This is a genomic window from Pseudoalteromonas sp. BZB3, from assembly GCF_040104455.1.
Classification (GTDB): Bacteria; Pseudomonadota; Gammaproteobacteria; order Enterobacterales; family Alteromonadaceae; genus Pseudoalteromonas.
Map to the genome: position 1 here is coordinate 173,014 of NZ_JBECOS010000012.1, position 57,671 is coordinate 230,684.

The following is a 57,671-nucleotide window of genomic DNA, read 5'->3' on the forward strand; positions in this document are numbered from 1 at the left end:
GCTCATTTTGCGTATGTGCATAGCGTGCAATGACACTCCACTCGTCACCAATATATTGCTCAAGCTCAACAAATGCTTGTTTTGAGGTGTTGTTCCAATAAGCCCAATCTGCTGCCGTTGAAGTAGAAACATCATAGTTTGTCGGCTGACCTTTGTTATCAAATAACGCTAATGCGCCCCAAAGCGGGCTATCAGCATCATTACTTTGATAGGTTAAACTGGTTGTTAAAGTCGTTGTATCTGTTAAAGCAAATTCAGTAATGCCATAAAATACTTCACGATCTACCGCATAACGGTCTAAATAAGAGTCACGCTTTTGTTTAACCACAACAGCGCGGCTTGAAACCATATCATTGAAGCTACCTGACACATCTGCTTCAACTCGTTTGTTTGACCAAGAACCCGCAGTCACTGACACATCAGCACGTAAATCGGCTGTTGGGCGTTTACGAATAAAGTTAACTGTTGCTGATGGGTTACCTGCACCTGTCATCATGCCATTTGCACCCATCACAACTTCAATTCGCTGATAAATTGCCGTGTCTAACGTCCCCTGCAATGAGCCTCGCTCTTGCGGTAAGCCTAAGCCATCTACTTGAAAGTTAAGAATATCGAAGCCACGTGCTTTGTAGTAAGTTCGGTCTGTTTCTATCTTCTCAACTGAGACACCCGGTGTCGTTTCTAGTACTTGATTCACATCGTCTAATGAAAAGTCGTCCATCAACGCACGCGTCACCACTCGCACAGATTGCGGTGTTTCTTTAATTGAAATACCTAGCTTAGTGGCTGTTTCTGCTTCAACTGCCAGATAGTTACTGTGCTTATCACCTAATACTTGAATTTTCTCAATGTCTTTTTTGCCATCGTCCGCAAAAGCATGACCAGTAAGGATTGCCGAAGTAGCAACGAATAGAGCGCTTAACTTAAATACACGACTTATCATAAGAGAGCCTAAATTGGTTATTATTGAATCGCGACGCATATTAATGCAAATGAGATTGATTTGCAAAATCAATTGCAGAAATAAAAATTATTGCAACTCTGAAAGAGCAAATGATGCAATGAAAAAAGACAATTGGTATAGTAATCAGCTACCTAGGAGAGTAATGTCCATGCATGATGTGGGGTTACTCTAGGGATTTAATCCGAAATAAAGCGCTTAATGGCCTTTATTGCTAAAAACACATTATCTAAGGAAGAGAATGAGCAGGCTGATCGTTTTTAATTTTGATGGCACAGGCAATGAGCCTGAAGATGCAAAACAATATGATGAACAAAAAGATGCAAGCATCAGTAATATCTTAAAACTGCACTTTTTAATGGGTGGTAACCTACACCGCGATGGCGAGCACTATGGCCAATCTAATAGAAACAACATCACCCACTGCTTTTACTATCAAGGAGTGGGTACATATGGTGGCTGGTTTAACCGCTTTATCAATCAGGGCTTAGCGTTTAATTCATGGGACGTATCATATATTCTAAACAAAGCAAGAAATGACTTTTTAAATCACTACCGAACGGGTGATACTGTATTAATCACTGGGTTTTCTCGCGGCGCTGCCTTAGCGAGACGATTTGTTTCTTTGATTGAGCATGCAATTAACAATGACGACACGCCCCCTTTCATATTTTTATGTGTATTCGATACTGTTGCGAGCATCGGTCTGCCCGATTTAAGCACTCGCAAACGCCCTAAATTCTCGGTGGTTTTTGAGTATGGTCGAACTATTTCAAACAAAGTAAAATACGCTACTCATTTAGTCAGTCTTGATGAAAAACGAAAAGCATTTCAGCCAACATTGATGAACTATGATCCTAATAGGATCACAGAAATTTGGTTTGCTGGTGCTCATTCAGATGTTGGGGGCGGATATAAAAAGGATGGCCTCGCTGATGTAGCACTTGGCTATGCCATTAATTGGCTCAAATATATGCAACAGACACATGACTTGCCGCGCTTTACTTTAGACATCACTGATAGCGATTGTCTCAAACAAGCTTGCCCCGATTCACTTCAAGACATTATCAGTCACGACGAGTTATCTCTATCCCCTAATGCGTTAGGCCTTAACCATCAACAGACACGTACTTTTTTTATTGATTGGCTAACCTTAGATGACCGGATTTGCTGTGTGATGAAAGACAATAAAATCGACCCCAGCTTAACGCCTGTGGTGCACCACAGTGTCGCTAAAAGGGCAAGTCTAGACAACAACTACCAACCCAACTCACTTGAGCAAACCGAACACCATTTATGGCATGACTTTACTCTACCTTTACAGACATTTTCATGTGTGACAGAACACTCTGAACAGAAAGAGCAAGATTATGCTGAATTAGATGAGCACTAAATTTTGCACAAAGTGGTCAGATGAGCTATAAAATGCTTGGCGTATTGGGGAGCATCTTTCATGAAAATCCATCAAATAGAAGGTTATATACAAACAATTTATCTTGTTGAATATCAGGATAAACTCATGCTACTTGATGGTTGCTGTCGTGCAGATCATGACATTGTACTGAGCTTTATAGCGCAAACACTCAATCGTTCCATTGGCGACTTAAAAGTCATTCTAGTGACTCATATGCACCCTGATCATGCCGGTGGCGCACATAAGCTCGCTAAAACCACTGGGGCAAAAATTGCTGCATGTAATGCTCCGGGGCACTGGTATCGTGGCCTTGATGGCATGTTAATGCATTGGACTGATATGCTACTCGCGCTTTATGTTGCTGGTCGAAAAGGCAAGAAAAAACAAAATCTGTTTTACCCAAGAAAGTTGCGAGCCGACCATTTTCTCGCAGACGGCATGACCATACCTGGCTTTGATGAATGGCAAGTCATGCACATCCCTGGTCACACCGACCGCGACATTGCCGCTTATCATATCCCTTCAGAGCGTGTTTATGTGGCTGATTTAATGGTTAAAGTAAAAGGTAAATTAATCCCACCATTTCCTCTGTTTTACCCTCGACGTTACCGCAACTCGTTGCAGGCCATTAAATTACTCCAGCCTAAGTCCGTCATTTTAGCGCATGACGGCGAATTAAACTTTGCCGATATAGATTTCGACAGCTTGATAGAGTCAGCGCCCACCACCCCAATGACCCATTGGCGCTCTGTAAAATATAAGTTTAAAAAAGCACTTAATATCCATTAGCACTGGGTTTAAGCGATTCGGATTTTTCGACATATATTCTGGAGAGTTTGGATATCAGCAAATTTATTTATTGGTAAAGCTATCACCAACATGAATACTTGCAGCAAATCTCTCCATGGCATTGCAAAGTTCATCGCCAGATATAAGGACGTAATTTACCGTTTCGCATCAGTTGAAAATAGAGACTTATTAAACATAAACTTAGATGTTGATAAAGCTTGGACTGAGAAAATACCAAAGCATATTCTTGAAGCTAATTCAGAATGGCACATGGTTGAAGAGGTCAACGCCAACAAACTTTGAGTATCAACCACTTGAAGTTTGATTGTCAGGCTTATTTCAGAACAGCTTAGTTTGACTTTCTTGTCTATTTTATTAGTTTTAAGTTCAATTGTTGAAGACAATAACTAAAAGATTTTTTGAAAATTAAAAATTGAGCTTGTTAAATATCAATGCTAGCATCAACTATAACTCTTATGAAAACATTCGCCTAATGCGTAAATTAACTCTTCTTATAATGATGCTTTGCATTCTGAGTACTCAGGTATTCGGAAGTATTGCGCATGGAGAAGAGCGCCATACTCAAGGCGATGTTCACCAATTACTTCATGAAATAGGTCAGCCGCATAGTCATGATCATGACAACGAAAGCGAGTTTGAAATTTCATTTACTAAAGACGCAGTAAAACACATTAATCAAGACTTACATTGCTGTGCAACGGTTGCTCTAGATGCTTTCCCTTATTCCAAAGCCGAAATAAAACCAATGGGCTCAATTGTATCAATTAATAATAATTGGTCACCGCCCTTTATAAAACACACCACACCTCCCCCTCGGGCTTAATTCAAATTAACGTTTAGTAGTCAGTGACTGTTGTTGCTTGGCTAGAGTTTTTGTTTTTTTGGATTAACTATGTCTATTACATTTTATGCACTGCATCAAAAGCAGTTTAGTACACGTTTTATATTAGCTTTATTGCTTTTATCGCTTGTTTTTATCACCAAAGCGATAGCGTCTCCTGGTGCCCATGGCCCAAATGGTGAACATTTAGATACGCGAACTAAAGTCGCGGCTTCGACCAATCCGAAGTTTGAAAGTTTCACCGAAACCTTCGAATTGGCTGGCGAGTTACTTAAAAACCAACTGGTTATTTACCTCCACGATTTTAAAACCAATACCCCAATAGCTGATGCATCAATCGATTTAGAGCTTGGCGAAATGGCCTCAAGTGCTGAATTTTCAGCGCAGTTACAAGCCTATATTGTGACCGATCAAACCCTGCTTGCTCAGCTAAAGCAAGCGGGATTACATGAAATCGTCATGACCATTTTGAACGAAGAAAATGGTGATTTATTAGTGGCAAATTTAGAAAACCACCAAGCTTTTGAATCAACTGACGCACATGAAAATGACGAACATGATGATCATCACCATGACTTCCCTTGGCTGATTGTTTTGCTGTGTATTGGGGTATTTGTGATTGGTTTGCTTATCGGTCGTTTGTCTAAGGAGCGTAAATAATGAAGCTTAAAAACGCGGTATTGTTATCACTTAGTTTATATTCGCTTAGTTTATTTGCCTCACCTGGTGCACATGGCCCTAACGGTGAACACTTAGATCAAAAGTCAAACAAAGTTGAAGGTGCGCTTGGTAAACAAGCTGACGGCTCGGTCATTATGCCAATGAAGCACCAAGCTTTACTTAATATTCGCACCCAGTTTGTTACTGAGTCAGAAGTAAAAAAACATGTTCGTTTGGATGCCATTGTAAAACCGCACCCAGACGGTTACGCCAAAATTCAATCTAGCAGTGATGGTCGATTAGACGCCCCTGAAACTGGTGTTTATCCAACAGGTGCAAAAGTGAACGCAGGCGATGTGCTTGGCTTAATTCGTTATCAAGACACCGCCTATGAACTTGCCAGTCAAACCAGTGAATTAATTGCGATCCGCAATCGCATTGAGCAAACCAATCGCGATGTTGCGCGTTTAAAGAAGCTGGGAGATTTAGCCTCAAAACAAGCGTTAGAGCAGCTAGAAACTGAGCTTTTAAGCTTAAAACAACAGGCTCAAGCACTGCAAAAAGGGCTAGAGAAACCAGAGGTGTTAATTGCACCTATCTCGGGTGTGCTTATTAACCACAAAGTTTCGCGCGGGCAATGGGTTAAAGCCGGTGAAGCCTTGTTTGAGATAATCGCACCAAACAAATTTTTAATTGAAGCAAGCACTAAAGATTTTGCGCTTACTAAGCAATTAACTTCAGCAAAAGTAATTGAGCAACCAGCAATTTCACTTAACTATTTAGGTTTTTCTCCTGAGCTTGTGAATGGCTTAGTGCATGTTAATTTTGAGCTGGCGCAAGAGCATGTTGAAAGCAGCTTATTTATCAATCAGAACATCAGCTTACACGCGCCTATTAATAAAAAGCAACAAGGCATTGTGATCCCTTTAGATGCGGTTGTACTGAGCCAAAATAATTTACCACAAGTATGGATAAAACTTTCGGCAGAGCGCTTTTTACCTCAGCTAATTAACTATCAACATCTTGAGCCAGGGCTTGTGTTAGTGACCGAAGGCTTAGGTGCAGATAACCGCGTTGTGGTGGCAGGTGCATCACTGTTAAACCAAGTGAGATAGGCATTATAAATGTTCAATTTATTAGTAAAAAGCAGCTTAAAAAACCGCTTGGTTGTGCTCTTGCTTGCCTTTGTCTTGATGGCTTATGGTGTGTGGCAAGGGCAAAAACTGCCTGTGGATGTGTTTCCAAACCTTAATAAACCGGTTGTTACTGTGTTAACTGAAGCAGGTGGTATGGCACCTGAAGAAGTTGAGCAACTAGTGACCTTTCCCCTTGAAAATTTACTCAATGGGGTGACTGGTGTTACCCGTATTCGCTCAACCTCAGGCATTGGTTTATCCATTGTTTACATTGAGTTTGAATGGGATACCGATATTTATCGTAATCGTCAGTTGGTCTCTGAGCGATTAGATTTAGCATCAGAGCAACTACCGACGGGCATTACGTCTGTGATGGGTCCTGTGTCATCTATTATGGGGGAGGTGATGTTAATTGCGCTGCCAATTGATGCCGAAGATGATACTGATGCAATGGCTGCCCGCGAATATGCCGATTTTATATTGCGCCCACGATTATTAGCTATTCCGGGTGTGTCACAGGTGATCCCTATTGGTGGTGAAGTACGTCAGTTGCGTGTTGCACCCGATACAATGCGCATGCGTCAGTTAAATGTGAATTTAGCGTCACTAAAAGCATCGCTAAATGACTTTGCTACTAATTTCGGTGGTGGCTTTGTTGATTTAAACAATCAAGAATATTTAATTCGCCACCAAGGCCGCACGCTTGATGAAGAACACCTGAAAAACTTGGCGGTTGGCTGGCATGATGGTCGTCCAGTGCTACTTTCTCAAGTTGCCTCTGTGAGTTATGCCGCAGCTGAAAAACGCGGTGATGGCGGCTTTAATGGCAAGCCCGCGGTGGTGATTAATGTGCAGAAACAACCCAATGCCGACACGGTGCAATTAACCACACAAATTGAATCAGCCCTAACAGAGCTCAATGCAGGTTTACCAAAAGGTATTGCCCAGCCACAAGTACTGTTCCGCCAAGCAGATTTTATCAAATCATCCATTGATAATGTGACAGAAGCGCTGCGAGATGGTGCCTTTATGGTCACTATCGTACTGTTTTTGTTTTTATTTTCAGCAAAAACAACGCTTATTTCATTGTTTGCTATTCCGCTTTCTTTAGCGGTGACGGTATTAATTTTTCAATGGCTTGGCCAAAGCATTAACGTTATGACCTTGGGCGGCCTTGCAATTGCCATCGGTGAATTAGTGGATGACTCGGTGGTAGACGTTGAAAACATTCTAAGGCGCTTAAAACAGAACGCGCAATCGCAATCACCAAAATCTGTTTTTGATGTGGTGTGGCAAGCCAGTGTAGAAGTGCGCTCAGGCATTGTTTACGCAACCGCGATTGTTATCTTGGTATTTTTACCGCTGTTTGCGCTACCAGGCATTGAAGGTCGATTGTTTTCGCCGTTAGGGCTTGCCTATATTGTTGCGATCTTAGGTTCATTATTGGTGTCGATGACGGTGACCCCTGTGCTGTGTTACTACTTATTACCGAATGCCAAAGTGATCCACCAAGGCGATAGCTGGTTGGTAGTAAAATTAAAGCACTTACAAAGCCTTTGGATTGATTGGGCGCTGCCTAAATCAAAACAGCTGATTGCGCTAACAGGTGTTGTAGCGCTGCTTTCGGCGGCGAGTATTTCGCAATTTCCTCGCGCATTTTTACCTGCATTTAATGAAGGTTCGCTGGTGCTTGGTATTATTTTTGAGCCAGGTACCTCACTTGAAGAATCTAATAAAATGGGGCATTTAGCAGAGTCGTTATTAATGTCTGTGCCAGAAGTCACGCAAGTGGGTAGGCGCACAGGCCGTGCAGAATTAGATGAACACGCTGAAGGCGTTCACTCGTCAGAGGTAGATGTAGACTTAGTTTCATCTGAACGAAGTCGCGATGAAGTACTTGCTGAAATTCGTGACAAATTGTCTGTTTTGCCAGGGTAAGTTGCTATCGGTCAGCCAATTTCGCATAGACTCGACCACTTACTATCGGGTGTACGTGCGCAGCTTGCGATTAAGCTGTTTAGCGATGATTTAGAGGGCTTACGTATCAGTGCTGAAAGTCTTAGAAAAAAACTTGAAAGCGTCCCCGGCCTTGTCGATATCAACATTGAAAAGCAAGTGCTTATTCCGCAGTTGAGTGTGCGTTTAAGGTATCAAGACTTAGCTAAATATGGCCTAACACCAGGCTCTGCGCTTCGCCAATTAAACATGCTTACTGAGGGAGTCAGCGTGACCGATGTGATTGATGGGGTAAAACGCTTTGAGTTGGTACTCCGTTTAGAAGATCAAAACAGAACGCCAACAGCCATTGCAAATACCTTAATTGATTCACCAGCGGGTGCAATTCCAGTTGCCTATATTGCTGATATTGAATTGCTTGATGGCCCTAATCAGGTGCTTCGTGAAAATGGACGCCGCCGTTTAGTGTTATATGCAAACAGTGAAAATGTCGATGTACGAGCGCTGCTTGCAGATATTCGCGACATCGTGATCGCCCATGAACTACCTGATGACAGCTTCATTAGTCTAGAAGGACAATTTTTAGCGCAAGAACAAGCCATGCGTTTGCTCATTGTGCTGTCAGTTTTGTCATTTGCACTGATCTTCTTGGTACTTTATTTGCGTTATCAATCCATGGTGTTTGCAAACATTATTATGTGCAGTTTACCTATGGCCTTAATTGGAGCCGTGCTTGCGATGTGGTTAACCCACACTTCGCTGTCGGTCGCATCTGTGGTTGGGTTTATTACCTTAACGGGGATCGCAGCACGAAATGGCATCTTAAAAATCAGCCACTATCTAAACTTAATTCGCTTTGAGGGCGAGTCATTCGATAAAGCCTTGATTATTCGCGGTGCAAAAGAGCGCTTATTACCTGTACTTATGACCTCGATGGTAACAGCGTTCGCGTTAATACCTTTGTTGTGGGCGGCTGATCAGCCAGGTAAAGAGATACTCCACCCAGTTGCAATTGTTATCTTCTCGGGTCTTATAAGCTCGACCTTATTAGATACTTTATTAACACCCTTGCTGTACTGGAAGTTTGGTAAAAAACCCACTGAAAAATGGTTGAGTAATAACTCAAAAGAACTTATTTAACCTGAGCTTTGGTTAAGAGATTTAATTATTCGCTTCCCTTTGCGTAAATGCGAAGGAGCAAGCTTCTTAATATCAACATAAAGAGAAATAAAACATGAAAAACACATTTATTACATTAGTTTTCGTAGCGCTTGGCGCACTGTTCTTCGCACCAAATGCATCAGCACATGGTGATACAAAGCCCCTTCATGGTGGCGTAGTGAAAGTTGAACACGAAATGGTCTTTGAACTTGTTCGTGAAGAGTCAGGTGCTAGCTTATATCTTCGTGACCATGGAAAGCCTTACCCAACGGAAAAAGTAACAGGTGACATTACAGTGCTTGCAAAAGGTAAGAAATCAGATGTTGAACTTACTTCGGCTGGCGGTAACAAAATGTCAGCTAATATTGTTATTCCTGAGGGTGCAAAAGTATTAGTTAAAGTAAAAGAAGATGGTCACCACAGTGTGACAGTTCGCTTTACTTTCTAATGAGTAATTTGAATACCTTAGCTTAGGCTAGGGTATTCATTTTTTATGCTTTAAGGTTGCAGCAACATCTTTGTCCAAACATCATTTTTTTTGGTAAAACGAGTCCTAAGATGTAAGCGGCTTTCTGCGAATGCTAAAAACTCAATTGAGACAGGTCGAATACGATACCCTCCCCAATTTTGAGGTTTTGTTACTTCCTTCCCTTCAAGTGTTTGTTGAGTTTTATCAAACTGCTCAACTAATGCTGACTCTGACGATAGCGGCTGGCTTTGTTCGCAGCTTAATGTGGTTAGTTGTGCTGAACGCGAACGTGTCTGCCAAAACTGTATTGCTGCTTGCTCTGAGATCTGTTCAGCTAGTCCGACAACTCTTACTTGCTGGCCTATGTGATCCCACCATACGCTCAGTGAAACTTTTGGGTTGCGGCTGATTTCTTGACCCTTGTTTGAATCATAATAAGTACAAAACACAAATCCTTGTTCATCAACCTGTTTTAGATCTACAAAGCGGCTTTCTGGAAATCCTTCTGCGTTTATTGTCGATACACAAACTGCGCTCTTCTGCTGCAAAGGCGAATCCAGTAATGCTTGTTGCCATAAATCATTGAACTTCTCTATTGGGTTATTCATGTTTATCTTTTCCTTAATTTACAACTTACCTTGCTTGATTTCGCTTAAGAGTACAAAGCTAAATACCATGATTGGCAAGTTTGTGGTCACTGGATTAAAAGCTTCAATTAACAATTGCGGTTGAAGCATAACAACCGAGAGTAATAAAAAAGCTAGTGCGAGTATATTTAAGATATTCATGAGCTTAGTTTTATAAAAAACGAAAAATAACAAACCAAATATCACTTCGCCAATACCCGCCGCCTTAGTTATTAAATAAGAAATATCATCTGAAAAACCTATGCTGCCCGTCATGAGCTGTTCGAGTGGCGCAACATGCACAAGCTTTGGAAAAATACCGTGATACAACCACACAAAAGTAATCATATAACGGGCCATTTGAACTGTTGTCATGCTAAATCCTATTAAACTCACTTCTTACCGCACCCGGTGCTTCACCTTGGTGTTGTTTAAATGCTTTACGAAAAGCCGCTTCTGATTCATAGCCACTGAGCTCTGCTATGTCGGCAACACTTTTCTCAGTATTCACAAGCAAACGATATGCCTCAACCATTCGCCATTTAACTAAATACTTCATCGGGCTTAAGCCAACCAGACTTGTAAACTTGTCAGAAAAGTTCGAGCGACTCATCAGCGCTTCGTCGGCCAATACTTGTAACTGCCAATTGCGTTGTGGGTTTTGGTGAATGGCATTCAATGCCTTGGCTATTCGCGTATCAAACATCGCAGCTAATAGCCCTGAATTTAATGCACTTGTTTCAACTTGTTGTCTTAAAACTTCAATAAAAAGCAGATAAGCCAATTGATCAACCACGGTATAGCACCCTACCCTAGCCTGCTTTAACTCATTGATCATCATTTCAATCAGCCTGCGAGTTTTAGCATCATCAGTATTTGTACTTGCTTGGAGATGGATCACCTCAGGCATTGCATCTAATAGCGGATTCATCTGAGCATGCTTAAATTCAAAAAAGCCACAGACCATATTGGTTACTGCGCCATCATTGCTCATTGGGGCGTTTATTAACTGTTCATCAGGCTTATCCGCAGAGCTGGCAATGATATGTTGATGATCGTGCGGAAAAATCACCAAGTCCCATTTCTTTAGTTGCTTAATCTCACCATTCATATGCAACCAAGCCTCACCATCACCAATTAAATGAAATGGAATACGACGACTACCTGATGTATCAACGGCCCATGTGCCACAAAAGTCGCCGTTCACATACACCTCGGCGTTAAGTGACAAGCGCTTCAACAGCACACTCAAAGGATCGGGGTCATTTAAGTATATATTTGGACTTTCGGACATGATTTTCGAATATTATGACATAGTGCAATGAATGGGCTCTATTTAAACTTGCTTGCACAAATTAAGCAAACCGGATCAAATACCAACCCCATGGCCAACATCACATTGTTTCATAAAGACTACTGCCCTTATTGCAAAGCAGCCAAAGCGTTACTAGCCAAATTAAACTGGCAGTACAAAGAAATTGAAGTATCAGATGACCAAGATGCATTTAACAACATGGTTGAGCTGAGCGGCGGGCGAAGAACCGTGCCACAGATATTCATTAATGACCAGCACATAGGTGGATTTGATGACTTTCAAAGCTTATGTGAAAAAGCTAGGCAAACTAAAACGTGCTTAAAATCATGGGCGAACTCTGACTCGCCCGTTTTTATTAGCCGCGTTATTTAAGGTTTAATTACGCACTTTATGATGAAGCCAGTGAGTAAACGTATGCCTCAACTTGCTCGCCGCTCTCAAGGGTTGCATTCACTATAACCCGCTCGTACTGTTCACCCTCAAACTCATCCAGCATTGCCCAGTGTTCTTTCAAGGCATAAGAACAGAATAACAGCCCCGAGACTTCACCAGCTGCATCATCTAGTTTAATTGCAGGAAAACCGAGTTCAGCTCCCCACCCTGCTTGATGCAAATCCCCTTTGACAGTCGCAGGCAACCATTCACCTTCAACTTCCTACAAAATATGCTCATTTGGCTTGCCCGTCGCGAGCGTCCCATATACAAACAACCTTTCCACTTTATCATCCCGTTTTTTTATAAGAGTTAAAACATATAAGAAAGGTGATTTACAGAACAGCTTTTTATACGGTTTCTCACAAAAATTAATACTGCCAAATAGGTACACTTTTCTGATACAGTGCTGATAAATAAAAATAAAGAATCTCAGGACACGCTATGGAAGCACACATCTTAATAGGCATTACTGCAGTAGTGGCATTGCTAATTACAGCTTTCAAATTTAAATCAAAACAATTAGCTAAAAGAAAAGCCCACATAAAAAACTTTAAGGTACCCGCAAAGGTTTTGCAGACGGTTAAAAGCCGCTACCCGCATCTGTCTGACGAACAGTTAAAAACAGTAGAAAGGGGCTTGAGAGAATGGTTCCATGTAAATTTATTAGCCAAAGGTAAGCCCGTTTCAATGCCTTCGCAGGTTGTTGATGTGGCATGGCATGAACTCATTTTGTTTACCAAGTTCTATCAGGACTTTTGCAAAAAAGCGTTTGGCCGTTTTTTACACCACCATCCAGCCGAAGCCATGTCTTCTCCCAAATCAGCTCAACAAGGCATAAAAACCGCTTGGAAACTAGCATGTGCTAAAGAAAGAATTTCTCCTCTAAAACCTACCCGATTACCACTTTTATTCGCAATAGATGCCTTGCTTGATATCGAAGATGGATTTAAGTATCAACTTAATTGCCAAGGGCTCGGTAAAGAGGGTTATTGTGCAACACATATAGGTTGCTCAGCTTCATGTGGCTCTAGTGGTGTTGCTGACGGGGGTGGTGATTCTGGGGGCTGCTCTGGGGGTGGCTGCGGGGGAGGAAGTTAATAAAAGCTGCTAAAAATCGCTCAAAATGCACTAAATAACGCAAATTTGAAATTAATTAAATCGATTGCCTGTCTTGCAAAGTACTAGCTTATTCAAATAAATAATTAAGTCACCTTCAGGTAATCGATATGACAACACATACTTACGTTTATAGCGCTGCAGTCGCGCTTATTTTTTCAGGCCAAATTATTGCTGCTCCAGAAAAACCTGTATCCGCAAATGAATTTATTCAATTATTTGAAAAGTTAAACGGTAAACACCCTGGCGTTCGTAAAGCTCATGTCTCTGGTGTATGTGCTATTGGAGAGTTTCAACCCAATACGCAAATTAACTTATTCAAAAATGCGCCTCTTTTAAGTAGCGGTGCACTCCCCGTCACAATAAGGTTTTCAATGGGTGGTGGTAACCCAATCGCAGACGAACGAACAACAGGCACCCGCGGTATGGGCATGCAAATTAACTTACCGGGTGGCGCTCGACATATCTTTACCGGTAATAACTTCCCTATTTTTGCAGGCAAAGATCCCGAAACCTTCTTTGGCTTTTTATCAACCTTATTACCCGATGAAAGTGGTAAGCGCGATCCAAAGAAGACCCAAGAGTACATAAAGAATAACCCGAGCGTGCAAGGCAATGTGGCTTGGAATGCACAAGCTAAAACACCGGCCTCATATGCCAACACTGAATTTTTTGGTTTACATACTTTCTTTTATGGTAATGGCGCTGAGCAAGTAAAATTTCGCTGGCAACTTACGCCAGACTTAGGTGTAAAAACACTATCAAAAGAACAAGCCCAGCAGCTTAAGTCCACTTTCTTAGCTGACAAGCTCGCTAATCAACTTACTCAAGGTACTGTATCTTTTACGCTTAATGCTGTAATTGGTGAAAAGCAAGATGTGGTAAATAACCCCTCTGTTCAATGGCCAGCAGACAGAACACAAGTCGCACTTGGTAAAGTAGTACTTAAACAATCAGGCGGAGATGCTTGTACGCCAATCAACTTTGACCCAAATGTGATTTCTCAAGGCTTTACGGCCAGTGACGACCCAGTACTGAAAATGCGTTCAATGGCTTATGCAATTTCATTTGGTAAGCGTTTAAGCGGCCAGTAACCAGCTTTACCTTAACCTAGAAGGCAAATTTTCCTTCTAGGTTACCTGTTTCATATGCAATCCCATGTAGAGTATTGATTCGTACATTTTCCTACTTCAATTAATGCAAATAAAAGCGCTTCTCATTTAAAATTTCATATGTATAATTGCCTTGGATAAAATAGTCGTCAGCCCGTTGTAATTAATAATGAAACTTTCAAATTTGCTTGGCACTGTCAGACAATGGCACTGGATCACTTCTGCATTATGCCTTGTCGGTATGTTGCTATTTTCAGTAACGGGGATCACTCTAAATCATGCTGCAGATATCAAAGCGACACCAGTGGTAACCACATTAGAAATTGAGCTTAGTGAGGGTATTAAACAAACGCTGAGCAGTCGAGGAAGCGGCCCTCTTCCTCAAGCAGTTAGGCAGTTTTTGATAAATGAACACAATATTGCCACACCAAAAACAGATGCAGAGTGGGATGACTACGAAGTGTATTTGGGCATGCCCAAACCTGGCGGTGATGCTTGGTTAACCATTGAGCTTGAAAGTGGATTGCTTATCTATGAGAACACCGACCGCGGAGTAATCTCATACCTTAACGATTTACATAAAGGACGAAATACCAGCGACGCTTGGCGTTGGTTTATCGACTTTTTTTCAATCCTTTGCATCGTATTTTCTTTGAGCGGTTTATGGCTGCTTGTACGCTATGCAAATCAACGTCCAAGCACATGGCCCTTAGTTGTTGCTGGTGCGATTTTTCCAGTTCTAATTTTAATACTCAGTGCACATTAAGGAATAAATATGAAACAAGTTATAGCCTCAGCCTTATTGGCTGTTGTTACAGCGCCAACTTTAGCGAGTGATATTAATGTCTCGGTCGAGATCCCAAGACTGGATGTTGCTGAATACCATAAACCTTACGTTGCAGTTTGGATTGAAAACAGTAAAAACAAGGTAGTGAGCAACTTAGCTGTCTGGTACGACGTTGATATGCGTAATAACGAAGGCGAAAAGTGGCTAAAAGATATGCGTCAATGGTGGCGCAGAACGGGGCGTAACCTTGACTTACCTGTTGATGGTATGAGCGGGGCGACTCAAGGCCCTGGTACGCACCAGTTGAACTTTTCTCTTGCAGAAGCCAAATTAACAGATCTACCTACTGGAAAATATCGCCTACGCGTTGAAGCTGCTCGCGAAGTCGGTGGCAGAGAACTCATTAATATTCCGTTCAACTGGCCGCAAGCAGACATGCAGACATTTAACAAATCGGGTAAAACCGAGCTTGGCGCCATTTCATTCACTATTAACCCATAGGACCCTCCCCATGAAAGTAACCTTTCTTAAGTCGCTATTATTAGCAGGTTTAGCTGCTAGTTGCTTTAACGTTAACGCACACCGAGCTTGGATTGTGCCACAAGAAACACAGCTATCAGGTGAAAACCGCTGGGTAAGTTTTGATGCCGCCGTTTCAAACGATATTTTCGTTTCAAATTATAATCCAGGTCGATTTACTGGAGTGAAAGTAAATGAACCTGATGGTTCAGCAACCCAAGTTGAAAATATGCACAAAGGCAAATACCGTCATGTGTTTGACTTGGCATTAAAACAGCAGGGCACATACAAAATTTTCATGGAAACAAGTGGCTTGTATGCCCAATGGAAAGAAAATGGCAAACCAAAATGGTACCCGGGTCGTGGTGAGGCTTTCTCTATGGCTGAGTTTGAAAAACGCGTACCTAAAAAAGCCGATGATTTAAATATTAGCCAATACGCTCGTCGTATGGAAACTTTCGTTACCTTAGGCGCACCAACCAATAAAACCCTAAAGCCAACGAATAAAGGTTTAGAACTCGTTGCTATTACACACCCAAATGAACTTTATGCTGGTGAAGAAGCACAGTTCAAATTCTTAATTGATGGTAAACCTGCTGTCGGCGCTGAAATTACTGCAATTCAAGAAGGGACTCGTTTCCGTGATGCACAGGAAGAAATTAAATCCAGAAGTAATGATGAAGGCATAGTGACATTAAAATGGAATGGTGCTGGTCGCTACTTCTTAGAAGCTGAGTATGAAGATAGCCAAGCCAAAGCCCCTGCGATGGTAAGAAATGGCACTTACATTGCCGTTTTAGAAGTGCTACCTGACTAAAATGCTAAGCGCATCTCTCTTTATGCAAGCCGGCCTGCTTTTGGTCGGCTATTTCGTTTTTACGCTATTTTGCTATCGTAAAGTGATTGTTGCCAAGTGGCAAACCCATAAACAACGTAATGCAAAAACGCTCATTGCCTACGCGAGCGAAAGCGGCTCTGGCAAAAAACTTGCTCATGAGCTGCATACTGAACTTAAAACTCAGGGCGACCTTGCCTTGTGTTTAACCTTAAACCAAGTCACCGAGCAACAATTAAATCAAACTGATACCTTGTTAATCATTGCCAGTACTTATGGTGAAGGGGAAGCCCCTGATAATGGCAGGCACTTTCTGGATAAGCTAAGCAAACTTAAAAGCACACTTTCACATCTCAATTATGCAGTACTTGCTCTTGGAGACAGAGAATATAGTCAGTACTGTCAATTTGGCCTTGCACTCAATCAAGCTCTGAAAAGCAAACTCTGCAAGCCATTATTCGAACCTATTCTTGTCAACAAACTTGATGAAAACAGTATCAATGAATGGAATTCAAACCTATTGAGCAAAGGCTTGCTAAAACAGGCTGTGCCGCGCTCAATGCTATCGGCTACTCATCCGCCTATTCAGCAGCTCAAACTCACTGACCGACAGCAAGTAAATATTAATAGCCCCGGCGCTCCCTTATTTGAAATAAATCTCGCTGTGCCAAGTGGTTTAACATGGCAAGCCGGTGACATTGCTCGCTTACACATTCAAGATACCGTTCGAGAATACAGTATTGCCAGTGTGCCACAAGAGCAAAGTTTAAAGCTGCTGGTGCGAGAACAAAAACACCCATCAGGTGAACTGGGTCTCGGCTCTGGTTGGCTATGCCACCAAGCAGATTTAAATAGTACGCAAGCATTCTCAATCAGAGCAAACACTAAATTTAATCCATTAGGAATGCATAAAAAGCTCATCTTGATCGGAAATGGCAGCGGTTTAGCAGGGCTTAGAGGCCACTTAAAACATCGAGAAATAAAGCAACATCATGAAAACTGGCTGCTTTACGGTGAGCGATGCGCAGAGCATGACTTACCCTGGCATCGAGAACTCACAGAGTGGTTCAATGCCAAGCATTTAACTGAAATCGATCTCGCTTTTTCTAGGCAGAGCACTAATAGCAACATAAAGGTAGGCCGATGTCATTCTGGCTATGTTCAAGATGCCATGCTTGCCCAGCAAACTAAGTTAAAAGACTGGGTCAACAACGGAGCGGCAATATTTATTTGTGGCAGCTTGCAAGGTATGGCAAAAGACGTTGAAAGCATGTTACTTGATATATTAGGCGAGCCTGTATTATCAAGGCTAGAAAGACAAGGCCTTTATCGTAAAGATGTATATTAAAAATAGTACCAACCTAATCAGCATTAACATCATGAAAGCTTTGCGGCTCACCCTAAGCTTTCAAACATCCCAGCTCAAACTATTTAACCTGAGCCCTAGATAATTTATTTAATTCGACATCAATACGTTAGAAGCACTGTTGACCACAGCTCAGATTATTTCAATCAAAAACAAGAAACTAACTATTCTGTAAACAACATCAAAAAAAACTGACTTATACAATGTTTCGACTGGTTATGTCGGTCAAGATAACTCAGCATTTGCAGGTAATCCAGGCCTGATACTAATACCAACAACGAAATTGCACTAAACCAACTAAAACCACAATTTTATTTCGCGATAATATTCAAAGCCAACATCATTTTAAACTCGTTTTCCTAATAATTTGTCTAGTTTTTTCATCCTAATAAGATGCAATCTAAACTTCAGCCACGTATATTCGTCGTTCAGATTTTTATTCGACACAGTAAAACAATGCGCAATTTAATATTTTCGACTCTCGCCTTATCGGCAACGCTTTCTACAAACGCTTTTGCACACACAGCCCCTATCAAACTTAACTTTCTCGACGAATACATTGTCCCTGCGTCATTAATTGTTGATGGAGATAAAGTTGGTGGTTTATCGAGTATTGAATACTTCAACGGCAAGTATTTAATGGTTACCGATGATTATGACAAGCCACGTTATTTTCAGGTCAAAATCAGTATTGAAGGTGCTGAGATTGAAGACACGAAAATCAGCAATATTACGTTCGAGAAATCATTCCCTCTGATGGGCAATAAATCGAGCAAGCGTGTTGTCGACCCTGAAAGTTTAATTCCTGCACCTAAGCAAAACGGTATCGTTTGGACTAGTGAAGGCAGTGTGAAATACAACAAGCCGCCTGCTATTTTTATGCAATCACTCGCAGGTGACATAAACCAAACCCAAACCACTTTTGCATTGCCTGAAATGTTTAATATCGGCAAAAACACTGGCCCACGCCATAACGCGGTGTTTGAAGGCGTAACACTCGATATGTCGGGTAAAGGTATTTGGGTGTCAATGGAAGGCGCGTTAAAACAAGATGGTGAAGAAGCCACCTTAAAGCACGGCAGCATGGTGCGTATTTCACACTTTGATTTTGCCAGCAAGCAAATGCAAAAACAGTTCGCCTATTATGTTGAACCACTGGTAGACCGCAAAGGCGCTAAACCCGATGCATTTCGCACCACGGGGTTAGTTGAGATCTTACAAATCAGCGAACATCAATTTTTAACCATGGAGCGCTCTTATACCTCAGGGTTAAAAGACGGTGGCAATAATGTAAGTATTTACTTAATCGATACGAAAGATGCGACCGACACATCGAACATTGCTTCTTTAAAAAACCAGTCGTTTAAAGCCGCGAAGAAAACCTTGGTATTAGATTTAGCGACCATCACTGACAAATTAGGGTCGAAGCAGATTGATAACTTGGAGGGCTTAACGTTTGGCCCGACTTTAGCAAATGGCAATCGCAGTTTGCTGATGGTGGCGGATAATAATTTTAATGTGCATGGCCCGCAATTGAATCAGGTGTTGTTGTTTGAGGTTTCTGGCATGTAGGTCGTGCTTTAGCGCGACAGGTTTGAAATTTGCCTTCAATTTGATTCTTTGTCGCGTTGAATTTCAAAATTAAGATTTTCAAAGCGATATGAAAATAGTGCTTCTGAACTCTATCGGTAGCAGCAGCTTTACGCCGCGACTTCTAACTGCTTTTCGTCATTCTGAACTTGTTTCAGAATCTAAGGATTGCTCATCACCTGTCTTCAATTTAACCCTTTGTCGCGTTGACAACTACAGCCGCTGGCGCCCTTCATCACATCTATCGTGCAAAATACACGTTGCGAAGCAAGGTTATTTTGCGCAAGGTGAAATGAGCAATTTTAAATACTGTTGTGGAGTACTCTATCGGTATTTGTGTAGGTCGTGCTTTAGCGCGACAAGTTTAAAGTTTGCCTTCAGTTTAATCTTTTGTCGCGTTGGCGACGACAACCAAGGGGAGGCTAAGCATTTCAATTTAGCCTCTTGCAGAAATTCATCCCTGAAGCTTGGGCCTGTCGGCATCCATGCCTCCACTTCCTCGCGCTGCGAAACTGCGTTTCGGTCACTCGTCACCCCCACGGCGCCCTTCATCACACTAGATCCTTCAAAGAATAAATTGATATGAACGTACACGCCATGAAGGTACATCCATGTACAAGCATGGCTTGGCTCGCATCCATGCGAGCGCATTACTCATCAATTTATTATTTTCAGGGTGTGATAAAAGGGAAAGGGTGTTGTCTGTTGGTTGTGAGTTTCTATTTTAGAGTTGCATGCTCTTTGAGCATATAGATCAGCCTCATTTTTTCTGAATACTACAAGTACACAATGCAAGGCTTGACTCTCCCATTTTCTATGTAAGGAAAAATGGTTGAGTTACTTCAGAAACAGAAGCTAAAATAGCTACTGATAAAACAATATCATAACTATCAATAGGCACGTCTGTTGGTGGAGCTATTCAGCCTACTAGGTGGTACGACGCTACAACATTACCTACTCTCACAGAGAAAACCTGTAATATATCAATAACTTTTTCAGGATTGTACTATATGTATAATTTAAAAAAATTAGATTTGCCTTTATATTTTGTTGTTTTTCTTAGTTTAGTGTTCATTATTTACGTAATTGAATTCAGAGGGACCAGAGAATACAAAAAGCCTTATTGGGTTAATAGCGAAATCACTAGTTATAGTTGTAGAGATTCTGTTGAGGGGGTCCACTATATTAATGTTGACAAAATCGAGGGGAATGTCCTTGTAGCTATTAAATCTCTTTTTTGCGAGGATTTAAAAAAGCTAAGTCAAGGAAAAGTTCAGATTAAAATTAGTTATGGTTATGACAATGTAGCTTATTCATTTGAAATAAAATCTGATGATTTATCTTTTAGCGAAAAAAATGGTGAAATTACATTTTCACTAACTAAGTATTTTACTCTTTATGAAATTTTTATTCTCTCGATTGTTTTTTGTTGGGCTTTCTCAAGGATTATGGGGGTTGTGAGGAGAAATAGGGAGTATTTAGAGCGAATTGAATTAAGGAAATAATGGATTCAAGTTTTGTATTATGCAATTTTTTAGCGGTTAACTATTTAGTTAAGATTATTTTAAATAAACAGGACACCCACCGTCATTTTTGAACAATTCACCTCCATCGCCTACTCATAATTTTAAAATAGTGATCTCGGTTATGATGTTGAAACTGAAAAGGGCTATATTTATAACCCAATTGGGAATCTAGGGGATGATTTATGCTCAACAGTAGTTATAAACGTTTTTTATCAGACACTTGATATATACTATTGGCTGCATAAACATAGAAACTAATTATAATGACTTGACCTTTGGTACTTCGATCGGAACTGCAGTTGGTGTATCAGTAAACTCAGGTTATAAAGGGGACTTTTGATGTTAGATTTGGTGTTTAACTTATTCTTTTTATGTTTTTTTCTCTTAGTAATCCTAATGCTTAAATACTTGAATTCATTGGATGATCTTTTATTAATAAAAAATTCGCAACAAGAAATTGAAAAATTAACTTTATCATTTTCAAAGGGGCAAGATAGATTGATGTTGATGAGAGATATTCGCTTTTATTTTTTGTTGATTACTGGTAAATATAAAACCATTGTTGATTCTGATGAAATGTTAATAGCGCTTGGTATATGTAGAAAATATTTACTTTTTCAATATCCGCTTGCAATCGTAATGTTTTTAATTCCAATTATTAACAAGTTAGCACAATAAGTCTCACTAATAGTGGCTAGTCTTGTATTTTGTAACCTTCTCTTAAATGCAACAGACAACGCCCCTCCCTTCTATTTCGCCCGAAAATAAGCAATTGATGAGTAATATCATCGCATGGATGCGCTGCAAGGCTGATGATGGTTACATGTGAACGAAACGCAGTTTCGCAAGCGCAAGGAAGTTCTGCCATGGTTGCTGACAGGAATAAGCTTCAGGAATGAATTTCAGCTCAGTAACCAATTGAAATGCTTAGCCGCCCTTTAATTGTCGTCGCCAACGCGACAAAAAGTCAAATTGAAGATAAATGATGAGCAAAGCATAGATTCTGAAACAAGTTCAGAATGACGAAAAACAGTTAGAAATCGTGTCATAAAACCGCTGCTATCGAAAGGCAAATTCTAGAATTTTTGGTAGCAGTTATTGCATACTGTAACCTTCACTCAAAACCAACAGACAACGCCCTTTCCCCTTCTATCTCGCCTGAAAATAAGCAATTGATGAGTAATGTCAGCGCATGGATGCGCTGCAAGGCTGATTTAGTTCATGGATGGACTATTCAGCCGTTTACGTTCATATCAATTGCTTGTTTGAAGAAACAGCGAGATAGAGGGGCGCCGAGGGAGTCCAGAGGGCGGTCGGCGGCAGCCGCCCTTTGGTTGTCGTCGCCAACGCGACAAAAAGGTTAAATTGCAGATAAATGATGAACAAAGCATAGATTCTGAAACAAGTTCAGAATGACGAAAGACATTTAGAAATCGCGACATAAAGCCGCTGCTACCGAAAATACTGCCAACTGAGCAAGAGCTTATAATTGTCGTCGCCAGCGCGACAAAAGGTTAAATTGAACGCTGCTTTCAAGCCTATCGCGCTAAAGCACGACCTACACACAAAAAACTCAACTTATGCAAAAGTAACCTTGCTATGCAATGTTGTTTTTGCACTTATCAAATCTCTCTTCTAAACCCCCTACCTCACAAAACCCCAACGCCAAAGCAAACGCTTCATTATTATCATTCACATAAAACAACGCCGGAAAACCACTCACTCTAAGCTGTTGCACTAAGCCCAAATGCTGCTGCAACTGACTTTCAGTTTCAGCCGATAACAGCACTTTTTCATACTCAGCACCGTCCAAACCTATGTCTACTGCACACTCAACAAGAGTCTCATGCAAAGAAGGGTTTTGTGCTTTTTGGTAATACGCAGATTGAATCGCTTTGACCATCTGTTCTGCACTGTTGGGGCTTAAGGTTTCTGCTGCTATCACGGCGCGGCAGGCTGGGTAGGTAGAGCGGTATGGGGTATTTAACTGCCAATAATCGTGATTAAAACTCACTTGCGTGCGTTGTTCAATTTGCTGCCAGTAGCTGGCAATTGCAGTGCGCAAGCTTTCATCCATTGGTTGGTCGTTATCGGGGGCGAGCCCACCCATGATCCAGTCAACTTTAATCTCTGGGTGCTGCTTTAAAAATGCCGCAAGCTCAGGCGCAAAGCCATAACACCAAGCGCACATGGGGTCGACCACATAAATAAACCGCATTGTTTTTACTTTCCTTTTAGCTTTTTATCTAGATTTTTAACTTAGAAGACAGTGTTTGGGTCGGTAAAAATTAAAACACTTTCTCAAAGCGTATCTTGTTGTCGAGTGACGTATCTCCGGGCTCAATATCAATGATGTTGTAGTGGTTTTTCACTAACATGGCGAGCATGGCTCGAAAGCAGTTCATAGTTTTAACCTGCACCGCTTGATAGTTTTGCGTTTGCAACCAAGCTTCTTGCTCGTTGAGCATTTTCTGTGCAAGACCATTCCCTCTATGCTCAGGCATCACTGCACCTAACCAGCTATAAAAAACCGTGTCACTCAGCGCATAACCCAATTTATATCCTACAGGTTGCTCGTTGTGATAAGCCACCAGCAGTAAATCGGTTTTATCTGCTAGCCTTTGCTTTATGATTTCTAGCGTTTTTGGTGTGCCAAACTCAGGGATATTGGTTTCTATAGCCAAAATATCGCTGAGTTGACCTTGTTTAATTTCGTACATATTTGTTCATCTAGTAAAGCCACAATCTTTAATTCTTATCTTTCGATTTATCGTCTAATTTTGACGTCGTTTCTGGGCGCTCAATTTTGCCACTTTTGATAAGTGCTAGATATAAGTCTTCTAATGGCTCTGGAATATCATCATGATATTCAGGCTTCTCTTTAAGTAGCTTAATTAATGCGCTTTGGGCGCCTGCTTTATCTTTGTTTTCTAGCCTTGCCACAATATCTTTAAACACGGCATTTGGCTTGGCGTTTGGCTTGGCATTCGGCTCAGACAAATTAATGCCATACATAAATGGTGATACAGCCTGAACAGCTCGCGCTTTCTGCTCTGGCGCTGCGCGTTCAAGTCTCGCGCCTGTGACTTCTATTCGTTCCATTTGCACGTCTTCAGCTTGTATGTTTACTCGCTCAATTTGTGGGGCACTTTCTTGTGCTTGCTTCGCTTTTGCCATCGCAGGCACTTCAGCTGATTCAACTGAAACTAACATAGGATCTTGGTAATACTGCCAAGGCGCTAACACGGCAACGGCGACAATGGCGGCTGCAAGCCCTGAATATTGCCACCATCTGCTTGAGGTTTTCGTCGTTTTTTGCGCTCGCGCTTTACCCTCCAAACCTCTGTTACCAAATACTTTTTTATCAAAATTTTTATTTTCACCATTAACGGTATCTGCAGCACGCGCTAAAATAGCATCATCTATGTGTTTAGGCGGCATTGCGTCGTTATCTTGCTGATAAAGCTTGATGAGTTCGTCATCACTAAATTGCTTACTCATGCTTGTCGTGTGCCTCCTGTTTCTGATGCGTCTACTTTGCGATGCAAACAATCTCTTAGCTGTGACATGGCATAGCGTAATCGCGTTTTCACGGTTTCGGGTTTTGCCTCAACAATTTCACATACTTGGCTTGTGCTAAACCCGGCTTCATGGCGCAACAAAAATGCGTCTCTTTGCTGTGGTACCAGTAATTCTACACAGTGCTTAATCGCCCGTTGCAAGAAGTCATTATGTATCTCGCTTTCGTGATTGTCTTGGCTTGAACTTAGCACAGCAGGTGACTCACTATCGTTACTATTAAGCGCCTCATCAACCAATACTAGATGCTCACCACGCGCGGTGTGTTTTCTGTGTTCATCAATCAACAAATTATGGGCGATGCGGTAAAGCCAAGTGCTGAACTTAGCCGCAACCGTATAACTGGCCCGATTATCGATGACTCTAAGCCAGATTTCTTGAAATAGCTCTTCGGCTTTAGCCTGATGCTTTGCACCTAATTGACGACACACATAACGATACATTGGTCCTTTATGTCGGCCGTATAACTCGGCAAAGGCGGCTTGGCAGCCTTTGCCATAGCTGAGCATCAGCGCTTCGTCCGTGTCTGATTGTAATTGCGCGATTTGAGTCATAAATATTAAAGTTTCTATGTGTTACATTGAACTGGCCAATTCGACCAAGTTAACAAATTCACCGCGATAGTTAAACGGATCATCCCCTCTATTTGCCCGCGCAATACTGGCAATATCTTGATAGTTCATGTCACCAAGGTACTGGCTTTGTTTAAGCTTTTGAGCAAATGCGGCCACTGAGGTTGCAAATTTAAAGTCGGAGCTGGCGCTATTAAAGTCTGGTAACACCTGCTGTTTATTGACCACTTGGCTGATCAGTTTACTCTCAGTGTCGCCCGGTAATTTATAACGAATTTTCACCTGAAGTAATTCATCACTGGTACTGACCATTTTCTTTTGCTGGTAACGCAGCTCATCCACTTGCCCTTTATTACCTGCTAAAGTCACTTCGTACAATGCAGTCACCGTATGACCTACCCCAATTTCACCGGCATCGACTTTATCGTTATTAAAGTCTTCGTCTTTTAATAAACGGTTTTGATAACCGATCAGACGATATTCTTTAACCTCAGCGGGATTAAACTCGAGCTGAATTTTTACGTCGTTGGCGATACTCTGCAGTGTGCCACTCATTTGTCTTAACAAGACTTTTTGTGCTTCATGTAGGGTATCAATATAAGCATGATTACCATCACCTATGTTGGCTAATTGCTCCATCATGGCGTCATTGTAATTGCCTCGACCAAAGCCCAGTGTTGTTAATGAAATACCTTGCTTACGCTGCTCTGCGATCAAGTCTTTTAACGCATCGATACTTGTGGTACCAACATTAAAGTCTCCATCAGTGGCCAAAATGACCCGGTTCACACCCCCCTTAATAAAAGCTTTTTTCGCTTCTTGATAAGCCATTTTGATACCACTTTCACCATAGGTGCCGCCCCCTGCTTTGAGTTCTTTTAAGGCATTTATGATGGTTTGCTTTTCTTTGCCTTTAGTTGGACTTAACACCACCTGCACATTACCTGCGTAAGTCACTAAACTCACGGTATCGCGGGCTGATAACTGCTTTACCATCATGGTTAGGCTTTGTACCAATAAAGGCAGTTTATTTTTGTCGTGCATCGACCCCGACACGTCGACTAAAAACACCAGATTCGAAGGTTTTCTTTCACTTGCCGGTAAGTCATAACCTTGCAGGCCGATACGCAAAATATGGCGTTCATCATTCCAAGGTGCTGGGGCCAACTCTGTAAAAGTTGCAAACGGCTGCGATTTATCTTCTGGCACGCTGTAGTTGTAATCAAAGTAATTAATAAAGGCTTCTTCACGTACAGCGTCGGTCGGTGGCAATTGCCCCATACTTAAATAGCTGCGAATATTGGCATAGCTGCCCGTGTCTACATCCACTGAAAAGGTCGATAAAGGCGTGGTTGCGGCTTGAAATACCCCATTGCTCTCGCTCGGTAGGTAATTATCACGCTCCTCAGGATGAGCAAAAAACTCAGGGGCTGACGGCGCAATTCTTTTGCGCATTTCAGGCGCTGCAATCAATACTTGTGGTTGACTAAGCTGCATATATTCAACGGCTCTAGCATTTGTAAGGTCATCGGCTTGCGCCTCTGTGATCTGACTCCCCGTCACCATAATTTTTTCTACCGCTTCAGGAACTGATTTACGCTCTTGCTGCGATTGTTCTTGGTTTTTTTGCGCCGTTTGTTCACTCTTGCTGTCTTGATTCGAGCAACCAGTAATAAATAAAGAACTAAACAAAGCGCCAAGGGTTAAAGCAATTAAGGTCTTGTTGGTTTTCATATTCTGTCTCTTTTTATAGAAGGTTTACTGCTATAAACGGACGACTATGAATTAGGGGGTGAAATATTTTTAAAGTTTTTTCACCCCGGCTTTGTCTGTTTTGATTAGTCCTATAAAAACAGGCCTTTAACTTGCTCTACAAACCACCTATTGGCTTGGTTACTGGCTTTTAGAGGATGCCAATAAATCTGTAAATGATAGTCGGGCACCGTGATAGGTGGAGGTAACCGTGTTAGTTTTTGCCCTTGCTGTACTTGTTTAGCAACTTGAGTCGGCAAAGTTAATAAATACTCGCTGCCTGCCACTAGGTGCGGTGCTACAAGTACACTGGTTTGCTGACAAGCAACATGACGCGTATGACCTAAATTCGCTAATACTTGGTCGACAATACCTTGTGACTCTCCCCACGGTGCGATGCGTATATGCTGCTCTTGTAAAAATTGCTCAAAAGACAGCACATTTTTTATTCTCGGGTGCGCTTTACACACTAAGGTACTGTAACTGTCGCTGAACCAAGCAAGCTGCTCAACACCGGCTTGCGGGTGTTCATCATGCTCAAAGCCTAATACGAAATCTAAGTCTCGCTGCTCCAACTGTTCTTTAATTGGTAAAGGGCTGGCTGGCAAGATCTCAATCTGAATATGCGGCGCTTGTTTGGCAAAGTGCCGAGTTAATTTAGGCAAAAAACAAAACTCAGTGTAATCGGTCGCGGCGATACGGAATGTTTTCTCACTGTGACTTGCGTCGAATCCGCTTGCTTGACCTAGTCCGAGCTCTAGTAACGGCAAGGCTTGCTTTACATACTGGGCTAATTGCTCAGCTCTTTCAGTCGCCTGCATTTGATTATTCACTCGAATAAATAAAGGATCGTCTAGACGCTTTCTAAGCCTAGCTAAGCCGTGACTAAACGCAGATTGACTTAAATATAACGACTCAGCGGCCTTTGAGACCGACCGATATTGATAAAGCTTATCGAACAGCAGTAATAAATTGAGGTCAAACTGTTTGAGATCCATAAACCTGCACCGTATTCATTTAACTATGAAAATTATGCACTGGTTTCATTTTTTTGTTCGGTTAATATATTTAAAAAAGTAAATACTGAGCGGATACGCTCTAAGAGGAAGCGCTATGTCACAACTTACCATTCGACCAGCAGAAGTCACCGACATCGACACCATTTTATATTTCATTAAAGAGCTCGCTATTTATGAAAAAGCAGAGCATGAAGTCTTAGCCATACCTGAAACCATTAAGTCGAGCATGTTCGTAGAGCACAGTGGTGTGCATGGTTTAATTTGTGAATTAGATGGTGAAGCAATTGGTTTCTCAGTGTATTTCTACAATTACTCAACTTGGCTAGCAAAGCCTGGGCTTTATCTTGAAGATTTATACGTGTCACCTGAGCATAGAGGCAAAGGCGCTGGTATTGCACTACTCAAACGTTTAGCACAAATCGCCGTTGAAAAAGGTTGTGGCCGATTTGAATGGAGCTGTTTAGATTGGAATACGCCATCACGCGAGTTCTACGAATCATTAGGCGCTGAGCCACAACATGAGTGGATTGGTTATCGCATGAGTGGTGAAACTCTGGTGAATTTTGCACAGAAATAACCACTTCCAAAGTGTGGCGGGTATCTTCAATTAATCCTTTTCTTATTTGATTACGCTTTTAATATCAAAACTGATAATTAAGCGACCAAAATGAAAAATACCGCCCTACCCTTAGCCGCTTTGCTCTTCGCACTGTCGGCTAATGCAACAACTCAACTGACTTCACATGCAGTCGATAACAGCAAATCTTATCGTGTACACGATAACAACACCTTGATGTACGACACTCAGGTGTCATGGCATCAAACTGGCCTTGACCTTGAAGTCTTGCAAGGCCATGCCTCACAGTTAGGACGTTTGAGCATCACACACAGCAAAGTGATTGCCTTTGACAGTACCAACAAAATACTTTGGCAAGACGAGCGAAGTAATCTTCCAATTTGTATTCCTGAATTGTTTCCTGAATTTGCGAAGGCCTATTTCAAAGAGCTCAAAGCGGGGAAAAGCATAAAGTGTCATGGCCCAATCATAAAGGCGAAAAAGCTTGCGCCATTTGAGTTTAAGCTCATCGCCGAGACATCCAATTCATCAATCATTGAAGTGGGCCCGGGCTCCATAGGTATGATGTTTTTTATGGACTCTATTACGATGACGTTAAACAAAGACGCAACTCATTTAAAGGATTTTAGCGGCATTTTACCTGCACCAGAAAGACTTTCGGGGAAGATGGCCTACTTAGAAGTGAAAGAACTGAAACAAGCAGATTACCCCATAGCCACAATTGATAAAGCAGTTTTCGCTGGTTCTACACTTTAATGAGTCGTTGTATTCAATTTAAGAATAGGATGACTTGTGTCGGCAACTTTGTTTACCGGCACCTCATTACTTTGCAACTAATTAAACGGGCAAGGTATCAGCCATCTCAAGATATGCCTTAGGTGTCATGCCATTACATTGAGAAAAGATACGAGTGAAATGGGCTTGATCGCTAAAGCCACATAAGAAGCCAATTTCAGCCAAACTCGTCTGTTTTTGCATAAGCAGCTTGGCAGCATATTTCACCCTTTCCTGTTGCAATAATTGCGCAAACTTCAGGTTTTCTTGCTGCAAGTGCCGTTGTAAGCTGCGCGATGAAACACAAAGCTGTATGGCGACTTTATCAATAGTAGTTTCAACAAATCCTGTTTCGATAATCGCTTGTTCGACTTTGCTCTGCCAACTAGCTAATACAGCTTGTTCGTCTTCATTTGCAAATAGAGGCAGACTATTTTGCTTATGGCGAGCGCAAGGCTCATAACGGATCACCCAACTAGAACAAGCTTGTATCGACTCGCACAAAGTTGTTTGTGTCTCAAAATCAAATAGTAAAGTTTCGCTGTCGGCCTGACCAGACAAGGTTATTTTGCTGGCGCCACAGTACGATAACAGTGCACATAACACACTCATCACGGCTAAATCTTCGACCAAAGTTGGCGGCTGCTCACCTCGTGAAAGGTGCTTTATATTAATTTGACCTTGGCTGAAATCACTCTCAGTGTAATGCAAAGCGTGCACATAACGCTCAAGTCGATGCCATTTAGATAACAAACTTTGTGGCTCTGAGCCAACTAACAAAGCCATACTCAGCGGTGTATGTAAAAGTTGAGACACACCTTGCCCCAACTTTAAAATATTCTCGATGCCATACTTATCAACAAAAGCCTGAAGTAAAGCTCGCTTAGAAGTAATAGGCACTTTGCTTTGGTTTACCGCATTGGCAGTCGGTTCAATGGCAAACCCGTTCAGTTTTGCACCTGCACGTAATATATCCATCATAGCTTGGCTAGCAAAAGCCACATTTTTGCTCGCAGATGCACTCATTTTAAATCTCCTAGCGCGTTAAGAGAGGTTGTAGTTTTTTACCAAGCCAAGGTAATGACATCAACCAATTTGGCGCGCTTGTGACGATAAATACCACCAATGAGAACCAAAGTAATTTACCTAAAAAGACCGTTATCATGATGGCCAAACCTGACAATCCTGACAAAATACTGAGTATTACTAAACTTCGCGGCGGTGTTGGAAACACAGACATGGCAAACAAGGCCAGCAAGCCATAATCGTTTATCCATGTTTTTAACTGTAACCACTTTGCATAAAAATCTGATTGCTCGCTTGGAATAGATGCTTGAATAAAACTCTCGAGCAACAAGCTTAAACCAATCAATATGCCACTACCTATAACTGCTGCCATTGCAAATAGCAAAGCGATAAATACCCGTTGTTGAGGTTGCAACCAAGCGAGCAACATCACTGAGGTTTGCGTCGGTAACGCAGGTATAAAAAAGTCGCCAATAGAGAGACCAGCAAGCATAGGCACTGCTTTAGGTTTACTGCCATTTCGTTTTATCCAAGACAGTACCTTGGTTGCGATACTTTGATTATTTTTACGCATAATTACGCCCTCAACATGACACTTTCAGCAAGGTTGGGAAACAAGCGCCTCAGGCGCATCAACCATTTGGTTTTACCCACTCTGATTTCTTTTTCGTGACGTTCAATACCTGCCATTATTTCTCTTGCCGCTTGCTCTGGAGAGATTTTCCCCCTACCACGCCCTCTTGTCATATCGGTATCGACCAAAGGTAAAATAGCCTCACAAACGCGGACTTGCTGATTGTTTTGAGTGATCTGAGCTCGTAAAGACTTACTAAAAACCCGTAAGCCCGCTTTATTTGCACAATACACCGCCGAGCTTTGTTTTGGTGCAATGGCCAAGCCTGATGTGACAAATACCCAAGCCCCCTGAGCACTTTGTACATTTTTAAATAGTAAACGTGTCAGCAACATGGGCGAGGTAAGATTAATCATCGTTTCTTGATGCTCTGTTACTTCATACAGGGCGCTCGATACATAGTTTCTGGGTTGCTGCACCCCAGCATTGTGAATAACAAGGTCTAATTTCGTAGCCTCGAGCTTATTTGCCAGTGTTTCAACATCACTGAGCACTGATAAATCACAGACCAACCAATGTACTTGAGGTTTAAGCTTGCGGGCTTGGTCAACTGAATTTGGATTACTTCCAGTGGCAATAACTTGATAGTTTTTTTGTAAATACTGCTCAACAAGTTGCGCGCCGATCCCTCGGGTGCCGCCTGTGATTAAAATCGTTTTCGTCATGTTCATGTCCTTATAACTTTACCAATGCACTGAGATCTAGTCCTTGCTCGAGCTCGACGTTAGCAAGGTACTCTTTATATTTTCCGTTGTGTTTTTTGTCTCTAGGTTCAATCAAACCGGTTATTTTTCTGAGTACTGGTTTGTCTTTATCAAAATAAAATCGAGTTGAACCAAACACTAATCGCCAAAACCAAGAAGCAGGCGTGACTTTGACAACAAGCTGATCGTTTTCAATCCTGGCTTGCACTTTTATTTTGGTGTGTGCCTGAACTTTGAGTACCACATAATCAAAGTAAAACACCTCACCAGCTTTGAGTGCATCCCAGCGCTTAGCCACCTCAAAAGGGATGCTTAACAACGATGCAGGCTCGTACGTAAAGCGATTAGTTTTGGTTTTACGTTGTAAATTTGTTTTCGGACTGCTTAATACAAACTCCCCCTCTCCTGATTTATGAAAGAGCAGCCCTGTTTCATTTAAACTCGGTTGTGCCATCTCAAGACGCTGTAACCCATTTGCGACAGACCAAGCTAGAGTCTCGGTTGCGACTGGGTCTTGCCCGACAGCAAACCATTTACGGCAAATGTGTAATACGGACTGGTTGTCGACACTCAACGACATAGTCATAGAAAAAGTCGGTCTTGGGTTTTGCAGCGTTAAGTCGTAACTTTTTGCAGAGGCAAACAAGTTATTTACGGTCAGTAAGCTCATAATTTCGTTTCCTGAGTAATAATTACTGAGCCAGTGTAGGAATTTGCAAAGCGGATGAATTGAATATTTACGCCAAATTGAGATTTGTAGATGCGTTTTAGAACCAAAGAAAAAGCGCGGCATAAAGCCGCGCCTACAAGTTGAGTTCGAGTAGTTTGCTACTTTGTAGGCGCGATTTTACATCGCGCAGAATAGATAAACTGGAATGACTAAGTTGTGTCGCGCTAAAGCACGACTTACCTCTTAATAATTATTAGACCCTGTATAGTACAACCCATTTAAAAAAACCATCAGACAACGCCCTATCCCCTTCTATCTCGCCTGAAAATAAGCAATTGATGAGTAATGTCAGTGCATGGCGGGATTTTTGTTCCAGACAAATCCCAAGTACCTAAATCCATTTAGGCAATGCACCAATAAGGCTGATTTAGTCCAAGGATGGACTATTCAGCCATTTACGTTCACATCAATTGTGTATTTGAAGAAATAGCGAGATAGAGGGGCGCCGTGGGAGTCCAGAGGGAGGCCGGCGGCAGCCTCCCTCTTGTTGTAGTCGCCAATGCGACAAATGAGAGATTTGAAGACTAAGATTACAACGCTACTCTTTGTAAGAAAAGTATTGTGTTGTATTTCGTCCCTGTAGCATTGGCCTTCGGGTGTCCATACCCTCACTTCCTCGTGCTGCGGAACTACGTTCCGGTCACTCGTCACCCTTGCGCAAAAGTAATCTCGCTTACAGAATACTTCTTAACAGTATATAAAACGGCTTATTTCACGTTGCGCAGAAATAACCTTGCTACGCAACGTGTATTCTGCACTTAGAACCCAAACGGGATGTTGAACGCGAAGAACGCGATTAATAAACCAGTCCAGAATACTAAGAAGGTCAGTGAATAAGGGATCATCATGGTGATCACATCACCAAAGCTCAGGTTTTTATTGTACTTACGCATAAACGCTAGAATAACGCCGGCATACGTCATCATCGGAGTGATGATGTTTGTAGAAGAGTCTGCAACTCGATACGCAGCGGCGACAAGCTCTGGTGTCATCGCTGGATTTACTGCATACAACATAGGCACGAAAATTGGGCCTAATAGCATCCACTTTGACGTAAGACCACCAACGAATAGGTTAATCAGAGCAGTGGTTAATACAAAGCCGATTATCAACATAATTGGTGAGTCTTGTAACCCCATCGCAGATAAACCACTTGCACCTAGATAAGTGATGTATGTGCCTAAGCCTGAATAACCTAAAATACCTAAGAAGTTATAACAGAAGAAGGTAAGCACTAAGATATAACCCATGGTATTCATTTGCGCGACCATGGCTTTTACTACGTCCATCAGGCTTTTGAATTTACCTGTTGCGACACCAAAAGCAGCACCCACAGAGGTAAAAATAAAGGTGATCAACAAAATTACATTATTTAAATAAGGCGTCACGGTTTTGCCCGCGTCATTTTCGTATGGAGCTAGCGGCCCTAGCGCCAATAAAACCACTACGCCAATTGAAGCAAGTAGACCCCAAAATGCGGCACGAAGACCTTTTTTCTCGTCTTCAGTCACTGAGAAATCAGACAAGTCCATACCTTCAGGCAGATCATAAGGCATATCTTTAAACTTAGGTTCAATGAACTTCTTGGTTACCCAAGCACCTAATCCCACCAGCATAAAGGTCGAGACAAAAATAAAGTAGTAATGCATGGTTGCTGGCGTAAGTGCACTGCCATCTGCTGCTTGGAAAGGAATGCCTTGAGATTCAGCAAAAATTTGTGCATTCAAACCAATGATCACATCCACTGGCGTAGCAGGAATTAAGTTGGCACTGAAGCCCGCTGATACACCGGCAAATGCAGCCGCCATACCTATCATCGGATTTTTACCAAGACCTGCATACAAAAGACCTGCCAAAGGAATAAGAATAAGATAGCCTGCATCGGTTGCGATTGAGCTCATGATCCCTAAAAAGATAAGCGCTGGCGCTAAGAACTTCTCGTTTAAACGTGTACCAATCTTCTTGATAAGGGCATTGAATAAACCAGAGCTTTCAGCCACCCCTACACCTAGCATAACGATTAAGATAACCCCTAATACACCGCCACCAAAACCGAGCCAGTTATTCAGCAGGGCATTATCAAATACCCAACGAACATGTTCGGCTTCTGTCATATTTTTGATGGTATGGGTTATGGCGCTGCCATCGGCACTTTGCGTTTCGAACGTTAAGCCGCCTATTAATGCGGTTAAGGCAAATACGAATACCAAGAACCACATAAAAATAATGATGGGATCGGGTATTTTTTTACCTGCCTTTTCTATAAATGCGATGACACCACCGCTGCTCGGCTGAGCTACTTCACTTGTCGACACCTTTTTACTTCCTATTTTGTTATTTTATTCTTGCTCTTCATTAAGCATTAACCCACTTAGAGCAGTAATAGCGCAAATAGTTTAATGATTTTGTCACAAATCAGAAACAAACAAGATAAAACCACATAAAAGCGAGATAATGTAACAATTAAAAGTTCATTCACTTATAAATTGACTTGCAACTTTGCAAAGAAAAGCGGCTACTTCCTGCGAAGTAGCCGCTTTAATTTACGATTTACGTAAAGTTAGATTTATGGTTTTACCGCCGGAGTTGAGTACTTAGGCGGTTTTATATCAAGTGGCGACTTGCCTTCAAGCTCTTTCATTAACTCTGATACTGCGCGCTCTAACTGAGGGTCTTTCCCTTGAGAAAGCGAACGAGCATCTTGATAAACCTTGATATCTGGGGCGATACCCTTGTTTTCACCTACCCACTCATTGTTGATAGGGTCAAACACGGCATTATCCGGTGCAGTCAGTGCGCCACCATCAACCAGTGGGTAATGCACCGATGACTTCACTACCCCACCCCAGGTTGTAGCACCAATCAGCTTGCCCACTTTTTGCTGTCTAAATGCCCATGGGAAGTAGTCACCACCCGAACCAGCTAGTTCATTGATAAGCAGAGCTTTTGGCCCTTTTATACCCGCAGGTAATAGCATAGGTTTGCCGTTTGGTACTTCATTGGTGATCGCAGCACGCAGCTTGCGATTCATTAAATCAACCATGTAGTCATCTAATAAACCACCGCCATTAAAGCGCTCATCGATCACCGCGCCCATTTTGTCTTGCTGTGCAAAGAAGTAACGGTTAAATGAAGTGAAACCAGGTGTTGAAGTATTTGGCACCCATACATATGCAAGTTTGCCGTCTGACAACTTATCAACTAAGCGACGATTGTCTTCAACCCAAGCACGTTGACGAAGGCCATACTCACTTGAAATCGGCTCAACAATCACTTGATGCGCCCCTTCATAGTCTGGCTTGTCGTTTACTTTCAAAGTCGTTTGTTTACCCGCAGTGCCGTCTAACAACGCATAAGGGTTATCGTTTGCTGTAAGCGGCTGGCCATTAATCGAAACGATATATTGCTGCTCTGACACTTTTAGATTTGGCTGATCAAGTGGACCTTTTAGTTTAGGGTTCCAGCTTTCTGAGGTATAAATTCGGTCGATTTTCCAATAACCGTTATCTTGAACTAAGTCTGCACCCAATAGGCCCGCTCGACGTTTTTCAACATCTGGCATATCGCCACCGAATACAAAACTGTGACCTACAGACAGCTCACCGTTAACCATATCAAGTAAGTAATTTAAGTCCGAGCGATGTTTAACATGCTCAACCAAAGGCTCATAACGGGAGAACACTTCATCCCAATCACGACCATGCATATCAGGGTCGTAGAAGTAATCACGCTGATAACGCCATGCTTCTACAAACATCTGACGCCATTCTGCTTGACGGTCTAGACGCGTTTCTAAATCAACTTTAAGTGGCTTACCTAACTTTACAGACGGTTTAGTTGCATCGACCACATGCCAACGGCGACCTTTTTTAACTATGAGCTTTTTGGTGTCAGCAGAAATGTTCACATCGCTGATACCGCTTACATATGGTTTGGCCTTACGCTTTTTAACACTGTATTTATGTAGTGAGAACGACCAACCTTTGTCGGCACGTTTAGCAAAGAACACACTGCCTTTTGGTCCATGTATCACACCGCTATATCGACCTTCTGGCATAGGCAATGGCATGATACGACGTTCAATGTTGTCAAAGTCTATGCTAACAACGACGCCATCTTTCTTTTTGTCTTTGCCTTCTTTTTTCTTAGCCGCATCTTTTGCTTTATCTGAAGACTCAGCTTTTTCTGCTTTATCAGCTTTCTTATCTGCATCTGCTTTACCTTCGTCAGGCTTAGCTTCTTTTTTCACCTTTTCTTCATCGCTGCGCAGCGCAAAAGGTGAATCTAAGTCTTTGGCAAGATTAATAATGTAAGGCGCATACTCATGATCTGCCGACATTGAGCTAGTATTTGCCCAACCACTGTCTAGGCCATAATCAGTACTGGCTAAGAAAAATAAATGTTTACCACTTTGATCCCATGCAGGCGAAACTGAATTAGCCATACGATTTGTAATGGCACGACTTTGCTCTTCTTCTAAAGACCAAACTTTGATTTGTTTAAAGCCATTATCAGCTTGCTTGGCATACGCTAACCATTTTGAGTCGGGTGCCCAAGTTAAACCTGTGCGACCACGTTCTAAATTGTTACCGCCGACATCAATGGTTTTAATCGTTTCAGAGTCTAAATCAACTAAACGGTAACGCACATCGTCATCCACAAAGGCAATGTACTTACCATCTGGTGACCACTGCGGTTCCCAAGCCATTTTCGATTCACCAATAGAAATGGTTTTACGCTCACCCATACCATCTTGGTTTTGTAGCACTAATTTATAACCTTGCTCACCCTCATCAGAGAACCAAGCTATTTTATCGCCTTTTGGTGACCAGATTGGCGCTCTATCGGCTGAGCTATGATCTTTGGTTAAATTACGCGTTGAGCCATGCTCGACAGGCACTGTGAATATTTCACCACGTGATTCGAATAACGCGCGTTTTCCTGAAGGCGATAAAGAGGCATTTTTAGCGCTTCTTGCGACATTTTGCCACTTAGTTTCTGCCCATGGGAAGTCGGCTTGAATGTTAATGTCGAGCTTTTTAGCACGCTTGCGCTTTACATTATAAGTATACAAATAGCCGTCTTTTTCAAACGCTAATTGCTTACCATTGCTGGCAAGTTGCTTAATGTCACCGCCTTTAAATTTGGTAATTTGTTTGGTCTTTTTGCTTTTTGGGTCATATTCCCAAATATTCGATACCCAATCTCTATCAGACAAATAATACACTTTGCCTTTAAGCCATACCGGCTCAATATCTGTTGACGTATTGAAATGAGGTAGTTGGGTTTCTTCTTGTGTTTCTAAATCCAGTAACACAAGTGGGGTATTCTGGCCGCCTTTGTAGTTACGCCACTCGGTATCCCAGCGACTCATACGGTCAATAATGAGTTTGTCACCGTCTTTAGAAAGTGCGCCATTAAAGCCCCATTGATGCGTGACAAGTTCTGGTGCTCCGCCATCGACAGACACGGTCCATAAACGCTCATATCGCTTTGGTGCTGTACCTCGTGAAGAAGCAAATAACACCTTTTTGCCATCTGGCGTCCAGCCTCTTACATACGCATTGTTTGCATGCCAAGTGAGACGTTTTGGCTCTCCCCCCGCAACAGGCACAATGTAAACAGATTGCTGGCCATCTCGATTAGAGCTAAATGCGATGGTCTCACCATCTGGTGATAAATGAGGCTCAGTTTCGACTGCTTGCGTACTGGTTATACGCTTAACGTTTTCACCATCAAAGTCTGACACCCACACATCTCCACCATAAACAAACCCGATATGAGAGTCGCTAAGCGTAGGTTGTCTTAACAATCTGGTTTCATCAGCCGCATTGGCTGAAAAAGCACTGATCACGCCCAGTGCAACGGCTGAAAAAATATTCTTCATTGTTATATTTCTCTATTTTCCTTATTGCTTGTTACCTAACAGAGTAAAAAATGATAATTTTTAGACAGTTAGCTACATATTGATGCCAACACAAAAACCCATAACAGAAACAGACTGTGTCAAATGCCAAATAATTAAACAAGCTCAAAATTAGAATTGAAAGGAAGCAATTGTAATAAATTGCTTCCTTAAGTCCTTAGCCCACTTAAAACTGTAGAATTTTAAGCATAAAAATTGGTTAGGCTTTCTGCGCTGAAAATTGCTCCCAAGGGCCTGTAATAGCGAGGGTTTTAGTCGGTGAGTAAAGATTTACAAATAGCGTTTTTCCGTCATGAGAAAAACAGGCTCCTGCTGGCTCTGTTTGAATGTGAAGTTTTGCAAACGGATACACTGCACCTTTTGGTGTCACCCCTCTTAAAAAGTTTCGAGTAATATCGGTATATTGGTCTTCACATACTAATAAATGGCCTTGTGGAGTCACCGTTAAGTTATCACCAAAATTATACTGACTACCATCAGTACTCTCAACAAATAGCTGTAATAAGCCTGGATGCTGAGACTCTTGCGCTGTACCTTCAAAGGCTGATGGCTGGTATCGCATTACTTGGCCAAACTGTTTTTGCCCCCCATTGGTACAGCAGAAATACAATTCATTGCTGCCAAAATGAATGCCTTCACCACGTGCAAACAGCGCTGCGCCCGCTTCATAACCCTGCTCACGTAAATCATCATTGGGACTTTCTGGGTTTGAAAGCGTGATCCATTCAACCTCTAACCAATCACCCAGTGCCATGCTGTTTTCAGCCCAGTTTCGAGTATCAAACTTTGGCTTTTGTTTAACGACAAGGGCTTGTAATGCTCCCCCTTCACTTAACTGACCTTTTACCTTTGGAATAAAGCGATAAAGTAGACTATCGCCCCTGTCTTCAGTCAGATAAATAATACCAGTTCTTGGGTCGACAGCTGCCGCTTCATGGTTGAAACGGCCCATAGCAACTAATGGTTTAGGCTCTACTAACCCATTAGCCTTTGCGGGTACTTCAAAAATATAACCATGGTCTTTTGAGATGTTGCCATCGGGACGATCGACTGACTCTTCACACGTTAGCCAAGTGCCCCAAGGCGTTGTACCACCCGCACAATTTCTGATTGTACCGATCAGGCTCATGTACTGTTTTTCTAATGTTTGCGTTTTTAGGTTGTAAACCAGTGTTGAGGTGCCGCCCGGTAAAGCTGTACCAGACTTTAAGTTGTCGTAGCTTTTATTCGATTGGAAAGACTGCCATGGCACTGCTGACTTTTTTATGTGCTTTTGAGCCAGCTCGTGATTACGAACCAAAGCGACACGGTCTTCATCTAATTTGATACACCCCATACCATCTGCATTGTCAGGTACTGGCATACCATCATCCATTTTATCGCCGAGTTGTGAGATCACTCGATAACTAAAGCCTGGCGGTAAGTCTAGGATATTATTTTTGTCGGAAACTAAATCGCCATACCCTGATGACAGCGGCATGTCAGCCAAAGCCACATTATTGCCTTCTTTGCTGCGACAGCCCATCATATTGACGGTTAACCCCGAAAAAGCCAATGCCGCAGCACTAAATGTAAATTGTCTACGTGAGACCATTACTTCCCCCCAAATTTAAATTCGTACAATTACTCTAACTCAAATTGTGATAATGTAACAAAAACACCCTATTATCAACATTGTTTTTATTTCTAAAATCTAGATTAAAGGCGTTGTATGCAAAGCATATGAAAAAGTTCGAATTTTATTTTGATATCTTCAGGTTAGATTTTATAGATGAGGTATGAACATTGAGATAGAATTGCGCGGTCTGTGCTGCTTTCGTTGTGATCCACAATGAAACAACGTTTTTTATTCGTGCTTAATACATTGAGGCCATCATGTTTACTGATACGCTTTTAACGATCCTCGTTATCTACTCTTTTGCTTTTTTCATTACTGGTATTTTAATGATTATTTTAGAACCTAAAGGTGATGAAAATCGCTACCAACAGAAGGTAACTGAATACACTATGTTGGCGATTGGATCGGTAGCTACTCTGTCATTTTCAATTTTTGGCCTGACAAGCCTTTAAATAAGTAAAAGTCTAGATGGGTTAGGGCGTGCTGAAATTACATAACCTGAGCTTTAGTTGCTCAAAGTTATCAATAATATACACGCCCTAATTTGTTATGCGCATTCAAGTTTCATCTCAACCAATGAGGGGGTAAAACCTAGCTTTTGATAAGCATTAATTGCGGCTTGATTTTCGGCATATACATCCAAGTAAAATATATTTACACCATGTGCTCGTCCCCAGCCCATTAACGCATCCATGACCAGTCTATTTAAGCCTCGACCACGAAAGTCTGGTGCAACATACATAAAGCCAAGGTAGCCGTGTTGCTCGTGAGATAGTGATTGTTTACTTGATCTGACCTGAATATAGCCAGTCGCGATGATCTGATCTTTTTCTTCAAGCACGAGTACTTGGCTACTTGTTTCACTTATCAACGCGGGTAAATCATAATACGTCGCGTTATTCGCTTTAATATGACTGTTGTAAGGTCTTTCAGCCTCAACGACGGCTTGCTCTAGGTGTAGTAAATCGTTTATATCATCCTGAGTCGCGATTCTTAAATGCATCTGTTTACTTCTTACTTTTAATTCTTAATTAAATTGAGCCAAAAATTTATCAAACTGGCTGTAATCGCCAATGTTCTCATCAACCCACTGATCATCATGGTAAGTATTTAAATACCTTTCCCCGCTGTCGCATAAAAGCGTCACGATTGCACCTGACTGCTCCAGTTGTTGCATTTCTAATACTTTATTCAGCACGCCAAACATATTAGTCCCTGATGAAGGCCCCACACGCTTACCTAGTTTTTTACTGAGCCAATGCATGGTGGCAATACTGGCGGCATCTGGTACTTTTTGCATCTCATCTACGACTCCAGCAATAAAAGAAGGTTCTACTCGCGGCCTTCCTATGCCTTCAATCCGACTGCCTCGACCGAGCGTTATGCTGCTGTCACGGGTTTGAAAGTAATCGAAAAATACTGAGTGTTCAGGGTCTACAACCAATAAGTTTGTATCGTATTTTTGAAAACGTAAATAACGTCCAAGCGTCGCTGAAGTGCCTCCAGTACCAGGGCTCATCACAATCCAGCTGGGTATAGGATGCGGCTCATCTTGCATTTGCTTAAAGATACTTTCTGCAATGTTGTTATTACCGCGCCAATCAGTCGCACGCTCGGCATAAGTAAATTGGTCCATATAATGGCCATTTAACTCATTGGCTAAACGCTGAGACTCGCTGTAAATTTGATCTGTTTGTTCAACCAAATGACAGCGACCACCATAAAACTCAATCTGTTTGATTTTTTCATGTGCCGTAGACTTTGGTACTACAGCAATAAAATCAAGACCGAGTAACTTTGCAAAATAGGCTTCCGAAACAGCTGTGCTACCAGATGAAGACTCTATGATGGGGGTATTTTCAGTAATATGGCCGTTACATAAGGCATATAAAAATAGTGAACGAGCAAGGCGGTGTTTCAAAGAGCCGGTTGGATGTGTACTTTCATCTTTTAGATACAAAAGCACGTCAGGGTGAGATTTTAGATCTAAACGAATTAAATGTGTATCTGCAGAGCGCGTGTAATCTGCTTCAATGGTTTTAATTGCCCAATTAACCCAATGTCTATGCATACGATTTCACCTTTAGCTCATCATCTTTTATTGCTTACGTTCACTCTTTAGGAACGCACTATCACACAAGAGTGGTGCTTTAGCCAAGCACCACTCTTAGAAAAAGCTTAACAAAATATTACTGCTCTTCAAGTAGCCCCCGTGTTGGTGACTTTAACTGCCTGAGAGACATAACAATACCTGTGATTGCTATCATTGTTGCAATCACTAGAGCCTGCGTTAACACGGCAAAAAAGTTTGCTTGATAAGGCATGGCTAACTCATATTTATAAAAGCTAGCAATAGACATATAAACACACAAGGTGGCAACCAGTGCTGGCAACAAAGTAATGATTGCCCATTCATAAAATATCAGTAGCTTTTGCTTTGTTTTATCAATACCAAATACAGTCAATAAACCATTACGCGCTTTATCTTGCTTTTGATGCACCGAAATTGCAGCCGCTAATAGTAAGTTGGTAAGAAGAGCTATAAATACACTGTAGATCACCACTATCATGATTAAAAAATTCATGTAGAAACGTATATCAGCCAGCATAGTATCCACTGACATCATCCGCATACTTGGGTGTGCTTGCCAAACTTGACCAAGGTTTGCCAGCGCTTCATCGCTAAGTTGTGCATCGCCCATATAAAATGTCTCAACGTCTTCAACCGCATCATTACTATGTCTCACAAACCAGAATGTCGTGTTACTACCACCCGAAACAAAGTTGTGTTTCGCGGCAATAAGCAACTCCACAGACTGATCCCCCATGCGCATTTTCAGTACATCACCCAATTTAAATTGCATATCTTCAAACACTTCACTTTCAATAGAAACCGGCCACTGATTTGCTTTAAGAACTTGGTCACTTTGCCAACTGCCCAATACAACTTTATTATTGCTTGGCACTTTCGCTTGCCAGTGCAGGCGAATGGGTCGCTCTAAACGCGCTGATGACTCACTGGGTTGCAGCCCAGTTTCGTTAAGTTTTATTTGGTTGATATGCGTTAGCTGCGCGTATTGAAAAGGCGCAATATAGTTAATTTGCCCTTTGTATTGGGTTAAAAACTGCGCTAAGGCCTGTTGCTCAGTCTTCGTTACTTGGCTTATCACCACATTGCCTTGGTCTTTAAAGGTAAGTTGCTCCAATACATTGGTGACATCTTGCGTTATGCGCAGTGATAATAGCAGCAAGGTCAGACTCAAACCTAAGGCAATGATCTGCGCACCTTTTACATATATACGTTGTTGCATAAGATAAAGTGTAAAACCAAATAGCTGAGCACGCTTTGATAGCCCCCATTTGCCCAAGCCAAGTACACACCAAGTCAACAAAACTAAACCGAATAGGCAAGCCGCCAGTGTGCCGACGACCATGACGGTTAAAGTCCAATTGTCTGAGTACCATACAATAAGTGCAATAATAGCGACGACAGGCATCATAATCTTGAGCCATTGCTTACGCTCTGGCGCTTGATAGCTCATAAGTAAACGCTTAACTGGTGTGGTTAATACCGAATGCCAAGCAGGTAGCGTTAGCGCAGTATAAAGACTGAGTGCAATGACTATTACCTCAAGCAGCGCCGTCCATTGCCAATCAAGCGCAATTACAATATGGTAGTTTTCTAACCATTGCACTGCAAAATAAGTGGTCGTGGTTGCCAGTAAAACACTTGGCACTAGGGTAATTACAGTCGTAAATAAGCCCCCAAAAATAACCAACCATTTACTAGCCTGTTTTGCTAAACCATTTGCCATACAAATAGCGCTAAAGGTTTGCAATGGTTTAATGACGTTTTGATTGCTCAGTGCCAAAATGATACTCGCCAAAATCACCAATAACACAGACACTAACCCCATAAACTTTTCGACTCGCTGCCAGCTTTTAGCTAATGGATGATTACCTAAGGTTTGACTGATGAGCGTCGCGCCATCAATGTCGCCGCTAGTCGCTACTAAACTTTGTAATTGCGTTTCATCATGTGCCATTAAGTATCGATATGATTTGGCTTGAAGTGTATTGTCTTCTATTAACTTTTTAAGTGAGGCTAAGTGCACCATGGCACGCATATCACTGTTATGCCCCTCACTTAATCTGTCAGGCTCTGATATTAAATAATGAGTGAATCTAAAGGTTTGCCCCGCAACGTTAATTTCATCATTGATCTTAAGTGACAAAGCTGCGGCTAAGCGTGACTCTAGCCAAATCTCATCTTGGCTTGGTCCTTTTGTATACTCTGTTGTAGTGAGTCCTTGTTCCTCACTCACACCAAGCGTGCCAAATATTGGATAATTATCATCAACTGCTTTTAATCTGACTAATTGGGCCAAATGTTTATCTGCGACTTGATGAGTCAGCGTGACATTATAGGTTTGAGTTTCACTAAACTCGTGGCTATGTTGAATAAACGCCGAACGCTGTTCTTGATTTAAAGGTTGAAAGGTTTGTACTACCGAGTCAGCACCCAGCAGTTGCTGCAAGTTTTGTTTTAAATACCCTTGTACACCATTGCCAAGCAATGTTGTGAAACTCAAATAGAAGAATAAGATGAACAACGTAAGTAGTTGAACTAAATTGACGCGTGAGCGAGTTTGCTGCCAATGAAATTGCCAAGAGAGCGCCCATAACGACTGAATAGAATAACCATTGCCTGACTCTGGCGCGCGTTTATCTATGAGATTTGAAAGTGCATTTACGCGCATAGCTGCAACCTCCCATGTTCTAGTTTATAAACTGTATCGAGCTTTTCAGCTAAGGCTTGGTTATGGGTAATTAATACTAACGTCGCTTTGGTCTCGCGACAGCATTGCAACATCAATTGGCTGATATGCTCAGCGGTTTGCTCATCAAGATTACCCGTTGGCTCATCGGCAAAAATAAGTGCAGGTTCAGAGACAAAAGCCCGCGCGATGGCTACGCGCTGTTGCTCCCCTCCACTGAGCTTGCTGACAGAGAAGTTTGCACGCTCAGCAAGACCGACTTTAGACAACCAATTGCGCGCTTTTTCAAATGCCTGTTTATCGCCTTTTAATTTCAAAGGCAGTGCCACATTATTCAATGCATCTAACTCAGGAATTAGATGGAATTGTTGGAACACAAAGCCACTATGCTGATTGATATCGCCTGATTTAAGCGCTACTTGCTGTTTTGTGAAAGCCAGTTCACCACTTTGCAGCGGCTCAAGACCTGCCACAATGCTCAACAAAGTCGTTTTACCACTGCCTGACGCGCCCACTATGGCAACTTGTTCAGTTGCTTTAATTTGCAATGATGCGTCTTCAAGTAATGCTAAGTTTAAGTCCTTATTAACAGGAATATGGTGTGTCAGGTTGGTTAACTTGATTGCGATGCCCATGGTGAACTCCGTTTATTTTTATGTCTGGGCTTAGTATTGATGATTGGCTGTGAAAGGAATGTGAAGAAACACTTTCACATCTTTGCTTACAAATTTGATTAACTAGAATGCACCGATGACTTTTCATATTCGTTGTTTTAAATTAAGTTACCTATTCAGAAACAAGGGTTTGGATGTTTAAAGTATGTTTAAAAAAATAAAATCAAATAAAAAATCTTGGCTATTAGGCACCGCTTTATTCGCTGCAATGGGGTTTTCAGGTTTTAAAGCCTATCAATATAACAAATACTATATATCTGACTTTGAAGACCGCGTGATAGAGTCTCAGGTGCTCAATGAATCTCGAAAAATATTTATCCGCTTGCCCGAAAATTATTCTGCCGATAAACAATATCCCCTCATTATTCGCTCTGACGGCAACTTTAACCTAGCCCGTTGGGACGCTGTACTCGACGAGTTTGCAGAGCAAAAAACTTATCCCGAAGCAATTTTGGTGTCTATTCCGAATCAGTTTTGGACCAATACCCGCAACCGAGATTTAGTGCCGCCCTATGCGCGTCGAGATGTAAATATCGAGCCCCGTCCTGCTAGCGATAACGACCCTGAGATATTTGGCAAAGCTGACTTGTTCTTGTCATTTATAGAGACCGAAGTACTGCCCTATATGCATAAACATTATTCTCTCAGTGGCGAGCGCATTTTAAGTGGTTACTCTGCTGGTGGTAGTTTTGTTATTTATACTATGGTCACCAAACCTGACTTATTTAACGGTTACTTTGCTTTTAGCCCTGCTGCTTGGTATGACGATTCAGTGGTAGTTGAGCAATTTCGACAAGACATTCAGCAACTGGCTGGGAAGCCTAAACTCTTTTATTTAAGCCTAGGGGCTGAAGAACCCAGCATCATCACAGGATCTTTTAATGGCTTAATTGAAGTCTTAGAGCAAGGTGCGCCTGAAAACCTTACTTGGCAGTACAGCTTTAGCCAAGGTGCAGGCCATGGCGAGAACCCGGTGGTATCGGTGCCAAAAGCGCTTACAGCCTACCAAGATTTCAGAGCTAAACATTTATAAGCCGTTTATTTAGTATATAGGAGCAAGTATGTACGCCGTCATTTTTAAAGCCATCGCCAATCAACAAGACTCAGACTATTCGAAAATGGTTAGCGTGATGCGAGAACTTGCTTTTGAAAAATATAACTGCCAAGACTTTTTAGCAGTGCAAGAGGACGGCCAAGAAGTCGCGATTTCTCATACCAATTCTCTTAATTAAGCGAACTATTTTAAGGCAAGGAAAACTGGTCGATAACGAGGCGAAAATTTTGCGATTTAGTTGTTCTAAATAAGAAATTTTCAACGAAGTTAGCGTCAGTTTTAGTCCCTTAAAATGATTGAGTATTATTGAGGATTGGTATTCTTGGCTTGACGAAGATGACATAAAACGTTGGCACCAAGACAGCCAACATGCCGTTGCTCAGCAGTTAGGGAGAGATAAATGGTATAAATCGTATGTAGTCGAGGTTGTTGAGGTTAAAAGACGTTATAGCTTTAGCTGATAACCGCCCAAAATGCAGCTATCAGCATACTCACTACAATTTACACTATCATTAATTGGTTGCCGCTTTTATGGCGGCGTCGCCTAAGATCTGTGTTGAATCAAGTATAGCCAACTGAGTAAGCGCTTCATCGATAATAAGTGGTAATTCTGTACACCCTAGAATGACCGAATCTACGCCTTGCTGAGCAAATTTACTGAGTAAACTTTGCATTGCCTGCCTGGCGCTTTCACTTACCACGCCAGAAACAAGTTCATCAACAATCATCGAATGCACTAGCACTTGCTCTTCGTCAGTTGGTATAACAATTTCAGCCGCTAAATGTTCAAAGGCATTTGGATAAACAGCACTGTTGAATGTGAATTGAGTGCCCAATAGTAATATTTTCTTGTATTGTTTTTGCTCTGCAACCTTAGCCACTTCATCTGCAATATTCAGCCATGGGATATTAATTTTTTCACATACTTGCTCATAAACTTCGTGGGGCGTGTTTGAAGGGCAAATCACTAATTGTGCACCAGTAGCCTCTAATTTATTGATTGAACGCACCAATAAATCTTGCCACTTTTTCAGACGCTCAGGCCCAAAATTCACATGCTCAGAAAATGAAAAGCCATGAATCGATATTTCTGGATGGGTGTGTTTGCCAAACACTTGCTCTGATGCAGAACATATATATTTATATGTTATTGCTGCGCCTTCAGCGGTCACTGCTGCAATCCCTATGTGTTTCAAAATATTGTCCTTTTATTATTAGATGTCTCATGCAGTCTACATGAAAAGGTTACTAACTCGCCATATTAGGTACATACTTTTTAAATATCACTCAGCAAACAGGCTTTGTGGTATTTCCAGCCTTGATGTAAATACACGCCTTTATCGACTAAGTAATCTGCTTGCGCTTGAGTCTCAACGCCTTCTGCCACCACATCAATTTTAAAGGTTTTAGCAAGCTCAATCAGGGCATCTAACATAGTCGCAAGTTGAGATTCGGTGCCTATGGCCGCCACATAACTTTGATCGATTTTGATAATATTAAGTGGTAACGACTTTAAATATTGTAAGCCCGCATAGCCCGTACCAAAGTCATCTATCGCCAACAAAATACCTTCGGCTTTAAAGTCTTGAATGGTTTGCATAATTTGCTGATTATCAAACTCTAACAGCTCGTTTTCGGTCAGTTCCAGCACTAACAAGGGAATGATCTGATTTAACTCTAATATCAGAGTTTTAAAATGCGCGTCTTTTAAATGCTCGCCAGTGATATTGATATTCACCTTTTTAATTTTATGCTGTTGAGTGAGCACTTCCGCGTCTTGTATTAGTGTTTTTATGATTTCATAGGTCATCTCTTTGAGTAAGTTATTGGCTTCTATATCAGCCAAAAATAAGTTAGGTGTTAATATGCCTTCAATCGGGTCATTTAAGCGCACTAAGGTTTCTGCACCGATAAAACCACGGGTTTTGGTATCCCAAATGAGCTGATAAAAATTAGTCACTTGCCCTTGAGCAATGGCATCTTTGAGCTGACTTTTACGGCTTTGATAATATTTTTGATAGCTCTTAACTAGTAAAAACAGCAGTAAAAATGTCACCCCATAAATGACTAAGCTGATAGTAGATGGCTGATAGACTTTTTTATAAAGCGCATCTTCATTGATGGCTAACAACAACGACAAGGATGACAAATTTTCAAGGGGAGATCCCACCAACACGTGCGACTGACCATCATCAAATAGGCTACTTTCGAACGTAATTGGCTTATTTATAGGAAACAATTGATTGTCTACTGGCAAGCTATAATCGCCCACTTTAAAAATCGGCACACCCGATTTTGAGTCAGCAATCACAATGTAGTTATAAGGTCTATCTAAGTCATCTAGGTGGCGATTTAATATGGATTGCGGTAACAGTGCGTTTATCTCATAGCCGTCGGTGCGGGTTTTCGCGATAACCAGCGCAGCCTCGCCAATAAAGCTAGTGTGAATTGGCCCAAAGAAACGTAACTCTGCCGAACGAGCCGGCTTCGGTCCCGCTGTTTTAAGAGGTGTATTTAGCTTACTCCAACTGGTACAAATTAACTCACCGTTTGGGTTCACTATGCCCATTTCGGCAATGTTGGGAATTTTAAAGTGCGCACGGCGAAGCTCATACAAGGTTTGCTCAGTGCAAGCCGAATCTAGATCGTCATGCTCTATAAAGAAGTGATTAAGTTGTTCGATCTGCTGGTTTAAATCTCGCAATAGCCAATTAAAGTCAGACTGTACCTGAGTGAGCAAAGCTTGCTTTTTATTAGCTATTTCTCTTGGGTAAAGTATTGCGATGACGATCAGCATCCCTGCCAACGCAATACTAAATGCTTTGAATTTATATCTGAATTTCGGCACTTTACCCTAACCTGACTTTGCCGCCACCTAAGCAAGCTTATTGATAACTTGCTACAACGTTGAAGGCACTGACATTACTACAGATTTATTTCAGATATATTACATTTAGGTACAGATATTTCTTGTTAGAGGATCAAAGTCATAAAACACGAATGCGGATCAACCTTATAATCACCAAATGGCCCACATGGTTCAAAACCATTTTGGCTATACAACTTGCGAGCGGGAGCAAAGAAATCCATAGTGCCAGTTTCTAGACTGAGACGTTTCACGCCATTGAGCTTGGCATACTTAATAACATGCTCGAGCAATTGACGACCCACTCCTGTACCTCTTGCTTTGTTGCTGGTGCGCATTGATTTTATTTCACAGTGATAAGGTGATAAATATTTAATCGCGACACATCCTACGGCCTCATCACCGCGCCATGCACTCCAAAATTTAATGCTCTCACTTTGTAGAACATTAATATTTAGAGTATGCACGCACTCTTCTGGTGAGGTTGCATACATATCAATGATATGCTCTTTCAAAAGCTTGATAACTTGTCGCTCTTCAAGCCCACCTATGCGTATTTGAGCCGGTAAAAAATGCAGAGAAGCTGTGTTTTGGTAACATAATGCCGCTGTCATAATAAAGTCACTTTTAAATTTATCCGACAACTTACAAGCAACTCCCAGACCATATTTTCCGCTATGATTTTATTGAAAAAAATTCACTGCTATTTTTGTATTGCACCAACTTAGTATTTTTAACTGACTATAACAGTGCAATGGCTTTCAAAACCTTCATGTTTGTACTTTTCAGCCTGTCTGATCCTTTTGCTTTTTATATCACCTCACCTTTATCGTGGCGTTATCAAGAATAAAGGGACACTCTCATGAATAAGTTAGCTCTCGGCATAGGCGCCATACTCTCTGTTGTTTTACTTAGCTGCCAAGTTACAGACTCAACCAAACTGGATGAAACGCAATGGCGTTATGCAACCGATCCGCACGGTAGTCAAGCTATTTTGAATGGCTCACTCGTCACCACTGAGCGTGTAGAAATTGCTTTTAAACGAGTTCCTCGAGTAGACAAGCTGAACAACTCTTGGGTTGAGCTCATTTACGACCTCCCAAGCAAGCAGTTGCCTGAGCAGGCTAGTATTACTCTGACCTATCAAAGTGATAAAGATATGGTCATCAAGTTATCGCAAAAAGACTATGGGGGAGAAGGCGATAAAACATATGCTCATTACCAAACTGTTTTACCTGCAGCCAGTACTTGGACGACTCAGACGGTCACCCTAAATGACTTTCAACGACCGAGTTGGACACCCGCTTCTTCAATCGATAAAGGCATTATTACAAATCATGTCTCTGCGCTGTATTTTGTCCCAGACTTAACCGATGCTAAAGGTGGTGAGGCTTACATCAAAATACAAAGCGTGAGTGTTAAATAATACCTCAGGCTGTCTACTTCCACATTCTATTCAAAGTTTGGTGATAATTTATTAAAAAACGCGAATTAGGGTAAGAATGTGGAAGACCAAAAAAACTATTTAAGCCGAGGTACCTGGCTACTCGTTTTCTCAATCATTTTTGGTTATACAGCTGACTATTGGTTCAATGTCACATTAAGCCAGCATTTAGAAGCACATCAATATGGTGACTATAAAGTCGCATACAGTATCACTATGCTTGCATCAGTATTGGTTTTACTTGGTGGTGACAGACTCGCCCCTCGAATTTTATCTAAGCATATCGCTAATAAAGATAACTCAGCGGTATCAGCGTATTTAGCTTGCTATATAAAACGTGCGTTTATCATTTCAATTTTTATTATCTCACTGATTTGGTTTTTAAGTTATTTCCATGTCATTCATTTCGATGCTGATGGCCACCATGCCCTATCTTTAATGATTGTTGCAGTCCCTATTATTGCGCTGGGTGCTCTACTAAGCCGAGTACTGCAAAGTGCCAAACTACTGGCTTTTTCTAATTTACCATGGCGTGTTGCTCTCCCTCTTTTAAAAACATGCGCAGTCCTAGCGTTAGCGTACTTTTATATTGAGCTCAGTGTTGAGCTTGTCATTTTTGCGGGGATCATGATCGTGATTGTCATTGTGGTATGGCAAATATGGTTATTATTTCAAAAGAATATCATTACTCTTACGCCTTTTGAGTCCGCCACTCCTGACAAGGCACTGCTTAAACAATCAATTCCTATGATGTTAGCTATGCTGGTGACACTGATGTTAAATCAAACTGATTTATTAATGCTTGAATGGTTGGCAAATGAGCACGATGTTGGGCATTTTTCTGCAGCCAATACCCTTGCGCATATCATTCCTGTGACGCAGGTTACAATTGCGAGTTTATTTCTGCCACTGATTGGCAGGCAACTTGATAATAATCCAGATTTAGCTAGCAAACTTTTTGGTAAAGCAAGGTTTATTACTCTAGTCATGACCACTGTAGTCGGTTCATTACTTTGGTTTATCTCTGATGACTTATTGAAGCTGTTCGGTACAGACTATTCTGATGCGAAAAATGCTCTACTGATTTTAATTCCAAGTTATGCGATAACGGCTGTTGCGGCGATCACTGCCACTTGGCTGCAATATACTGGGCAAGGTAAGCAAGTTATGGGGTTTGGTGTGATTGCCGTTGCGATTAATGTGATTGCCAATATGTTATTTATTCCTAAATTTGGTTTAACTGGTGCTGCGCTTGCAACGGCTCTCTCATTATCGACATGGAGCTTGGCTGTTCTTTTATATCACCGTTTAGATAGTAACGATTTGCTCAGTTCCGTTGAGAGCTAAAACAACGAGAGCACGGCTTTAATCCGTGCTCTCAAACCTTTTTGGAGCTTCGCTACTTTTTCTCGTCGGACTCTATGACATCATCAAGTACCGACCAGCGGGTTTCTTTTGACTTGGTTCCTTGCCCTAAAATCCAATAATTGTAGGCATTATCAATGCTGCCATTGATTTGTTGAATAGCCAGCCAAGCATCGACATAACTCAATAAATCTAAATTGCGTTTTGCAACAGCGAAACCAACCGGGTACTTTTGCATGTCGCCTTCAGGCACAACGACACCATATTCAGGGTAGAACATACTCCATGCAAACCCAGCTTCTGCACTAATGACTAAACCATCGAATTGATCTGGCGATTTAAAGTAATCTTGCAAAGTCGTCAGCTGTTTAAACTGAATTGAGCTGGTACGCTGGCTCACCTGCTTTAATAAAGGGCCGTATTCCATGTGCGCAAAGTTTAAATCACCTGAGCTTCTAATTTGCTCAATGCTTTTAAAGCGCGCGAGCTCATAGTCTCTCGCTAAAATTGCCAATTGCAGTTCTAACACCTTGTGGCTGAAACGCACTTTCGTTAAGTCGGCTACATTTATCTCGAGGCCCGACATCGCAATATCGAAATATCCTTTATTAAGGTATTCGCTCAATTGGTGCTTTTTGAATGGAATAAACTCGACTTCAACATCTAAGTCACTGGCTAATTTATGGGCCAGGCTAATGTCAAAGCCGACAAGTTCATTTTTCTGATTGAAATAACTAAACGGTACGTTATCGACTACATAGCCAATACGCAGTAAGTTGCGCCTCTTAATAACGTCAATATTGGTTAAAGACAATTCACCGCTTTGATAAGCTTTTGGTACGTGGTTCAACACATGTGCTGGTACTTTATCTGACACCACCATGTTCGCTATGACTTCATTCGCTGCTTTGCTGCTCGCAGCCAGTTGAGTATTAAGGGTAAAACTGGCCAGCATAAAAGCAGGCAATAGCGCCGATGGCAAAATAACATAATAAGCCGCTCTTAACCTTTTAAAATGCAGCTGTTTTCGACAATAAAAAATACTCAATAGTACAAAGGCAAAGATATACACCACTGTGGTTGGCGAGACAACTTTGGCACTGAGTACCGACATTGAAAGATAGAGTTGGTAGCTGTCAGCGGGGATCCGCAAGCTGTCTAATAAAAACGGGATCGCAATATGTACGTTTGCAAAATAGCTCAACATAGCCGAGAGCGTCACATTGGGAATATCGCTAAAACTAACGGGATTGCCCGTTAACCAAGCCGCGAACATAACAAATATCAGGGTCGTTAATTTACCTAAACTCGGGAAAGTATATGCAATTGGTACCAAAACCTCGGCAATATGATCTGACTGTTCATCATTACGACCAATTTTACGCATGTGGGCTTTAATCCCTTCGGTGATCACTGGCAGCACAATAAATACATTGCCTGTACTAAAAGCCGTTATCCAGGCATTTCGCATCACATAAATTAAGTCTCTGTATTTTATTGGCGTTGCAGCCGCCACTGACATTGGCAATAACACCAGCATTAAATATAAGCCTAAGCACAGTACCAACACCCAATACACTTGCAAGTTATGTAATTGCTCAACGCTCAATGTACCTGCTGTACTGGCAGTCATTGCAAAAATACCGATAGGGAAAATAGCGATGATTTTTTTAGAGATCACGGTCAGCCCTTGACCTACAACTTCAAGAAAGTCTAAGACTTGGCTTTTTCGTTTGTTAGCAATCAGTGACATACCTAAAGCAATACAGAAAATCACAATAGCCGGTACATTACCTTCAGCTAAGGAGGCAAAAGGGTTATCTGGAATATACTGTGCAACAAAGTCAATCGATGTCGCCGGAGAGATCAGAGCAGGAGAGAAAAACGTACCCGCATCATGCTTTGGTAAAGTGAGGGTAAAGCACCATATAGCGGCTAGACCAACGATCCACAAAGTTATCATCACAGTCGCTGCTTTTACTAAAATGCTTTTTACTTGTTCAGGATTAAATTTGCCGAGACCTACTATCAGGCTCACAACAATGTAAGGAAATATGGTTATTTGCATCAACTTCACGAAGCCGGTACCAATGGGTTGCAAAAATGCCACCCGCTCACCAAATATCAAACCAGTTGCAACCCCAAGCAATAATGCCCATAACATCCAGTTTCGATTGCCTAAAAATGCCAATATGGATTTCACGCTATCACTCACACCTTATTTTTATCTATTAATCATAGTTGTTGTTGAAAAAGTGCGGGGATTATAAAACCTTAACCTGACCTGTATCTGAATATCCCGATAAAAAGCCGACATAAACTCTGTCCTTACCCAACAACTCTGTGTGCACTCAGTTATTTGATGCTTTCGGTCACTCATCACAAGCCAAGTTGAACCCTCAAAAAGCTAATACTTTTGTATATACACCAACATAATATTAAAAAATTTCATCTGCAATATTTTTTATTTTAATAATCACAACAATCTTGCTAATTAACGAAATAAGAGAATCGATTCATTTAAAATCATACACTTAAAAACAAATCCAATTTAGACTCAGGAAACCTTGCAGCCGTCTATATTTCTAAACCGAAGGAATTTTAAAAACTTAATATTAAAACATTATTAACATTAAATTTACCTATTGAGTTTTCTAAGCTAGTTTTACCGCCGGTACTTAGTACCAATAAAAATACAAAGTTGAAGGAAACTATAAAATGAAATTAAAAATGTTACTGCCAATTCTTGGCGTTGCTTCTGCCTCTGCATTGGCTCAAGCACCATTAACCGAAGCGCAAATGATGAAATACACTTCAAAAGCGCAAAAAACCACAATTGGTAAAGCCTCTAAACTGAATTTGCCGCTTAGCAGTCAGTTTGCAACGGCAAGCATGAACGGTCAGTCTGTGATCACACAAACTGTTTCGCATCCCAATGCAAGCTATATCAAACTCCACTTCAAAAATATCAAACTGCAAAATGGTGGTAAGTTGGTAGTTCGCTCAGAAGATGGCAGCGAGCGCTACGAGTACACAGAATTTAATATGAATGCAGCGACGACTGCGCAAGGTGATGATGGCGTGTCTTCTTTCTACGCTATGTCTGTCTCTGCGGACAAAGTCGTTGTTGAATATACGCCTGGAAACAATGTGGGTAATGCGCTTTTGGCACAGAGTGAAATGAATACATTAAATGCTGAGATAGACAGCTACTATCATGGCACTGAAAATGAACTCGTTCAGCCAGCTGAGACTGACACGGGCATATACTCAACCTGTGGTGCCATGGAGCGAAAAGATGTTCAGTGCTGGGCAAATTCTAACCCAACTGAGTTTGAACGCTCACGCCCTGTTGCTCGACTGCTGATGAACGGTGCAGGCTTATGTACAGGTTGGCGTGTAGGTAGTGACAACCGCATGTTTACCAACAACCACTGTGTAGATTCAAGTGCAGAGCTTGCCAACACAGAAGTTTGGTTCAATTATCAGCATACCTCATGTAATGGTTCAACATTAGATACCGTTGTAAAAGTAACAGGTAAAGATCTACTTAAAACTGACTACACGCTAGACTACACGCTATTTACTATCAATGATTTCGCGAAAGCGGCACCATTTGGTTACTTTGGTCTTGATGTGCGTGATGCTACACAGGGCGAGCGAATTTACATCCCTCAACATGGCTCAGGTAACCCTAAAGAGTTATCAATTGAATCAGATCGTGATGCGACAGGCTTATGTTCAGTCAATGACGCAAACGCAACCGGTCGTGGGACGGGCACTGATTTAGGTTACTACTGTGACACCATTGGTGGTTCGTCAGGTTCTCCTGTTTTGGCAGCCCAAACAAATAAAGTCATTGCCCTTCACCATTTAGGTGGTTGTACCAACAAAGGCGCTAAAATCAGCCTGATCTGGCCACAAGTATCGAGTCACTTCAACGGACAGATCCCGAATGGCGATAATGGTACTGGCCCTGTTGATCCGGTCGATCCACCAAGCAATGAACTTCAAGATGGTGTTGCAGTATCAATCTCTGGCGCGACTAATTCAGAGCAATTCTTTACTTTTGATGTACCAGCAAACAAAGCAGAAGTATCTTTCAACATTACGGGGGGCTCTGGTGATGCTGATTTATACATCCAACAGGGTACTAAACCTTCGAAGTCGTCTTATAGCTGTCGTCCATACAAAAATGGTAACGAAGAAACGTGTACTGTAAATAACCCAACTGCGGGTACTTGGCATGTGATGGTTCATGGTTATCAAGCTTTCTCTGGCGTGTCGCTAAAAGCTCAGACTGCTGATGGCACAAGTTGTGGTGATAGCTGTTTGCAAAATGGCGTGCCTAAAACCAACCTGTCTGGCGCTTCTAACTCTCAAGTAGTTTACACCATTGATGTTCCTGCGGGCGTCACGCTTAATGTAAATACCTCAGGTGGCACAGGTGATGCTGATCTGTATGTTAGAAAAGGCCAAGCACCGACGACTTCGACCTATGACTGTCGCCCTTACCGTAACGGGAATACCGAAAGCTGTAGTTTAAATACGGGTACCGGTGGCACTTACTACATTATGTTACGTGGTTACAACGCTTATAGCGGTTTAACGCTGACTGCCAGCCACTAATTTCTAAAGAAGTTCACTTTCTTACTAAAAAGCCTCAGTCATGACTGAGGCTTTTTTATTTATGACTGGAGCATAACTAGCTTTGTATTGTTCTTCATAGCCACTATCAGTACATACTTCAGTCCCCAAAATCTCCAGCGTGACCCGGGAACACCACTGGGCTTTCAAACCCGTCTTTGCTAACACTGGCAACACCAAAGAAGTAGTTATCAATCACCACATTTTTCAGCGTATAGCTGTCGACTTTGCCGACAAACTTACTGTATTGCCACTGCGGTGCGTCTGTCAGTCGCCAATAGATTTTATAACCTGCTAGCTGTGGGTTTTCTTTTTTGTCAGCAAGTTGCCACGACAGTGTAGTGTCTGGTGAAACAGCCCCCTTGATACTGACTTTTGCTGGTGGCGTCGGTGCCCATGCCATGCCAGCAAGCGAGACGGCGTTGAGCGCTGTTAATTTAGCCGCATAATCGAAGTTGACGCCATCAATGGTGTCACCATAGACAATACCGTTTTCGGTGCGTAAATCTTGATGCTGTCTGTTGTAGTTTTCGTTGGTTTCCATAATGCGCACACCCGGAAAGCCTAAATCATTAAATGGGCGATGATGTCCACCACGGCGGAATCTATCTAAACGATATACCACCATGGTATCTAAATTTGGAATATAACGGTCGGCCATCAAATCTATGTAACGTGCTAAATTGCGGCTTGGCGAGTCAACTTCGCCACCACGAAAACGGCGATTGCGAATATCGTCTTCGCTTTCTGTTTGTCGAGTGCCTTCGGCAAATATGCGTGCGGTAGTGTTATTGATCACCCCATTCACGCCTTCGATATTGCCGATCATGTCGTTATTCAATACCGCCTTTAATCGCCAGCCATCTGCTTTTGCATGCTTTGCCATGATCTTGCCACCGAACAAGCCTTGCTCTTCACCTGCAAGCGCAGCATAGACAATACTGCCATTAAACTTGTATTTGCTCAGTACACGCGCGGCCTCTAGCGTGCCAGCCAAACCCGATGCATTGTCGTTTGCACCCGGTGCATCATCGGTGAAGTTCATCACGTCAGTAATACGCGAATCAATGTCACCTGACATCATCACATAACGGTTGGGGTCTGTTTGCCCACGCTGTACAGCGATAACACTCACCACTTCAGTTGGGTTTGGTATGCGCTTTTCACTACTGATAACATCTGATTGGTAATACACCTCTAAGCAGCCACCACAGGCTTTTGAAATAGCTTCAAACTCAGCCTTTATCCAGCGCCTAGCTGCGCCAATACCTCTAGTATCCGACTTTGTTTCTGACAA

General features: G+C 41.8%; 52 protein-coding genes and 1 pseudogene (2 of these 53 only partly in view). 26 read left to right on the forward strand and 27 right to left on the reverse strand.

What is annotated here, in order from left to right; all coding sequences use genetic code 11:
• A protein-coding gene (locus ABMY35_RS14320) for a TonB-dependent siderophore receptor (RefSeq protein WP_349286826.1) crosses the window boundary here: on the reverse strand, window positions 1-943 show its 5' end (the start). The gene continues 1,199 nt to the left of window position 1, outside the view; 943 of the gene's 2,142 nt are visible here — the first part of the coding sequence; its start codon is at window positions 941-943; the stop codon falls past the left edge of the window.
• 259 nt (window positions 944-1,202) lie between these two features.
• Here ABMY35_RS14320 and ABMY35_RS14325 point away from each other — a divergent pair, with 259 nt between their 5' ends.
• The 8 genes and pseudogenes from ABMY35_RS14325 to ABMY35_RS14360 all read left to right on the forward strand — a co-directional run bounded on the left by ABMY35_RS14325 (window position 1,203) and on the right by ABMY35_RS14360 (window position 9,387).
• Entirely contained in the window at window positions 1,203-2,354 is a 1,152-nt protein-coding gene (locus ABMY35_RS14325) for a DUF2235 domain-containing protein (RefSeq protein WP_349286827.1), read from the forward strand.
• A 60-nt stretch (window positions 2,355-2,414) separates the two neighbouring features.
• A complete protein-coding gene (locus ABMY35_RS14330; RefSeq protein WP_349286828.1) occupies window positions 2,415-3,164 on the forward strand; it encodes an MBL fold metallo-hydrolase in 750 nt (249 codons plus the stop codon).
• Between the two features lie 90 nt (window positions 3,165-3,254).
• Window positions 3,255-3,467 carry a hypothetical protein gene (locus ABMY35_RS14335; RefSeq protein ID WP_349286829.1) on the forward strand — a complete coding sequence of 71 codons (213 nt, stop codon included), beginning with the start codon at window positions 3,255-3,257 and terminating at the stop codon, window positions 3,465-3,467.
• A gap of 190 nt (window positions 3,468-3,657) precedes the next feature.
• A complete protein-coding gene (locus ABMY35_RS14340; protein ID WP_349286830.1) occupies window positions 3,658-4,008 on the forward strand; it encodes a hypothetical protein in 351 nt (116 codons plus the stop codon).
• A 69-nt stretch (window positions 4,009-4,077) separates the two neighbouring features.
• A complete protein-coding gene (locus tag ABMY35_RS14345) occupies window positions 4,078-4,686 on the forward strand; it encodes a hypothetical protein (RefSeq protein ID WP_349286831.1) in 609 nt (202 codons plus the stop codon).
• A complete protein-coding gene (locus ABMY35_RS14350) occupies window positions 4,686-5,801 on the forward strand; it encodes an efflux RND transporter periplasmic adaptor subunit (RefSeq protein ID WP_349286832.1) in 1,116 nt (371 codons plus the stop codon). Before ABMY35_RS14345 ends, ABMY35_RS14350 begins: the two co-directional genes overlap by 1 nt.
• A 9-nt stretch (window positions 5,802-5,810) precedes the next feature.
• Window positions 5,811-8,918, forward strand: a pseudogene (locus ABMY35_RS14355) (efflux RND transporter permease subunit).
• A gap of 94 nt (window positions 8,919-9,012) precedes the next feature.
• Complete coding sequence (locus ABMY35_RS14360) at window positions 9,013-9,387, forward strand: hypothetical protein (protein ID WP_349286833.1); 375 nt, start codon at window positions 9,013-9,015, stop codon at window positions 9,385-9,387.
• 50 nt (window positions 9,388-9,437) lie between these two features.
• On the opposite strand, the gene ABMY35_RS14365 is transcribed toward ABMY35_RS14360, so the two are convergent.
• The 3 genes from ABMY35_RS14365 to ABMY35_RS14375 are packed head-to-tail and all read right to left on the reverse strand — an operon-like array spanning window position 9,438 to window position 11,328.
• Window positions 9,438-10,016 carry a pyridoxal 5'-phosphate synthase gene (locus tag ABMY35_RS14365; protein WP_349286834.1) on the reverse strand — a complete coding sequence of 193 codons (579 nt, stop codon included), beginning with the start codon at window positions 10,014-10,016 and terminating at the stop codon, window positions 9,438-9,440.
• An 18-nt stretch (window positions 10,017-10,034) separates the two neighbouring features.
• On the reverse strand, window positions 10,035-10,409 hold the full coding sequence (locus ABMY35_RS14370; RefSeq protein ID WP_349286835.1) for a DoxX-like family protein: 375 nt from the start codon (window positions 10,407-10,409) through the stop codon (window positions 10,035-10,037).
• A gap of 1 nt (window position 10,410) precedes the next feature.
• Window positions 10,411-11,328, reverse strand: coding sequence for an AraC family transcriptional regulator (locus ABMY35_RS14375; protein WP_349286836.1), 918 nt, complete (start codon window positions 11,326-11,328; stop codon window positions 10,411-10,413).
• Between the two features lie 27 nt (window positions 11,329-11,355).
• On the opposite strand from ABMY35_RS14375, the gene grxC reads away from it, so the two are divergent.
• Window positions 11,356-11,721, forward strand: coding sequence for a glutaredoxin 3 (gene grxC / locus ABMY35_RS14380; RefSeq protein ID WP_349286837.1), 366 nt, complete (start codon window positions 11,356-11,358; stop codon window positions 11,719-11,721).
• Between the two features lie 16 nt (window positions 11,722-11,737).
• Here the strand turns inward: grxC and ABMY35_RS14385 are convergent, their stop codons facing one another.
• Window positions 11,738-11,986: a gamma-glutamylcyclotransferase family protein gene (locus ABMY35_RS14385; RefSeq protein ID WP_349286838.1), complete on the reverse strand. Its 249-nt coding sequence runs from the start codon at window positions 11,984-11,986 to the stop codon at window positions 11,738-11,740.
• 239 nt (window positions 11,987-12,225) lie between these two features.
• Between ABMY35_RS14385 and ABMY35_RS14390 the strand changes: the two genes are divergently transcribed.
• From ABMY35_RS14390 to ABMY35_RS14430, 9 genes are all read left to right on the forward strand, one after another.
• The gene (locus ABMY35_RS14390; protein WP_349286839.1) at window positions 12,226-12,882 is read left to right on the forward strand and encodes a hypothetical protein; all 657 of its coding nucleotides are present in this window, start codon (window positions 12,226-12,228) and stop codon (window positions 12,880-12,882) included.
• 128 nt (window positions 12,883-13,010) lie between these two features.
• Entirely contained in the window at window positions 13,011-13,994 is a 984-nt protein-coding gene (locus ABMY35_RS14395) for a catalase family peroxidase (RefSeq protein ID WP_349286840.1), read from the forward strand.
• A 187-nt stretch (window positions 13,995-14,181) separates the two neighbouring features.
• On the forward strand, window positions 14,182-14,778 hold the full coding sequence (locus ABMY35_RS14400) for a PepSY-associated TM helix domain-containing protein (RefSeq protein ID WP_349286841.1): 597 nt from the start codon (window positions 14,182-14,184) through the stop codon (window positions 14,776-14,778).
• Window positions 14,779-14,787: 9 nt separating this feature from the next.
• Complete coding sequence (locus ABMY35_RS14405; RefSeq protein ID WP_349286842.1) at window positions 14,788-15,300, forward strand: DUF2271 domain-containing protein; 513 nt, start codon at window positions 14,788-14,790, stop codon at window positions 15,298-15,300.
• A 10-nt stretch (window positions 15,301-15,310) separates the two neighbouring features.
• Window positions 15,311-16,135, forward strand: a complete 825-nt coding sequence (locus ABMY35_RS14410) for a DUF4198 domain-containing protein (protein ID WP_349286843.1) — start codon at window positions 15,311-15,313, stop codon at window positions 16,133-16,135.
• A 1-nt stretch (window position 16,136) separates the two neighbouring features.
• Complete coding sequence (locus tag ABMY35_RS14415) at window positions 16,137-17,501, forward strand: sulfite reductase subunit alpha (protein ID WP_349286844.1); 1,365 nt, start codon at window positions 16,137-16,139, stop codon at window positions 17,499-17,501.
• A gap of 474 nt (window positions 17,502-17,975) precedes the next feature.
• Window positions 17,976-19,091: an esterase-like activity of phytase family protein gene (locus tag ABMY35_RS14420; RefSeq protein ID WP_349286845.1), complete on the forward strand. Its 1,116-nt coding sequence runs from the start codon at window positions 17,976-17,978 to the stop codon at window positions 19,089-19,091.
• A gap of 1,028 nt (window positions 19,092-20,119) precedes the next feature.
• Window positions 20,120-20,614 (forward strand): hypothetical protein, encoded by a 495-nt coding sequence (locus tag ABMY35_RS14425; RefSeq protein WP_349286846.1) that lies wholly within the window; start codon window positions 20,120-20,122, stop codon window positions 20,612-20,614.
• Window positions 20,615-20,974: 360 nt separating this feature from the next.
• Entirely contained in the window at window positions 20,975-21,313 is a 339-nt protein-coding gene (locus tag ABMY35_RS14430; RefSeq protein WP_349286847.1) for a hypothetical protein, read from the forward strand.
• A 919-nt stretch (window positions 21,314-22,232) separates the two neighbouring features.
• Here ABMY35_RS14430 and ABMY35_RS14435 read toward each other — a convergent pair.
• From ABMY35_RS14435 to ABMY35_RS14460, 6 genes are all read right to left on the reverse strand, one after another.
• Window positions 22,233-22,853 carry a DsbA family protein gene (locus ABMY35_RS14435; protein ID WP_349286848.1) on the reverse strand — a complete coding sequence of 207 codons (621 nt, stop codon included), beginning with the start codon at window positions 22,851-22,853 and terminating at the stop codon, window positions 22,233-22,235.
• A 70-nt stretch (window positions 22,854-22,923) separates the two neighbouring features.
• Window positions 22,924-23,355, reverse strand: a complete 432-nt coding sequence (locus tag ABMY35_RS14440; protein WP_349286849.1) for a GNAT family N-acetyltransferase — start codon at window positions 23,353-23,355, stop codon at window positions 22,924-22,926.
• A gap of 28 nt (window positions 23,356-23,383) precedes the next feature.
• Window positions 23,384-24,136, reverse strand: coding sequence for a hypothetical protein (locus ABMY35_RS14445; protein WP_349286850.1), 753 nt, complete (start codon window positions 24,134-24,136; stop codon window positions 23,384-23,386).
• A complete protein-coding gene (locus ABMY35_RS14450; protein WP_349286851.1) occupies window positions 24,133-24,768 on the reverse strand; it encodes a sigma-70 family RNA polymerase sigma factor in 636 nt (211 codons plus the stop codon). The genes ABMY35_RS14445 and ABMY35_RS14450 overlap by 4 nt, the downstream gene beginning before the upstream one ends.
• Before the next feature lie 21 nt (window positions 24,769-24,789).
• On the reverse strand, window positions 24,790-26,520 hold the full coding sequence (locus ABMY35_RS14455; protein ID WP_349286852.1) for a VWA domain-containing protein: 1,731 nt from the start codon (window positions 26,518-26,520) through the stop codon (window positions 24,790-24,792).
• A gap of 110 nt (window positions 26,521-26,630) precedes the next feature.
• Window positions 26,631-27,536: a LysR family transcriptional regulator gene (locus tag ABMY35_RS14460; RefSeq protein WP_349286853.1), complete on the reverse strand. Its 906-nt coding sequence runs from the start codon at window positions 27,534-27,536 to the stop codon at window positions 26,631-26,633.
• A gap of 115 nt (window positions 27,537-27,651) precedes the next feature.
• Here ABMY35_RS14460 and ABMY35_RS14465 point away from each other — a divergent pair, with 115 nt between their 5' ends.
• Window positions 27,652-28,134 carry a GNAT family N-acetyltransferase gene (locus tag ABMY35_RS14465; protein ID WP_349286854.1) on the forward strand — a complete coding sequence of 161 codons (483 nt, stop codon included), beginning with the start codon at window positions 27,652-27,654 and terminating at the stop codon, window positions 28,132-28,134.
• Between the two features lie 90 nt (window positions 28,135-28,224).
• Window positions 28,225-28,890: a hypothetical protein gene (locus ABMY35_RS14470; protein ID WP_349286855.1), complete on the forward strand. Its 666-nt coding sequence runs from the start codon at window positions 28,225-28,227 to the stop codon at window positions 28,888-28,890.
• Between the two features lie 81 nt (window positions 28,891-28,971).
• Here the strand turns inward: ABMY35_RS14470 and ABMY35_RS14475 are convergent, their stop codons facing one another.
• From ABMY35_RS14475 to ABMY35_RS14505, 7 genes are all read right to left on the reverse strand, one after another.
• A complete protein-coding gene (locus ABMY35_RS14475; protein ID WP_349286856.1) occupies window positions 28,972-29,934 on the reverse strand; it encodes a helix-turn-helix transcriptional regulator in 963 nt (320 codons plus the stop codon).
• A 10-nt stretch (window positions 29,935-29,944) separates the two neighbouring features.
• A complete protein-coding gene (locus ABMY35_RS14480; RefSeq protein ID WP_349286857.1) occupies window positions 29,945-30,508 on the reverse strand; it encodes a hypothetical protein in 564 nt (187 codons plus the stop codon).
• A 2-nt stretch (window positions 30,509-30,510) separates the two neighbouring features.
• Window positions 30,511-31,233, reverse strand: coding sequence for an SDR family NAD(P)-dependent oxidoreductase (locus ABMY35_RS14485; RefSeq protein ID WP_349286858.1), 723 nt, complete (start codon window positions 31,231-31,233; stop codon window positions 30,511-30,513).
• 10 nt (window positions 31,234-31,243) lie between these two features.
• The gene (locus tag ABMY35_RS14490; protein ID WP_349286859.1) at window positions 31,244-31,942 is read right to left on the reverse strand and encodes a hypothetical protein; all 699 of its coding nucleotides are present in this window, start codon (window positions 31,940-31,942) and stop codon (window positions 31,244-31,246) included.
• Window positions 31,943-32,760: 818 nt separating this feature from the next.
• The gene (locus ABMY35_RS14495) at window positions 32,761-34,317 is read right to left on the reverse strand and encodes an AbgT family transporter (protein WP_138483902.1); all 1,557 of its coding nucleotides are present in this window, start codon (window positions 34,315-34,317) and stop codon (window positions 32,761-32,763) included.
• 251 nt (window positions 34,318-34,568) lie between these two features.
• The gene (locus ABMY35_RS14500; protein WP_349286860.1) at window positions 34,569-37,889 is read right to left on the reverse strand and encodes a PDZ domain-containing protein; all 3,321 of its coding nucleotides are present in this window, start codon (window positions 37,887-37,889) and stop codon (window positions 34,569-34,571) included.
• A 238-nt stretch (window positions 37,890-38,127) separates the two neighbouring features.
• Window positions 38,128-39,522 (reverse strand): alkaline phosphatase PhoX, encoded by a 1,395-nt coding sequence (locus tag ABMY35_RS14505; RefSeq protein ID WP_349286861.1) that lies wholly within the window; start codon window positions 39,520-39,522, stop codon window positions 38,128-38,130.
• Window positions 39,523-39,803: 281 nt separating this feature from the next.
• Here ABMY35_RS14505 and ABMY35_RS14510 point away from each other — a divergent pair, with 281 nt between their 5' ends.
• Entirely contained in the window at window positions 39,804-39,998 is a 195-nt protein-coding gene (locus tag ABMY35_RS14510; protein ID WP_349286862.1) for a hypothetical protein, read from the forward strand.
• 95 nt (window positions 39,999-40,093) lie between these two features.
• On the opposite strand, the gene ABMY35_RS14515 is transcribed toward ABMY35_RS14510, so the two are convergent.
• The 4 genes from ABMY35_RS14515 to ABMY35_RS14530 all read right to left on the reverse strand — a co-directional run bounded on the left by ABMY35_RS14515 (window position 40,094) and on the right by ABMY35_RS14530 (window position 44,959).
• Complete coding sequence (locus ABMY35_RS14515) at window positions 40,094-40,549, reverse strand: GNAT family N-acetyltransferase (RefSeq protein ID WP_349286863.1); 456 nt, start codon at window positions 40,547-40,549, stop codon at window positions 40,094-40,096.
• A 24-nt stretch (window positions 40,550-40,573) separates the two neighbouring features.
• Window positions 40,574-41,617 (reverse strand): PLP-dependent cysteine synthase family protein, encoded by a 1,044-nt coding sequence (locus ABMY35_RS14520; RefSeq protein WP_349286864.1) that lies wholly within the window; start codon window positions 41,615-41,617, stop codon window positions 40,574-40,576.
• Between the two features lie 118 nt (window positions 41,618-41,735).
• Window positions 41,736-44,306, reverse strand: a complete 2,571-nt coding sequence (locus ABMY35_RS14525) for an FtsX-like permease family protein (RefSeq protein ID WP_349286865.1) — start codon at window positions 44,304-44,306, stop codon at window positions 41,736-41,738.
• Window positions 44,297-44,959: an ABC transporter ATP-binding protein gene (locus ABMY35_RS14530; RefSeq protein ID WP_349286866.1), complete on the reverse strand. Its 663-nt coding sequence runs from the start codon at window positions 44,957-44,959 to the stop codon at window positions 44,297-44,299. Before ABMY35_RS14530 ends, ABMY35_RS14525 begins: the two co-directional genes overlap by 10 nt.
• A 184-nt stretch (window positions 44,960-45,143) precedes the next feature.
• Here ABMY35_RS14530 and ABMY35_RS14535 point away from each other — a divergent pair, with 184 nt between their 5' ends.
• The gene (locus ABMY35_RS14535; protein ID WP_349286867.1) at window positions 45,144-46,031 is read left to right on the forward strand and encodes an alpha/beta hydrolase-fold protein; all 888 of its coding nucleotides are present in this window, start codon (window positions 45,144-45,146) and stop codon (window positions 46,029-46,031) included.
• Window positions 46,032-46,059: 28 nt separating this feature from the next.
• Window positions 46,060-46,230, forward strand: coding sequence for a hypothetical protein (locus tag ABMY35_RS14540; RefSeq protein ID WP_349286868.1), 171 nt, complete (start codon window positions 46,060-46,062; stop codon window positions 46,228-46,230).
• Between the two features lie 334 nt (window positions 46,231-46,564).
• Here ABMY35_RS14540 and ABMY35_RS14545 read toward each other — a convergent pair whose 3' ends face one another.
• From ABMY35_RS14545 to ABMY35_RS14555, 3 genes are all read right to left on the reverse strand, one after another.
• Window positions 46,565-47,248, reverse strand: coding sequence for an amino acid racemase (locus ABMY35_RS14545; RefSeq protein WP_349286869.1), 684 nt, complete (start codon window positions 47,246-47,248; stop codon window positions 46,565-46,567).
• Between the two features lie 80 nt (window positions 47,249-47,328).
• Complete coding sequence (locus ABMY35_RS14550; RefSeq protein WP_349286870.1) at window positions 47,329-48,900, reverse strand: EAL domain-containing protein; 1,572 nt, start codon at window positions 48,898-48,900, stop codon at window positions 47,329-47,331.
• 125 nt (window positions 48,901-49,025) lie between these two features.
• The gene (locus tag ABMY35_RS14555; protein WP_349286871.1) at window positions 49,026-49,532 is read right to left on the reverse strand and encodes a GNAT family N-acetyltransferase; all 507 of its coding nucleotides are present in this window, start codon (window positions 49,530-49,532) and stop codon (window positions 49,026-49,028) included.
• Between the two features lie 248 nt (window positions 49,533-49,780).
• Between ABMY35_RS14555 and ABMY35_RS14560 the strand changes: the two genes are divergently transcribed.
• Complete coding sequence (locus ABMY35_RS14560) at window positions 49,781-50,344, forward strand: carbohydrate binding domain-containing protein (RefSeq protein WP_349286872.1); 564 nt, start codon at window positions 49,781-49,783, stop codon at window positions 50,342-50,344.
• 78 nt (window positions 50,345-50,422) lie between these two features.
• Window positions 50,423-51,709, forward strand: a complete 1,287-nt coding sequence (locus ABMY35_RS14565) for an oligosaccharide flippase family protein (RefSeq protein ID WP_349286873.1) — start codon at window positions 50,423-50,425, stop codon at window positions 51,707-51,709.
• 52 nt (window positions 51,710-51,761) lie between these two features.
• On the opposite strand, the gene ABMY35_RS14570 is transcribed toward ABMY35_RS14565, so the two are convergent.
• Entirely contained in the window at window positions 51,762-53,891 is a 2,130-nt protein-coding gene (locus tag ABMY35_RS14570) for a cation:dicarboxylase symporter family transporter (RefSeq protein WP_349286910.1), read from the reverse strand.
• 554 nt (window positions 53,892-54,445) lie between these two features.
• Here ABMY35_RS14570 and ABMY35_RS14575 point away from each other — a divergent pair.
• Window positions 54,446-56,356 carry a serine protease gene (locus ABMY35_RS14575; RefSeq protein ID WP_349286874.1) on the forward strand — a complete coding sequence of 637 codons (1,911 nt, stop codon included), beginning with the start codon at window positions 54,446-54,448 and terminating at the stop codon, window positions 56,354-56,356.
• 118 nt (window positions 56,357-56,474) lie between these two features.
• Here ABMY35_RS14575 and ABMY35_RS14580 read toward each other — a convergent pair whose 3' ends face one another.
• A protein-coding gene (locus ABMY35_RS14580) for a M28 family metallopeptidase (protein WP_349286875.1) crosses the window boundary here: on the reverse strand, window positions 56,475-57,671 show its 3' portion. Its footprint extends 183 nt past the window's final position; the window shows 1,197 of its 1,380 coding nt (coding positions 184-1,380); its start codon lies off the right edge, out of view; its stop codon occupies window positions 56,475-56,477.

Excerpts from the sequence above, each read along its gene's own strand:
- ABMY35_RS14325 (WP_349286827.1), top strand. The coding sequence starts at position 1,203 with ATGAGCAGGCTGATCGTTTTTAATTTTGATGGCACAGGCAATGAGCCT.
- ABMY35_RS14330 (WP_349286828.1), top strand. The coding sequence starts at position 2,415 with ATGAAAATCCATCAAATAGAAGGTTATATACAAACAATTTATCTTGTT.
- ABMY35_RS14335 (WP_349286829.1), top strand. The coding sequence starts at position 3,255 with ATGAATACTTGCAGCAAATCTCTCCATGGCATTGCAAAGTTCATCGCC.
- ABMY35_RS14340 (WP_349286830.1), top strand. The coding sequence starts at position 3,658 with ATGCGTAAATTAACTCTTCTTATAATGATGCTTTGCATTCTGAGTACT.
- ABMY35_RS14345 (WP_349286831.1), top strand. The coding sequence starts at position 4,078 with ATGTCTATTACATTTTATGCACTGCATCAAAAGCAGTTTAGTACACGT.
- ABMY35_RS14350 (WP_349286832.1), top strand. The coding sequence starts at position 4,686 with ATGAAGCTTAAAAACGCGGTATTGTTATCACTTAGTTTATATTCGCTT.
- ABMY35_RS14360 (WP_349286833.1), top strand. The coding sequence starts at position 9,013 with ATGAAAAACACATTTATTACATTAGTTTTCGTAGCGCTTGGCGCACTG.
- ABMY35_RS14365 (WP_349286834.1), bottom strand. The coding sequence starts at position 10,016 with ATGAATAACCCAATAGAGAAGTTCAATGATTTATGGCAACAAGCATTA.
- ABMY35_RS14370 (WP_349286835.1), bottom strand. The coding sequence starts at position 10,409 with ATGACAACAGTTCAAATGGCCCGTTATATGATTACTTTTGTGTGGTTG.
- ABMY35_RS14375 (WP_349286836.1), bottom strand. The coding sequence starts at position 11,328 with ATGTCCGAAAGTCCAAATATATACTTAAATGACCCCGATCCTTTGAGT.
- grxC (WP_349286837.1), top strand. The coding sequence starts at position 11,356 with ATGAATGGGCTCTATTTAAACTTGCTTGCACAAATTAAGCAAACCGGA.
- ABMY35_RS14390 (WP_349286839.1), top strand. The coding sequence starts at position 12,226 with ATGGAAGCACACATCTTAATAGGCATTACTGCAGTAGTGGCATTGCTA.
- ABMY35_RS14395 (WP_349286840.1), top strand. The coding sequence starts at position 13,011 with ATGACAACACATACTTACGTTTATAGCGCTGCAGTCGCGCTTATTTTT.
- ABMY35_RS14400 (WP_349286841.1), top strand. The coding sequence starts at position 14,182 with ATGAAACTTTCAAATTTGCTTGGCACTGTCAGACAATGGCACTGGATC.
- ABMY35_RS14405 (WP_349286842.1), top strand. The coding sequence starts at position 14,788 with ATGAAACAAGTTATAGCCTCAGCCTTATTGGCTGTTGTTACAGCGCCA.
- ABMY35_RS14410 (WP_349286843.1), top strand. The coding sequence starts at position 15,311 with ATGAAAGTAACCTTTCTTAAGTCGCTATTATTAGCAGGTTTAGCTGCT.
- ABMY35_RS14415 (WP_349286844.1), top strand. The coding sequence starts at position 16,137 with ATGCTAAGCGCATCTCTCTTTATGCAAGCCGGCCTGCTTTTGGTCGGC.
- ABMY35_RS14420 (WP_349286845.1), top strand. The coding sequence starts at position 17,976 with ATGCGCAATTTAATATTTTCGACTCTCGCCTTATCGGCAACGCTTTCT.
- ABMY35_RS14425 (WP_349286846.1), top strand. The coding sequence starts at position 20,120 with ATGTATAATTTAAAAAAATTAGATTTGCCTTTATATTTTGTTGTTTTT.
- ABMY35_RS14430 (WP_349286847.1), top strand. The coding sequence starts at position 20,975 with ATGTTAGATTTGGTGTTTAACTTATTCTTTTTATGTTTTTTTCTCTTA.
- ABMY35_RS14435 (WP_349286848.1), bottom strand. The coding sequence starts at position 22,853 with ATGCGGTTTATTTATGTGGTCGACCCCATGTGCGCTTGGTGTTATGGC.
- ABMY35_RS14440 (WP_349286849.1), bottom strand. The coding sequence starts at position 23,355 with ATGTACGAAATTAAACAAGGTCAACTCAGCGATATTTTGGCTATAGAA.
- ABMY35_RS14445 (WP_349286850.1), bottom strand. The coding sequence starts at position 24,136 with ATGAGTAAGCAATTTAGTGATGACGAACTCATCAAGCTTTATCAGCAA.
- ABMY35_RS14450 (WP_349286851.1), bottom strand. The coding sequence starts at position 24,768 with ATGACTCAAATCGCGCAATTACAATCAGACACGGACGAAGCGCTGATG.
- ABMY35_RS14455 (WP_349286852.1), bottom strand. The coding sequence starts at position 26,520 with ATGAAAACCAACAAGACCTTAATTGCTTTAACCCTTGGCGCTTTGTTT.
- ABMY35_RS14460 (WP_349286853.1), bottom strand. The coding sequence starts at position 27,536 with ATGGATCTCAAACAGTTTGACCTCAATTTATTACTGCTGTTCGATAAG.
- ABMY35_RS14465 (WP_349286854.1), top strand. The coding sequence starts at position 27,652 with ATGTCACAACTTACCATTCGACCAGCAGAAGTCACCGACATCGACACC.
- ABMY35_RS14470 (WP_349286855.1), top strand. The coding sequence starts at position 28,225 with ATGAAAAATACCGCCCTACCCTTAGCCGCTTTGCTCTTCGCACTGTCG.
- ABMY35_RS14475 (WP_349286856.1), bottom strand. The coding sequence starts at position 29,934 with ATGAGTGCATCTGCGAGCAAAAATGTGGCTTTTGCTAGCCAAGCTATG.
- ABMY35_RS14480 (WP_349286857.1), bottom strand. The coding sequence starts at position 30,508 with ATGCGTAAAAATAATCAAAGTATCGCAACCAAGGTACTGTCTTGGATA.
- ABMY35_RS14485 (WP_349286858.1), bottom strand. The coding sequence starts at position 31,233 with ATGACGAAAACGATTTTAATCACAGGCGGCACCCGAGGGATCGGCGCG.
- ABMY35_RS14490 (WP_349286859.1), bottom strand. The coding sequence starts at position 31,942 with ATGAGCTTACTGACCGTAAATAACTTGTTTGCCTCTGCAAAAAGTTAC.
- ABMY35_RS14500 (WP_349286860.1), bottom strand. The coding sequence starts at position 37,889 with ATGAAGAATATTTTTTCAGCCGTTGCACTGGGCGTGATCAGTGCTTTT.
- ABMY35_RS14505 (WP_349286861.1), bottom strand. The coding sequence starts at position 39,522 with ATGGTCTCACGTAGACAATTTACATTTAGTGCTGCGGCATTGGCTTTT.
- ABMY35_RS14510 (WP_349286862.1), top strand. The coding sequence starts at position 39,804 with ATGTTTACTGATACGCTTTTAACGATCCTCGTTATCTACTCTTTTGCT.
- ABMY35_RS14515 (WP_349286863.1), bottom strand. The coding sequence starts at position 40,549 with ATGCATTTAAGAATCGCGACTCAGGATGATATAAACGATTTACTACAC.
- ABMY35_RS14520 (WP_349286864.1), bottom strand. The coding sequence starts at position 41,617 with ATGCATAGACATTGGGTTAATTGGGCAATTAAAACCATTGAAGCAGAT.
- ABMY35_RS14525 (WP_349286865.1), bottom strand. The coding sequence starts at position 44,306 with ATGCGCGTAAATGCACTTTCAAATCTCATAGATAAACGCGCGCCAGAG.
- ABMY35_RS14530 (WP_349286866.1), bottom strand. The coding sequence starts at position 44,959 with ATGGGCATCGCAATCAAGTTAACCAACCTGACACACCATATTCCTGTT.
- ABMY35_RS14535 (WP_349286867.1), top strand. The coding sequence starts at position 45,144 with ATGTTTAAAAAAATAAAATCAAATAAAAAATCTTGGCTATTAGGCACC.
- ABMY35_RS14540 (WP_349286868.1), top strand. The coding sequence starts at position 46,060 with ATGTACGCCGTCATTTTTAAAGCCATCGCCAATCAACAAGACTCAGAC.
- ABMY35_RS14555 (WP_349286871.1), bottom strand. The coding sequence starts at position 49,532 with ATGACAGCGGCATTATGTTACCAAAACACAGCTTCTCTGCATTTTTTA.
- ABMY35_RS14560 (WP_349286872.1), top strand. The coding sequence starts at position 49,781 with ATGAATAAGTTAGCTCTCGGCATAGGCGCCATACTCTCTGTTGTTTTA.
- ABMY35_RS14570 (WP_349286910.1), bottom strand. The coding sequence starts at position 53,891 with ATGTTATGGGCATTATTGCTTGGGGTTGCAACTGGTTTGATATTTGGT.
- ABMY35_RS14575 (WP_349286874.1), top strand. The coding sequence starts at position 54,446 with ATGAAATTAAAAATGTTACTGCCAATTCTTGGCGTTGCTTCTGCCTCT.